This window comes from Vibrio azureus (assembly GCF_002849855.1).
GTDB lineage: Bacteria > Pseudomonadota > Gammaproteobacteria > Enterobacterales > Vibrionaceae > Vibrio > Vibrio azureus.
On record NZ_CP018617.1, the window covers coordinates 692,057 to 749,727 of the forward strand.

48 protein-coding genes and 2 pseudogenes (2 of these 50 running past the window's edge) are annotated in these 57,671 nt (G+C 42.0%); 25 read left to right on the plus strand and 25 right to left on the minus strand.

Annotated elements, in window-relative coordinates:
* From BS333_RS16755 to BS333_RS22505, 7 genes are all read left to right on the plus strand, one after another.
* A protein-coding gene (locus tag BS333_RS16755; protein ID WP_081638550.1) for an ABC-F family ATPase crosses the window boundary here: on the plus strand, window positions 1-159 show its final stretch. It extends 1,446 nt beyond the left edge of the window; the window shows 159 of its 1,605 coding nt (coding positions 1,447-1,605); the start codon falls outside the window, past its left edge; its stop codon occupies window positions 157-159.
* Between the two features lie 168 nt (window positions 160-327).
* Window positions 328-759, plus strand: a complete 432-nt coding sequence (locus tag BS333_RS16760) for a VF530 family protein (RefSeq protein ID WP_033003783.1) — start codon at window positions 328-330, stop codon at window positions 757-759.
* A gap of 545 nt (window positions 760-1,304) precedes the next feature.
* Window positions 1,305-1,862 carry a diaminobutyrate acetyltransferase gene (ectA, locus tag BS333_RS16765; RefSeq protein ID WP_021709864.1) on the plus strand — a complete coding sequence of 186 codons (558 nt, stop codon included), beginning with the start codon at window positions 1,305-1,307 and terminating at the stop codon, window positions 1,860-1,862.
* Window positions 1,863-1,877: 15 nt separating this feature from the next.
* Window positions 1,878-3,146, plus strand: a complete 1,269-nt coding sequence (ectB, locus tag BS333_RS16770; protein ID WP_021709865.1) for a diaminobutyrate--2-oxoglutarate transaminase — start codon at window positions 1,878-1,880, stop codon at window positions 3,144-3,146.
* A gap of 12 nt (window positions 3,147-3,158) precedes the next feature.
* Window positions 3,159-3,545 carry an ectoine synthase gene (locus BS333_RS16775; protein WP_021709866.1) on the plus strand — a complete coding sequence of 129 codons (387 nt, stop codon included), beginning with the start codon at window positions 3,159-3,161 and terminating at the stop codon, window positions 3,543-3,545.
* 330 nt (window positions 3,546-3,875) lie between these two features.
* Entirely contained in the window at window positions 3,876-4,898 is a 1,023-nt protein-coding gene (trpS, locus tag BS333_RS16780) for a tryptophan--tRNA ligase (protein ID WP_021709867.1), read from the plus strand.
* A 45-nt stretch (window positions 4,899-4,943) separates the two neighbouring features.
* Window positions 4,944-5,153, plus strand: a complete 210-nt coding sequence (locus tag BS333_RS22505) for a GFA family protein (protein ID WP_021709868.1) — start codon at window positions 4,944-4,946, stop codon at window positions 5,151-5,153.
* 480 nt (window positions 5,154-5,633) lie between these two features.
* Here BS333_RS22505 and BS333_RS22340 read toward each other — a convergent pair.
* Window positions 5,634-5,803, minus strand: a pseudogene (locus BS333_RS22340) (DUF6435 family protein).
* 275 nt (window positions 5,804-6,078) lie between these two features.
* Between BS333_RS22340 and BS333_RS16800 the strand changes: the two are divergent.
* From BS333_RS16800 to BS333_RS16830, 7 genes and pseudogenes are all read left to right on the plus strand, one after another.
* The gene (locus tag BS333_RS16800) at window positions 6,079-6,345 is read left to right on the plus strand and encodes a hypothetical protein (protein ID WP_021709870.1); all 267 of its coding nucleotides are present in this window, start codon (window positions 6,079-6,081) and stop codon (window positions 6,343-6,345) included.
* Between the two features lie 166 nt (window positions 6,346-6,511).
* A pseudogene (locus tag BS333_RS22345) lies at window positions 6,512-6,698 on the plus strand (MBL fold metallo-hydrolase); the annotation flags it as partial.
* Window positions 6,699-6,895: 197 nt separating this feature from the next.
* Window positions 6,896-7,192 (plus strand): hypothetical protein, encoded by a 297-nt coding sequence (locus BS333_RS16810; RefSeq protein ID WP_021709871.1) that lies wholly within the window; start codon window positions 6,896-6,898, stop codon window positions 7,190-7,192.
* Window positions 7,193-7,350: 158 nt separating this feature from the next.
* Window positions 7,351-7,863, plus strand: a complete 513-nt coding sequence (locus tag BS333_RS16815) for a tetratricopeptide repeat protein (protein WP_021709872.1) — start codon at window positions 7,351-7,353, stop codon at window positions 7,861-7,863.
* A gap of 36 nt (window positions 7,864-7,899) precedes the next feature.
* On the plus strand, window positions 7,900-8,025 hold the full coding sequence (locus BS333_RS22510) for a hypothetical protein (RefSeq protein WP_255209438.1): 126 nt from the start codon (window positions 7,900-7,902) through the stop codon (window positions 8,023-8,025).
* A gap of 389 nt (window positions 8,026-8,414) precedes the next feature.
* Window positions 8,415-8,927, plus strand: coding sequence for a peptide deformylase (gene def / locus BS333_RS16825; RefSeq protein ID WP_021710621.1), 513 nt, complete (start codon window positions 8,415-8,417; stop codon window positions 8,925-8,927).
* Window positions 8,928-9,267: 340 nt separating this feature from the next.
* On the plus strand, window positions 9,268-10,497 hold the full coding sequence (locus BS333_RS16830; protein ID WP_021710622.1) for a hypothetical protein: 1,230 nt from the start codon (window positions 9,268-9,270) through the stop codon (window positions 10,495-10,497).
* A gap of 1,062 nt (window positions 10,498-11,559) precedes the next feature.
* Here BS333_RS16830 and BS333_RS16835 read toward each other — a convergent pair.
* From BS333_RS16835 to BS333_RS16870, 8 genes are read right to left on the minus strand one after another with little or no spacing between them, the layout of a single operon-like run.
* Window positions 11,560-12,393 carry an ABC transporter permease gene (locus BS333_RS16835; RefSeq protein WP_021710624.1) on the minus strand — a complete coding sequence of 278 codons (834 nt, stop codon included), beginning with the start codon at window positions 12,391-12,393 and terminating at the stop codon, window positions 11,560-11,562.
* Window positions 12,394-12,453: 60 nt separating this feature from the next.
* Window positions 12,454-13,512 (minus strand): putative urea ABC transporter substrate-binding protein, encoded by a 1,059-nt coding sequence (locus BS333_RS16840; RefSeq protein WP_021710625.1) that lies wholly within the window; start codon window positions 13,510-13,512, stop codon window positions 12,454-12,456.
* 50 nt (window positions 13,513-13,562) lie between these two features.
* A complete protein-coding gene (locus BS333_RS16845) occupies window positions 13,563-14,756 on the minus strand; it encodes a toxic anion resistance protein (protein ID WP_021710626.1) in 1,194 nt (397 codons plus the stop codon).
* Window positions 14,757-14,766: 10 nt separating this feature from the next.
* On the minus strand, window positions 14,767-15,573 hold the full coding sequence (locus BS333_RS16850) for a hypothetical protein (protein WP_021710627.1): 807 nt from the start codon (window positions 15,571-15,573) through the stop codon (window positions 14,767-14,769).
* Between the two features lie 2 nt (window positions 15,574-15,575).
* Window positions 15,576-17,111, minus strand: coding sequence for a phosphate ABC transporter substrate-binding/OmpA family protein (locus BS333_RS16855; RefSeq protein ID WP_021710628.1), 1,536 nt, complete (start codon window positions 17,109-17,111; stop codon window positions 15,576-15,578).
* A gap of 35 nt (window positions 17,112-17,146) precedes the next feature.
* Window positions 17,147-17,932: a vWA domain-containing protein gene (locus BS333_RS16860; protein WP_021710629.1), complete on the minus strand. Its 786-nt coding sequence runs from the start codon at window positions 17,930-17,932 to the stop codon at window positions 17,147-17,149.
* Window positions 17,933-17,946: 14 nt separating this feature from the next.
* Window positions 17,947-19,632, minus strand: coding sequence for an OmpA family protein (locus BS333_RS16865; RefSeq protein WP_021710630.1), 1,686 nt, complete (start codon window positions 19,630-19,632; stop codon window positions 17,947-17,949).
* A gap of 35 nt (window positions 19,633-19,667) precedes the next feature.
* Entirely contained in the window at window positions 19,668-20,531 is an 864-nt protein-coding gene (locus BS333_RS16870) for an ABC transporter ATP-binding protein (RefSeq protein ID WP_021710631.1), read from the minus strand.
* Between the two features lie 995 nt (window positions 20,532-21,526).
* Here BS333_RS16870 and BS333_RS16875 point away from each other — a divergent pair.
* Window positions 21,527-23,041: a glutathione synthetase gene (locus tag BS333_RS16875; protein ID WP_021710632.1), complete on the plus strand. Its 1,515-nt coding sequence runs from the start codon at window positions 21,527-21,529 to the stop codon at window positions 23,039-23,041.
* A 385-nt stretch (window positions 23,042-23,426) separates the two neighbouring features.
* A complete protein-coding gene (locus BS333_RS16880) occupies window positions 23,427-26,144 on the plus strand; it encodes a TrlF family AAA-like ATPase (protein WP_021710633.1) in 2,718 nt (905 codons plus the stop codon).
* A gap of 169 nt (window positions 26,145-26,313) precedes the next feature.
* Here BS333_RS16880 and gcvP read toward each other — a convergent pair whose 3' ends face one another.
* The 3 genes from gcvP to BS333_RS16895 form a co-directional block, all read right to left on the minus strand.
* The gene (gene gcvP, locus BS333_RS16885) at window positions 26,314-29,178 is read right to left on the minus strand and encodes an aminomethyl-transferring glycine dehydrogenase (protein WP_021710634.1); all 2,865 of its coding nucleotides are present in this window, start codon (window positions 29,176-29,178) and stop codon (window positions 26,314-26,316) included.
* A gap of 120 nt (window positions 29,179-29,298) precedes the next feature.
* Window positions 29,299-29,682, minus strand: coding sequence for a glycine cleavage system protein GcvH (gene gcvH / locus BS333_RS16890; RefSeq protein ID WP_021710635.1), 384 nt, complete (start codon window positions 29,680-29,682; stop codon window positions 29,299-29,301).
* Between the two features lie 50 nt (window positions 29,683-29,732).
* Complete coding sequence (locus BS333_RS16895; RefSeq protein WP_021710636.1) at window positions 29,733-31,028, minus strand: serine hydroxymethyltransferase; 1,296 nt, start codon at window positions 31,026-31,028, stop codon at window positions 29,733-29,735.
* A gap of 378 nt (window positions 31,029-31,406) precedes the next feature.
* On the opposite strand from BS333_RS16895, the gene BS333_RS16900 reads away from it, so the two are divergent.
* Both BS333_RS16900 and gcvT read left to right on the plus strand, forming a co-directional pair.
* Window positions 31,407-32,030, plus strand: a complete 624-nt coding sequence (locus tag BS333_RS16900) for a helix-turn-helix domain-containing protein (protein WP_021710637.1) — start codon at window positions 31,407-31,409, stop codon at window positions 32,028-32,030.
* A gap of 261 nt (window positions 32,031-32,291) precedes the next feature.
* Window positions 32,292-33,410, plus strand: a complete 1,119-nt coding sequence (gene gcvT / locus BS333_RS16905; RefSeq protein ID WP_021710638.1) for a glycine cleavage system aminomethyltransferase GcvT — start codon at window positions 32,292-32,294, stop codon at window positions 33,408-33,410.
* Between the two features lie 74 nt (window positions 33,411-33,484).
* Here the strand turns inward: gcvT and BS333_RS16910 are convergent, their stop codons facing one another.
* The gene (locus BS333_RS16910) at window positions 33,485-33,922 is read right to left on the minus strand and encodes a GNAT family N-acetyltransferase (protein WP_021710639.1); all 438 of its coding nucleotides are present in this window, start codon (window positions 33,920-33,922) and stop codon (window positions 33,485-33,487) included.
* Window positions 33,923-34,058: 136 nt separating this feature from the next.
* Here BS333_RS16910 and BS333_RS16915 point away from each other — a divergent pair, with 136 nt between their 5' ends.
* The gene (locus BS333_RS16915; protein ID WP_033004112.1) at window positions 34,059-34,763 is read left to right on the plus strand and encodes a hypothetical protein; all 705 of its coding nucleotides are present in this window, start codon (window positions 34,059-34,061) and stop codon (window positions 34,761-34,763) included.
* Between the two features lie 95 nt (window positions 34,764-34,858).
* On the opposite strand, the gene BS333_RS16920 is transcribed toward BS333_RS16915, so the two are convergent.
* From BS333_RS16920 to BS333_RS16935, 4 genes are all read right to left on the minus strand, one after another.
* Window positions 34,859-36,604, minus strand: a complete 1,746-nt coding sequence (locus tag BS333_RS16920) for a PTS fructose-like transporter subunit IIB (RefSeq protein ID WP_021710641.1) — start codon at window positions 36,602-36,604, stop codon at window positions 34,859-34,861.
* 36 nt (window positions 36,605-36,640) lie between these two features.
* On the minus strand, window positions 36,641-37,603 hold the full coding sequence (gene pfkB, locus BS333_RS16925) for a 1-phosphofructokinase (RefSeq protein ID WP_101903982.1): 963 nt from the start codon (window positions 37,601-37,603) through the stop codon (window positions 36,641-36,643).
* An 11-nt stretch (window positions 37,604-37,614) separates the two neighbouring features.
* The gene (gene fruB / locus BS333_RS16930) at window positions 37,615-38,760 is read right to left on the minus strand and encodes a fused PTS fructose transporter subunit IIA/HPr protein (RefSeq protein WP_021710643.1); all 1,146 of its coding nucleotides are present in this window, start codon (window positions 38,758-38,760) and stop codon (window positions 37,615-37,617) included.
* Window positions 38,761-39,235: 475 nt separating this feature from the next.
* On the minus strand, window positions 39,236-40,201 hold the full coding sequence (locus BS333_RS16935) for an endonuclease/exonuclease/phosphatase family protein (protein ID WP_021710644.1): 966 nt from the start codon (window positions 40,199-40,201) through the stop codon (window positions 39,236-39,238).
* Window positions 40,202-40,367: 166 nt separating this feature from the next.
* On the opposite strand from BS333_RS16935, the gene BS333_RS16940 reads away from it, so the two are divergent.
* The gene (locus BS333_RS16940) at window positions 40,368-40,925 is read left to right on the plus strand and encodes an RNA-binding S4 domain-containing protein (protein ID WP_021710645.1); all 558 of its coding nucleotides are present in this window, start codon (window positions 40,368-40,370) and stop codon (window positions 40,923-40,925) included.
* A 121-nt stretch (window positions 40,926-41,046) separates the two neighbouring features.
* Here BS333_RS16940 and BS333_RS16945 read toward each other — a convergent pair whose 3' ends face one another.
* From BS333_RS16945 to BS333_RS16960, 4 genes are all read right to left on the minus strand, one after another.
* Entirely contained in the window at window positions 41,047-41,958 is a 912-nt protein-coding gene (locus BS333_RS16945) for an amino acid ABC transporter permease (RefSeq protein ID WP_021710646.1), read from the minus strand.
* A 221-nt stretch (window positions 41,959-42,179) separates the two neighbouring features.
* Window positions 42,180-43,049 carry a transporter substrate-binding domain-containing protein gene (locus BS333_RS16950; protein WP_021710647.1) on the minus strand — a complete coding sequence of 290 codons (870 nt, stop codon included), beginning with the start codon at window positions 43,047-43,049 and terminating at the stop codon, window positions 42,180-42,182.
* 9 nt (window positions 43,050-43,058) lie between these two features.
* Complete coding sequence (locus tag BS333_RS16955; RefSeq protein ID WP_021710648.1) at window positions 43,059-43,856, minus strand: amino acid ABC transporter permease; 798 nt, start codon at window positions 43,854-43,856, stop codon at window positions 43,059-43,061.
* Window positions 43,857-43,858: 2 nt separating this feature from the next.
* The gene (locus tag BS333_RS16960; protein WP_021710649.1) at window positions 43,859-44,593 is read right to left on the minus strand and encodes an amino acid ABC transporter ATP-binding protein; all 735 of its coding nucleotides are present in this window, start codon (window positions 44,591-44,593) and stop codon (window positions 43,859-43,861) included.
* A gap of 589 nt (window positions 44,594-45,182) precedes the next feature.
* Between BS333_RS16960 and BS333_RS16965 the strand changes: the two genes are divergently transcribed.
* Window positions 45,183-48,344, plus strand: coding sequence for a chitinase C-terminal domain-containing protein (locus tag BS333_RS16965; RefSeq protein WP_021710650.1), 3,162 nt, complete (start codon window positions 45,183-45,185; stop codon window positions 48,342-48,344).
* 213 nt (window positions 48,345-48,557) lie between these two features.
* Here BS333_RS16965 and BS333_RS16970 read toward each other — a convergent pair whose 3' ends face one another.
* From BS333_RS16970 to BS333_RS16980, 3 genes are all read right to left on the minus strand, one after another.
* Window positions 48,558-50,306, minus strand: a complete 1,749-nt coding sequence (locus BS333_RS16970) for a formate--tetrahydrofolate ligase (RefSeq protein WP_021710651.1) — start codon at window positions 50,304-50,306, stop codon at window positions 48,558-48,560.
* A 254-nt stretch (window positions 50,307-50,560) separates the two neighbouring features.
* Window positions 50,561-51,865 carry an inosine/guanosine kinase gene (locus tag BS333_RS16975; protein WP_021710653.1) on the minus strand — a complete coding sequence of 435 codons (1,305 nt, stop codon included), beginning with the start codon at window positions 51,863-51,865 and terminating at the stop codon, window positions 50,561-50,563.
* Window positions 51,866-52,100: 235 nt separating this feature from the next.
* The gene (locus tag BS333_RS16980; protein WP_021710654.1) at window positions 52,101-52,574 is read right to left on the minus strand and encodes a CreA family protein; all 474 of its coding nucleotides are present in this window, start codon (window positions 52,572-52,574) and stop codon (window positions 52,101-52,103) included.
* A 307-nt stretch (window positions 52,575-52,881) separates the two neighbouring features.
* Here BS333_RS16980 and BS333_RS16985 point away from each other — a divergent pair, with 307 nt between their 5' ends.
* The 3 genes from BS333_RS16985 (at window position 52,882) to BS333_RS16995 (ending at window position 56,222) form a co-directional block, all read left to right on the plus strand.
* Window positions 52,882-53,391 (plus strand): hypothetical protein, encoded by a 510-nt coding sequence (locus BS333_RS16985; protein WP_021710655.1) that lies wholly within the window; start codon window positions 52,882-52,884, stop codon window positions 53,389-53,391.
* Window positions 53,392-53,460: 69 nt separating this feature from the next.
* Complete coding sequence (locus tag BS333_RS16990; RefSeq protein ID WP_081638536.1) at window positions 53,461-55,221, plus strand: HD domain-containing phosphohydrolase; 1,761 nt, start codon at window positions 53,461-53,463, stop codon at window positions 55,219-55,221.
* Between the two features lie 320 nt (window positions 55,222-55,541).
* Window positions 55,542-56,222, plus strand: coding sequence for an HAD-IA family hydrolase (locus BS333_RS16995; protein ID WP_021710657.1), 681 nt, complete (start codon window positions 55,542-55,544; stop codon window positions 56,220-56,222).
* A 148-nt stretch (window positions 56,223-56,370) separates the two neighbouring features.
* On the opposite strand, the gene BS333_RS22555 is transcribed toward BS333_RS16995, so the two are convergent.
* On the minus strand, window positions 56,371-56,586 hold the full coding sequence (locus BS333_RS22555) for a hypothetical protein (RefSeq protein WP_021710658.1): 216 nt from the start codon (window positions 56,584-56,586) through the stop codon (window positions 56,371-56,373).
* A gap of 280 nt (window positions 56,587-56,866) precedes the next feature.
* Between BS333_RS22555 and BS333_RS17005 the strand changes: the two genes are divergently transcribed.
* Window positions 56,867-57,671, plus strand: the 5' portion of a protein-coding gene (locus tag BS333_RS17005) for a DEAD/DEAH box helicase (RefSeq protein WP_021710659.1). 452 nt of this gene lie beyond the right edge of the window; the window shows 805 of its 1,257 coding nt (coding positions 1-805); it begins with the start codon at window positions 56,867-56,869; the stop codon falls past the right edge of the window.

The window sequence follows — 57,671 nt, forward strand, 5'->3', positions numbered from 1 at the left end:
GTTTATACTGGAACTTTGATCTTCGTCAGCCATGATCGTGAATTTGTTTCGTCGCTCGCGACTTCAATTATTGATATAAAAGACAAAAATTTGGTGAGTTTTCAAGGTACATTTGAAGAATATATGGCACATCAGCAAAAAGCATCGGGTGCTGTGTAATCAAGTAGTTTTGTTAATAAACATCATAACTTTAGGGAAAACTTGCTCTTCTAAAAAAGAGTAGCATGTTATTCGTTATAATAGAGTGACATGAACTTAAACAGATGAAGTGGTGAACACAACATTCGCCACTTATAAATTAAGGAGCCGATCATGAGCCATGAATTCATGACCGATGAAGAACGAATCGAGTTGCAACAAAATAATCCATTGCACGGTCTTAAGTTAGAGGACATGCTCAAGCAGCTAGTCGACCACTACGGTTGGGAGATACTGGATACCGCGATGCGCATGAATTGTTTTAACACTAAGCCGACGATTGCGAGTAGTGTCAAATACCTCAAGAAAACAGAATGGGCCCGTGAGCGAGTAGAGAACTTTTATCTTTACCGCTTCAAGCGTATGCCTAAAGCGTCAGAGTACGAATACAACCTTCCACCACGTGCACGAACTTTTCGTCATGGGCTAGAACCACGTGAGCCAATGGAGTTAACGGTAGAATCCATTCTTGCATCACAAGCGAAAGCAGCTTCTGCACACAAAGAACGTTCATCGAAGCAACGCAATGATAGAGCTCGTTTTAACCACCGCCGTCGATAATTTTGAATCAGTGTTAAAATCATCTTTTAGCTAATTCGTTATTTGAGTTCGATAACGACATTTGTTTTGAAAACGGTTTAATTATACCCAAGTAACCACGTCCTTAATCCAGAATCTTGAGGTCACTTGGGTACATGCTTCACAGGCCATTTTTATACAAGTCAAATGTTGAACCTGTTTTTTGAGCAACGGCATTTCCATTTATTTTTCATAACATATCACATACGAACTGATCGAGTTTGTACCCAGTAAAACATCTTCTAAACTGACTTATTTGATCTCACAAAGCCAAGCTTTGATATCGTGAATGGTTGAAATTTAGCCAGTGCCTCTGTCCTATAAAATATTTTACTCAATGAGATCTTCTCTTTACAAGCTCACTTTGTACAAAAAACCATTAGAGATCTAATTAAAGCTAAATGTTGTGATAAGAGCTTAATTGAGTTGTCAGTCGCATTTATTACGCCATTTGAAGGGCATGCCTTGCTATAGAGCTTAATGTTTGAGCGATAATAGACAGTACATTTGTTTAGAGTACAAAGTAAATGCATATTCCTATAATCGTTTCAGCGCCTTGGGTGTCTTTCCCCGAAATGGATGAAAAATCTGGCCAATATGGCTCGTTCAGTGAACCCAGTGCGGATGATGGTGTGGACATATTCCATCTAATTGCCCAGTGCCCTCCACTAGATACTAACTCTGCCTACTGTAACTTCTTGCAATCTACCCACTTTCGCCACACTAGTCTTATTGCCCGATATCAGGGAGAGATCAGTGGCTTTGTTTCAGGCTATTTAAAGCCAGAAGATCCAAAAACATTTTTCGTGTGGCAAGTGGCTGTCTCTCCAAGTCATCGTACGAAAGGCCTAGCCTATCAGATGCTTCGCTCTTTATTATCAAGGCAGGGGATGCAAGGTGTGGAAGCGATTGAAACAACGATAACAGAAGACAATAAAGCTTCTTGGGCTTTATTTAAGAAGATTGATGTTCAGCATGGGGAAAGAGGATGCATCTCGATATTCCTCGACCGAGAAACACACTTCAAAGGTAAGCACGAAACCGAGTATCTATATCGAATCCCTCTTAAAGCAGCTATAAAATAGGTAAATAAACTAACCATGGATATTTTTAATCAAAGAGAATCACAAGTACGATCTTACTGTAATAGTTTCCCCGTTGTTTTTACCAAAGCAAAAGGGTGCTGGCTTGAGACTGAAGCAGGTGAGAAGTATCTCGACTTTCTTGCAGGAGCAGGTTCACTGAATTATGGGCATAACCACCCGATTTTGAAGCAAGCATTACTCGACTATATTGCAACGGATGGGGTGACGCACGGGCTTGATATGCATTCGCGATCTAAAGGTGATTTTCTAAAAGCTTTTCAAAAAAATATACTTAAGCCAAGAGCCCTTGATTACAAAGTGCAGTTTACTGGACCGACCGGAACTAACGCAGTTGAAGCTGCACTTAAGCTTGCTCGAAAGGTAAAAGGACGCAGTACAATTGTTGCTTTTACCAATGGTTTCCATGGGTGCACGATGGGAGCTTTAGCTGCTACAGGCAATCAGCATCATCGACAAGGTGCCTGTGTTAGTTTAAATGATGTTATGAGATTGCCTTTCGAAAACTATGCCGATATTGATGGCCTCAAGTTATTTGAAACCATGCTCAACGACAATTCCTCCGGTATGGATAAACCTGCAGCAGTATTAGTTGAAGTGGTGCAAGGAGAGGGGGGATTAAATGTTGCTTCAAATACATGGCTAAAACGCTTGAGTGATATTTGTCAACATAATGATATCCTACTGATTGTCGATGATATTCAAGCAGGATGTGGTCGTACTGGCACCTTTTTTAGTTTTGAAGGAGCCGAAATTAAGCCAGATATAGTGACTTTATCAAAGTCCATTAGTGGATATGGCCTACCAATGGCCATTGTATTATTGAAGCCAGAACTGGATATCTGGAAACCCGGGGAGCATAACGGGACTTTTCGTGGCAATAATCACGCCTTTATTACGGCGGCAAAAGCACTCGACATTTATTGGTCAGATAATGCAGTATTCGAGGAGCATATCTCAAACTGCTCTGCTTTGATTTCGGAAACAATCACCTTTAATTTGGATCGTCACCCTGATTTATTCATTAAACAAAAAGGCCGCGGCATGATGCTAGGTATTGAATGTCGCAATGGTCGATTAGCGTGCGCGATAGCTAAAGTGTGCTTTGATAATGGTTTAATCATTGAAACTGCTGGACCAGACGATGAAATTATCAAGTTTTTCGCTCCACTGACCATTAATGAAACTGAACTTCAACAAGGCTTAGCTATATTTAAACAATCAGTAGAAGCCGTCATACAACAACAATTTAAAAAAGTATCATAATAAGGGAAAGACATGATTGTTCGAACGTTAGAAGAGTGCCGAGACAGTGAACGCAAAGTTTCCACAGATACTTGGGAAAGTGTTCGGATGTTGCTTAGAGATGACAATATGGGTTTTTCATTCCATATTACGACTATCTTTGAAAATACAGAGACTCATATTCACTATCAGAATCATTTAGAATCGGTTTACTGCATGAGTGGAAAAGGAGAGGTTAAGGTAGTTGGCGGACAAACCTATCCGATTAAGCCTGGTACGTTATACATCCTAGATCAACACGACGAGCATTATCTTCGTGCATACAAAGGAAAAGATATGGTCATGGCATGCGTGTTTAGTCCACCAATCACTGGAAAAGAAATCCATGACGAAGATGGTGTCTACCCGCTTGTTGAATAAATAATATGATGGTCTGACTAAACTTAAAGAACCAGATATCAATATTTTCTCCTCTCTTAGAGTACAGTAAGTTTTGTTGCTGAGAGAGGAATGGTTGACTCAAAAAGTTACTGTTTTATATTGTTTTTTGGATTTTCTGTTGAATTTCAAAAAGATGATTGTTAGATTGCTTAAATGAAATATACTTCAAAGCCTACATCATTATTGTCTTGGTGGCGCTCTCATTAGAGCGGCACGGAATTCTTACGTTCTTAAGCTGCTGGAAGGTAGCTAAGACGATATTTGTTTTGTATCTCCAGTAGTGATCTAATTTAACTAGGAGATATACCTGTGAAAACGAAGCAAAATACTCATAAACCAGAAATCATTTTAACTGGTGATAGAGCGACAGGCCCGCTGCACTTAGGCCACTATATCGGCTCTTTAAAGCAGCGCGTTGCTTTACAAGAAAACCATGAGCAAACGATCCTCGTTGCCGATATGCAAGGCCTCACTGATAATGCCTATAACCCAAAAAAAGTATCGTCCAATATTCTAAATGTTGTCGCGGATTATCTAGCTGTTGGTATTGATCCAAATAAAACAACGATCTGTCTTCAATCACAATTGCCAGCCCTCGCTGAGTTGACCATGTATTACAGCAATCTTGTGACCATCAGTCGTCTAGAGCGAAATCCGACAGTAAAAAGTGAAATTCAAAACAAAGGATTTGAACGTTCACTCCCAGCAGGTTTTCTTACTTATCCTATATCTCAAGCTGCTGATATAACTGGGTTTAACGCAACTTTAATCCCAGTAGGGGATGACCAGCTACCTATGATCGAACAAACGAACGAAATAGTAAGAAAAATTAACTCACTAGCAGGACGTCTTGTGTTGACTCCATGTAAACCTTTATTAAGTGCTGCGTCACGATTACCGAGTACAGATGGCAAAAATAAGATGTCTAAGTCGATGGGTAACGCGATTAATCTTGGCGCTTCTGAAAAAGAGATCTCGGTCGCTGTCAAATCAATGTATACCGACCCTAATCACCTAAGAGTTGAAGATCCCGGCAATCTCGAAGGAAATGTTGTATTTACCTATCTTGACGCCTTTCACCCGGATGTAAGCTATATTCGTCAACTCAAACAACATTATCAAAAAGGAGGCCTTGGTGATGGCATAACAAAAAAGGTACTGGAAGAGTGTTTACAAGAGATGCTCAAGCCGATAAGAGAGAGAAGAGCAGAGTTTATCAACGATAAAGCTCAACTGATTGATATTTTAGTTAACGGAAGCCAAATCGCTAGAGATAAAACAGAGAAAGTCCTTTTTGATGTCAAAGATATCTTCGGGTTGAATCTTTTCTGAATAATTGAGAATCATGCATTTGTAGCGTTGTAGGTTAGGAATATTATGTTTTTAGGAAACTGTAATTGTGGGAACGTACAGTTTAAGGTAGACGGTGATGTTAAGCGTATCGTCAATTGTCACTGTAATTTATGCCGAAAAATGAATGGCTCAGCGTTTTCAACCTATGTTGTGGTATTGGAGTCTGACTTTAAATTGACGAGCGGTAGCTTGTCATTTTTTGATGTGTCAGAGAATGCACATATACCCAAGTGACCTCAAGAAGTCGGCTCAGTGACACGCTCCCAAAGGGCGAGTGACCTTAACTCTCAGACTTTGTTAACGATTCTCAATGTAGAGCCACTATATCTTCGAATCGTTGCCGTGCCTGAGAGCTAAGGTCATCTCGCTGAACGCAGCATCTTGAGGTTACTTGGGTATAACCCTTTTGTAGTACATGCGGTACACCGATATTTAACTCTAACCCTAAATATGCAGGGTTAAATATTTTACATCTGGGCAGTCTCGATATCGAGTTCGTTGAGAGGTTAAAACCAGATGTAAACATCTATGATGAATCAAAAGTGAATTGGTTAAAGAACTTGTCATATTTACCCACTTTCCAAAAAACGATGGAATAAAGGAAATACCCAGGGGCTTAAGGCACTTGGGTATATTCTATTCTGCATAGACGACTGAGAGAAGCAGTCAATAGGCGGCTAATTATGCAAAAGGCTATTTGAATCTTTTACAGGTTCACTCAGAGCTGAGATTCTTTATTTTAGTGTAAATCTCTTCGGCTTCTGCTGTAAGGCGGGAGTAGGTCCTAATGTCGCCTCTGCGTTGTGCCTGCATGGCCTGTTCCAAAAGCATTGAGTGCTGTTTTTTAATTTTTGGGTGGGGTTCGATTTTAAAAAAGAAAACATGGAAAGTACCGATAAGAGTGTGATTGTAGCAATTCTTACGTAACCACTGTGCGTATGGTTCAAAGGTTTTTATCATCAGCCTATACATGACATTCAAAAGAGAGTGCAACATCTATTCATCATTACTCAATTGATATTTATATTATTACTTTACATGATTTTGGTGAAAATCACTTTAAATTCATTGAGTTGTTGACACTATGCTCTGTGAGGGATACATTATTTAGATTCGCATTTTGTATGAATTTAAATAAATATATTATCAGGAATTATTTTTGAAAAAGGTATTACTATTCGGCTGTCTTGCGGCTTTTCAAGTTAATGCAGGCAATGTCATTAAACAAAAAATAGAAAATTATCATGCTCCGATTGAGTTTGATCGTATGACGGAGTGTATCAGTGATAATACAGTTTACTCTGTAGGCATGATCATCAAGAAAGACGGTCGAAGATTTATTTGTAATAAATTCAAATTAAAATCTGACCGACATTTAGATAAAAAAGCTCCTGCATCGTGGAGAGAGAAGAAACAGTTTAACTAGGCAATTATTTGTCGTTTGGTGATTCTCAACGTCAATATTCAATAAATAAGATACTGTCTATAGGAAAATGGACTCTTCAAAATCTTTGAACACTCCTAAAGACTACCTTAGTAGATAATACTCCTTTATCGGTAGGATGGAATATACTTGGCGGTTGAACGTGGTCTTTCATTCAGTTGGACTGCCAATATTCGACAGCATCGGTGGGACTAAGCAAGCGATTATAAACCTTGGGCTTGCCTTGTTACAGTCTCCTATTGACAGGGCATCGCACAGGAAAGAAAGCTTCTGATTTATTGAAAGAAGCTCTAGAAGAGCGTTTAGAGGCAATACCTACAGGCAGACCTAATTGAGTCCTTTCAGTACAAGCAGTAATTCAATTTTTTAGCTTCAATATGTATTAATCGAGCCCGTATTTTAAACCAATACGCGGCTTTACTCTTGTTCGGCTTCTCACGCAAAGGTGCTAAAATGGCTTGTGTTTCTTCAGGCGGTAATAGATCATAAGTGATAATTAATATTCATCCATTACAAACAGGAAAGTGCCTTCATGCGTAAATCAGATAAAAAGGTCGAAAACCTCATCATAGGTGTGTTAACCGAAGTCTGTGAAGATACATTGAAAGATTATGACGGTTTTCTTTGGGTGACTCATACAGTTAAATTTACTAGCTTTCCACAGAGTTTAAAAATTATTTGTGTGTTCGAAACCGATCAATACAGAGCAAACTTTTTCAAGGGAGAAGGTCATCAGCATGTCTCAACTGTAATCCAGAAAGCGTTCAATAAAGTTGGTGTGTCACTAAAGAGCGCCAGTAAGCAAATTAGTTACGATATAAAATATTAGAGCCTAATATTGAAAAACAGTTATTCCGCATATGCTTTTAGTGACATTGATAAATAATAACTTGGTATAATTATAAAATATTAACGGGTTTATTCCTTTTAAATCGGGATAGCCATAATAATTAAGATAAAGAACTAAGCAAGTTATATAAGATAGATATGCGAATTTTAATTTTACTATTAGCTGTACTGAGCATGACTGGATGCGAAGACCCAAATGAAAGGAACCTTAGAAAGCAAGCGAATGAGTATTTGACCTTTGCAGAAAAAGGGGACGCTGAAGCTCAATATAACCTAGGTAGCATGTACGCAGATGGCGAAGGCGTACCTAAAGACGAAAAGATAGCTTTGTCTTGGTTAACAAAGGCTGCCAAACAAGGGCATCTAGGTGCTCAAAACAGCCTAGGAACGATGTATGTAGAAGGGAAAGGGGCTGCTAAAGATGCAATACAAGCAGCAACTTGGTTCAGAAAAGCGGCTGAGAAGGGATACCTATATGCTCAAAAAAATCTAGGTTATTTGTACCAAGATGGTATTGGCGTACCTCAAGATGATCAACAAGCAGCTTATTGGTATAGAAAGGCTGCTGGGCAAGGAGATGAGGACGCTCGAAGCTGGCTTGAGAGTATGTGTAAAGAGGGCAAAGGGTGTGTCAGACCTTCGAAACGATGATATGTACTAGAAGGAAGGGTATTAAGAGAATCTAATATGGCAGGTGTAGTCGTCATAATCCTTGCAGTACAGTTGTTGGCTCTCGAAGGTGGGGATGAGTTTATGGCTAACTATCAGAAACACTCAGGGCAGGGCTTTCACGATTTTTCAATTAAGAAATAATGACTGCCGCTTTATAGCTATACCCAAGTAACCTCAAGATGCTGCGTTCAGCGAGATGACCTTAATTCTCAGGCGCGGCAACGATTCGAAGATATAGTGGCTCTACATTGAGAATCGTTAACAAAGTCTGAGAGTTAAGGTCACTCGCCCTTTGGGAGCGTGTCACTGAGCCGACTTCTTGCGTCAGACAACTTGGAAAGAGCCGGCTATTCCGCTTCGTTGTCTTCCTTGAATTCGACTCAGTGACCCCGCTCTGAATCAAGCATCTTGAAGTCACTTGGGTATATTACAAAAGGCGTTATTTTCGAGGCGACCATTGTGTTGCCTCATTTTGATCTCACTAAATACAGCGCTTAAGAACTTAGACAATAAAAATAGAGAGACGAGTTATGGCAGTTTTAGACATTCTTACCGCACCAGATCCTAGGCTTAAGGTTAAAGCGGAGAAGGTTCAGGATGTTTCAACGATACAAACATTAATTGATGATATGTTGGCGACACTATACTCAACTGACAATGGTATTGGCTTAGCATCAACCCAAGTCGGCCGTAAGGAGGCTGTTGTTGTTATCGACCTTTCAGAAAATCGAAATGAGCCACTAATTTTAGTCAATCCTGAAGTGGTGAGCGGCTCAAACAAAGCACTAGGTCAAGAAGGCTGCTTATCTGTCCCTGATTATTATGCCGATGTGGAGCGCTTCACCTCTGTTGTTGTGAATGCTTTAGATCGAGAAGGTAAGCCAATAACCATTGAGAGCGATGATTTTCTTGCCATCGTAATGCAACACGAAATCGATCATTTGTCGGGCAACTTATTCATAGATTATTTATCGCCTCTCAAACAAAAAATGGCGATGAAAAAGGTGAAAAAGGTGAAAAAGTATGTTCGCTCGCACTCTTAATCAAGCACACTGTGTTTCTCATGTTATTTGTGATGAAAAAACGTGAAATATGCGGTAGCGATATGCTTAGATGAGTGTGTATTAGTCTAGTTCGCTATGAAGTACTGAGGAAAAAAGCGCTGTAGTCTGGTGTTGCCATGTGGGCAATGAGATCAAGTCTACGAAGACCTATAAATTTTGAAAATACCAAGCACCATGAGGTTATCTGGGTATAGCATCTAAAGTACGAAATTTTATTCAACAGTTGTCAGGTTGATTCTTTTTAATTCAGTTAAAGAAAATCAAAGAATAGATTAGAGTGAATTCATATTCTTGCACTCAGTTTTGATAGGTGACATTTATGCTTACAAGAGCGAACTCAATTCATATAACAACTCCAATAACGGCTAATGAACGCAGAACAACAGCGGGGAAAGAGACGACTTTACCAGTAAAGTCCCTTGCGAATGCTCAGCCTCCAGTCATGCTTTCACTTGCTGATTTTTTGGGAGAAGGTACAACTTCCAATGACGTATTAAAAATGAAAGCTGGTCCTGTTAATTCAAAAGCTCATACAATCAGCAGCTTTAGCTCTGAGGGCCGCCCAGTTAGAGATGATAACTCTTTAGCGATAAATCATGACACCCAATTCAACAATAGATTTTCATCTTTACAAGAAAGTGTAGCGAGTGCCACTATCTTAAAAAACCCAGAAAAGTTTTCGAGTGGAATTAATGCAGTCTCGAAGAATATGGCTGATATGCTCGAAAAATTATCTGTTGATTCAAATAAAGAACACCAGTTTTTAGTTAGTGAGATAGTTAAATCTGTGTCTAAGGAAGGGCAATTCGGAAAAGCCCATGTAAAAGACAAGGACGATGTTATAAAAATTCTTAAATCTGACTCAGATAATACATCTACTTTTCTTCAAAAGATACTTATCGTTAGATCTCTTGGTGCTTTCATGATCGACCACGCAACAAAAGATGAAAGCAAATATGAATTCTTAAAAGAACATAATAACAATGATATTAAAAATATCTTGGTAAAGTATGAGGATTCAAACCTGTTTGGAAAACGTATCTCTAATGGTCAACCTGGTCCTGGCACCCTTGAGGCTGGTATTCGTGGTAGAACCAGTGCAATCGAAGGAAAAACTGAAAAGAACAGGACTGACATCGGGATCATGGATAAAAAAGACTATGAATCTTTACCTCTCACTTTGAAAAGGGATTTAGATGGTGGAGAGAGCATGGGCAAAGATAGGCTGTTCTTCCGAACAAAAATAATGAATGAAATAGATAAAGACAAAGGTATAAAAGTAGCCTCCCCATTTGTTAAGAGAACGTTTGAATCTGATAAACCATTAATCGCTTCGATTTCTGGAAGTACAGTTTGTATAAACTTAGCGTCTGAATTTATGTTGCCTAGCTATGACAAAGAAAGTGTAAATGTTGCTGCATATTCGTTTTTAGTTGGTGGTGGATATCATTCTGGAACAGAAGTTCTTGACGTAGCAAAGAGAGACTTTAGTGCTAAACCGCAAGACTTCAATATAAATGACTACGTACTAAGTAAAGTAAATTCTTAGAGCTAACCTAGTATTAAAACTGCTTATGATAATGAGGCGGCCATTCGGTTGCCTCTTTATCTCTCGTTTCTCGGAATATTTCAGTCAACACTGATGGTGGTTTTAATAAAGGGCACTGATAGCCTATGTAAAATTAAAGCCGTATTATGGCATTCTTATACTTTTATATGGAAGATGCATTGAAGTACTTAATCTTTACAATTCTAATCATATCTGATGTCTGTTTTGCTAACTTAGTGGAGGGGACTGTGAAGAATGAGTTAGTTAACCCTAAAAAGATGGCAAATTTTAGATATATCTCCCCACGAACTTCGCTAAACAACCTGTACTTGTCATTCTGATCCCCCCCCAGCAGTAACGTGACTCTTTCATGGTATTGAGTTAGGTGATGGGGATAGTCCAGAGCACATACCTCATGTATAAGATGAGCCCGTCATCCCAGCGAGCGAAGCGAGACTAGGGATCTACTTGCCAAGTGCTCGAATTTACTCAACAGAACCTTAACTCTCCACACCCTGTAGATAGATCTTGAATCACGTTTATTCCTCACTGTTTAGGATGACGATATGATTAGACTAGTTGTAGGTTAGAATCTGTTATTCAAGTGACAGATTATGTTCTGCCATTCCAGTAGCAGGTCAGAGCCCGTCATCCCAGCGAGCGGAGCGAGACTAGGAATCTGCTTTCCGAGTGCTCGACCTTCATCAACAGCACATTAACTTTCCACACCCTGTAGGTAGATCCTGAATCACGCTCGTTCCTCACTGTTCAGGATGACGATATGGTTAGTCTAGTGGCAGGTTAGAATCTGTCATTCCAGTAGCAGGTTAGAGCCTGTCATTTAGATCACGTCATCCCAGCGAGAGGAGCAGGATTAGGTAGTTGCTGCCATGTGCTTGGTCTTTATAAAGATATATTGTAATAACGGTCAGTAATCTAGAAGTCATATTGTTAATAAGCAAAATAAAGGCTATTATTTTCTGTTTCGTTATAATCTCATATGGGTATTTAATCTTTTTAAATCATAGGCATGGCACATGTATATGTCGCATTGTAAATTAACTATGAATTATTAATTGCGAAGTACCAGTTATAACGTTTTTTAACGAAATAGCGTAAAGCCCAATCCATGCTCACACCAAGTAAAGTGATTAATATCACATAAGGGATGATCACTTCCATATTCATGTAACGTCTCATTAAAAAGATACGATAGCCAAGACCGCTTGTAGAAGAAATACCTTCTGCTGCGATTACAAAGAGCCACGCACTCCCGAGGCTTAATCGAATAGAATCAATCAGCTTGGGAATAACCATGGGCATGATAATACGGTATGTGATGGCTAAGTCTTTTGCTCCCAATGTTTGAGCTTTGATAATCGTCTCCCTTTGGATAGAGGATACATATAGAGAAATATCTCGAGCTATTATGGGGGCGGTGCCAATGAAAATCAGCATAACTTTACCAAAGTCACCAACACCAAATGTGATGAAGATGATAGGTAGAATAGACAGCGGTGGGATCATCGCGATAAATGTCACTAGAGGACCAGTAAGAGCTTTAAACCCTTTGTATAGTCCCATATTTAATCCCACCATCAAAGCTGTGATAGAAGCAAGAAAAACACCAGTAAAGATTCGGTATAGAGAATGGAGTGTATCAGTCAGTAAGAGATAATCACCAGTTCGGCGATCTTGGATAAAGGCCATACGTATGAATGCATCGATCATCTGTGAAAGTGTTGGAAGTAATTTATCACTTTCATTAGATAAGTGCCGATAGTAAGAAGCCACAAAGTAGAGAGCAATTAACAAGACAAAAGGAATAATCATTAAAAAAATGTTCATTCTTTTTGATGGTTGAGCATGAAGTCTAAATAATTGCGGGCGTGTCATTAATTATAATACCTCAGAAAAACCGTCACATATATACATGACGGTAATATTTGTATAAAGTTAAAGTTCGTTTTTTGCAGCCATTTGCATAAAAGTCGGGTCGAAACGTAGCTTCACGTTTTTCTTATCACCGAGCACTTTATTACCTGGAAATTGAATCCCAATGAAGTCAACATTAGAAGCGTTCATTCCAAATAAACCATTATCAAAGCTAAATTGACGGATGTAATTCATTGTTTCAATAGCTTTCTCTCCCTCAAATACTTTTGCCGCATCTGCTGGATTGAAATACATAAAAGTGGTTTTGAGTTGTGCACGGAACTCGGCCTCAGTACCACCGGCATTAGCTGCCATCTCAGCAATGAGAGCATCAGCATCTTTTCCTCGAGCATTTAATCGGCCCATTAATTCATACCATGCTCCTGTCATTGCCTTTTTAAAGTTCTCACTTGCATCGGTACGAACGATAAGGAGATCCATAATCTCTTGAGGAATTTCTGATGAGTCAAAGATCAGCTTAGCGCCTTTGTCATTGCGTATTGTTTGCAATGGTGGGTTCCACGTTACAGCAGCAGCATTAGGGTTAGAAATGAATAAAGAAGCGATATCAGCATCTGACGTATTTACAACAGAACCCAAGTCACGTTCTGACATGCCGTTCATCTGTAGAGCTCGAGTCAGAAGGTATTGAGATACGGATAGTTCAACAAGATTTACATCACGACCTTTTAGATCTGCGATAGAGTCACCATTCTTGATTACAATGCCGTCATTTCCATTTGAATAGTCACCCATGATAATTGCTGATGAGTCAACACCACCAGTAGCCGGGATGGTTAACGCATCCATGTTTGCCATAGCACATGCATCAAATTCACCACTGGTGTATAAGTTTATAGATTCTACGTAGTCATTAACGAGAGTAATATCGATATCGACATCGTACTTCTTCTCCCACTTTTTTAGAATTCCAGTAGACTCGAGAAGTGCATATGGTTCCCAGCCCGTGTAGTGAGACCAAGCTACTTTATAGTGCTCAGTAGCACTGACAGCCATTGATGTGAATGCCATTGAAGCGGCAATAGAGCCTAAAGTAAAAATGCGTTTCAAATTATTCATTATTTATTTCCTTAAAATAGATTTATTTTTGCTTTGTTTAATCGCTTCTGTTACTTGAGAATGATGTTGAATTGTTCACGAGCATGATGGCCATGTTCAATGCGCGCAATATTCTTATCCATCTCTGTGGTGATAAATTTCAGGTCAGAACAACCGGTTTTCATCGTATCTAAAGCTTCACTGCGGTATTTGCTAACATTATCAAGAGCATTTAAACTTTTAGTGAATGCCACCTTCATTACTTCCACTTGGATGTAAGGCTCTGAGGCAAGTGAAAGGATTTCTATCCCCTGACTTTCTAATTTATCGGCAACGTCTATGATCATCTTTTCAGTGAGTTCTTTTGTCGATTGCACAGCAGTAAGGATCTTTTTTTGTCGAGCAAGTGCAATGGCTAAACTTGCCGCGATACCTAATGCGACCATAGTGTGTTTAATAGCGCGATCAACACCACGAACGAGTTCTTCGTTTGTTTTTATCAAAACTTCAGAGACAACCCATGCTTGTTGGTAAATCCCTTTTGATGTCACTAGGTCTTGCAGGCGTTGACGGATAGGGAAGTGGACTTCATCTTTCAGAAATCGTTTTTGATCGTCGTTGGTTACACCTTCAAGACGTTCCTCAACTTGTTTATCTATGTATTCAGCGAACGTGATATAGTCATCTAACTTAAAAAGCATTTTTCGGTATGAGACTTGATCATCTTTCAAGGTCAGATTGTCTCGTTCAAGCTTAGTTTTGCCTTGCTCAAGACCTGTGATGATGCTTTTAAGGATGGCATCGGTAGATTGGTACTTAGCAATCCAAGTTTGCAAAGGGCTTGGTAGACCAAGTGATGAGAGGAAGCGACGAAGACCTGAGACATTCGTGAAATCGAATCCATTAGGGTCAATACTACGAGCAGTATCTTCCATTTTAAGAAGTTGGTTCGCCACATCACTGCCATTTTCGGAATCAGACATGAGTTCACTAAGTGGCCCTTGAAGAAGCTTGGATTGTTCGGTGAGTCGAAGTTCAATATCGCTACCAAGGGACTTAACACTCTTAGCCACGTCCAGTTGAGAATCAAGATCACGAGAACCAATTGAAAAAACATTTTCAATCCATTGCTCTGCATTGTTTTTTACATCTTCAGCAATATCATCAACCATTGGAGTTGAAGGTAGTTGCTTTTCAACATCGCTAATAGTTGGAAGAACAATTGCTTTTTCATTTACAACTGATTCCATAGTCGCTGTCTGCATTATTTATTTCCTATTTATCTGATAAGTCATACTTTTTAGTACGGCTGATTAGTATTTGAATTTCTTGCATTGCCGTATTAAGTCGAACTTCGCCAAGTCCTTCACGTGTTTGAATTGACCCTAAGCTGCTCGTTACTTCATCGATTTTTGTCATCACTTGCTCATTTGCTATGAGAATGTCATCCATTTCTTTTGTGGTATTTTTGTAGATTGCCAAACGTTGGGATAATGCTTTTTTGGTCTCAGTTGGAAGCATATCAATACCAAGTCGCTTATTTATGTTCTTGATATCAATAGCACTGATGCTGTGGCATAAAACCATATAGCAACGTAGGTTATCGACAGCACCCAAATAGAGTTGCTCGGCTGTAGTTAGATAGCGCCCATGGGTCATCTCATCATTATCAAATTGAAGGTTTAACACTCTATTGAATGATTCAAACTTTTCTTGGAGCTGATTTAGTTGATGAAGAGCATTTTTTTTATCGAATTCACTAAGCTCAGTTTTGATAGATTCACTTATATGTTCACGTTTGGACCGTGTTTCTGTTCTGACCTGCTCAATAATTTCAAGCATTGCTTTGTGCTTGCCAATTACATTGCGGTTCACAATAAAGCCAATACAACCGACAATAGAGCAACAAGACACCCCTACGATTGCCATGAAAAGGTCAGAAGTGGTAAACAAAGTAGCAGCGGTACCGCTAAGCAACCCGATTACAGCTGTAGATAGAGTGATAGGGTGATTAAAGGTTTCCTTAACTAACCTCGTATTTAATTCCACTTCAGATAATTGAATTGTTTTTGATCCAGCCATAATTAAAGCGTTCCAGCTTTTAAGATTAACTCAACTCTTGGTAGTCGGTATTTGTAAGCTCGATGGCTTTCGTTTGGCTTACGTGAAAGAGGCTCATCAGCACCAATACCAATTGCTCTTATTCGTTCTTCTTCTATCCCATGAGTAATAGTCAAGTAACGAACAACGGCATCAGCTCGATCTTGGCTTAGTGCCTTATTAGCTTTAGGATCTCCCAAAATACCAGTATGACCTTTGACTGAAATTCTAAAATTAGGATAGTGAGCTAAGTCTTTTGCAGCCTCGTCTAACATGCGTTTGGCTTCAAGTGATAACGCTGAACTTGAACGACTAAAATGAATGTTACGTACCTTTAGAGTTCCCACTTCATGTAAATCGGCCCACTGCTCATCAGTAAGTTTGTTAAACTTTATCGCCATGTTTGAGTGAGGCTGTTCTGTGTGAGAACCCCCTGTTTTTTTTCTGAATAGTTCATCGATAAATGAACTTTGTGTTATCAGATATGGATTCTCATCAGGCAAAGGATTTTGTTTTAAAACACCTGTTGATCTTAAAATATCTAGGTCGTTTTCAATTACGCTGACTAGGTATTCATTCCCAGAAACAGTATCTAAAGTAGAAAACCAGTCATAGATATTAGAATACAAATCAATCCACTTAACGCCTTTCAGCATCGCTTGAACATCAGGCTTATCAAGACCTGTCGATTTTTGTAATTCACGAACCAAACTATCAGGCGAGTTTTTGTAGAACTTTAATGCATCAAAATACTTTTCAAGTACAGAGTGTACGATTTCAGGTTTATTTTTTGCAAAATCTCGATTAACCAATAAAACATCTACAATGAGGTGCTCTGTATCTTCAGTACCTAGAATTTTCTTAATTCCTTCAACACCTAGGCTTTTCGTAACATATGGTTCCCAGACTACAGCAGCATCTACTTCATGATTTTTTAGTTTTTCTGCCGCTTCCTCTGCACTGTTTGTTGCAATTAACCAGTCACCACGACGCTTGAATGTTGAGACATCAAAGTGTACGGCTAGAGAACGAACTAACTGTTCACTTGGGCTATCTGTAGCGAGTGCTACTCGTAATGATGAATGATTTTTTAGGTCATCGATCGATGATACAGAGTCACCCCATGCAAGCAGGGCATCGCCACCCTTAGATTCATCGATAATAGCGACGATAGTACCGGGGTATTGAACCTTTTTACCCAAGGCTAAATAGGCATCTATACTCGATACGGCAAAATCAATTTCACCTTTCTTGAGTTGTTCGAAACGTTCTTCAAGGCTAGGGTTATTGTCACAAACAGAACGTATACCATCGTTGCGAAGATTAGCCTTAAAGTTTCTACTACATAGAGGGTAGTAGCCTACCCAACTATCAACGCCAATTCGTACTGTATCATGGATTGATTGTGCGTCTGATGTTGCCACAGTATGCGCTTCTGAACGATCATCTGAAAAGCTCTTAAACAGAAAGAGGCCAACCATACCAAATACCAAAACGACGACCGCAATGCCTTTATTCATAGTTATTCCTTATCAATACTACTTATCGTTCATTGCTACTGAAAAGAGTCATCTTTGAAACTGGACGATTCTGCTAAAACACTTTTTAGACCTTCTACCAGTTCAGTGGCGTTAGATGCAGGCTGATAATTTATAATACCGCTTTTATTCAATGCATGGTGTTCACCAAGACAGAATCCAATCGTGTGGATATTAATAGGTGTATTAGCGATGATGTCATTAACCACTTTAATCATCTTTTCTTCATCGCCAGCCTGACCATCCGTTAACACGACAATGTTATACTCACCATAGCCTTGCTGCTTTTGCCCTTGCTCTTGTAATTTTTCACTTGCATAACCTAAAGTGAGACCCAGTGGCGTTCCACCACCTGCCACTGCATTATTAGTAACCGCTTTCAAAATGAGAGGGTCATTTTTTTTCAGTGGAACAACGTCTCGTGCTCCTTTTTCATCGAAAAGTATCAAACCCACATTGCTATTTTTTGGTAAAGCATCAAAGAAGTTACCGATAGCTCTTTTGGCCACATCAATACGTCGTTCACCGTTGCCACAGCCCCTTTCATCCATAGAGCCAGAGCTGTCGAAAATGACGTAGTAGTTTGACGTTTCTTTTTCTTTGGAGAGAATGAGTTTTTTATCATCGGTTCCAGGCCAAGATTGATCTGCACCACGTAGTGCATAACTTTGTTTTGGCGTGAGCCCTGAAATCAGAAACTGATGAGTTTTTTCGTTATCATTATCAGCAAGTACTTTTTCTTGATCGCAACCAGCCAAGATAACTAGAGAGAGTAAAGCTAAAGAACAACGTATTCTTTTCATGTTTTGCTCCATGGTTATAACGGCAAGAATGCACTTTCTTCAGCTTCAATCTGAAGAATTCGGAAAACGACACGCATATTGCTTAACCATTCTTGTTCTGTTTTTGGGGCGCATGGGTCTGAACCACAGATGCCTGTTTTAGGGTTTGAAATGCCATGGCCAATGACTGAAAACTGGCTTTGGTCCAAAGAAATATTATTTGTTGAGCCATATTTCACAATTGAATCACGAACTTGCTGCGCTCGCGTCATTGACAGATTTTTAGCGGATTGCTTTACCTGATTTAGAATAAAGATACCTTCACCACTTTTCTTCTTACGAAGGTAGCCCATTGGGTCTGAGTGACCTTCAACTGTAATTACTGCACCAGCGTATGTCTGAGCGAGTTGCGTTACACGTTTGAACTGATCCTGATATAAGGATTCATTAAAATCGTTTTGGTTTGGTTTGAAGAAAATTTCGAATTCAAACACGGTGCTATCATCTAAATTGCCCATTTTTTGTTTTCTTTCAACGACTTTAGCAACTTGGTTAGAATTAAAGGCGTTTTTATTACTTGTTCTAGTCGTTACACCGTTAGCAAGCATTCCGTAGTTCAAATCAGCTTTAAGTACTGTGCCTGTTGTCTTAACCATTCCAAGTTGCTTGATAGCGTTGGCTGACTCAGTAACAACTTGGTCAAAGTTACGAAAGTTATTAGCATCGTTGAAGAAACTAATATTGCCGTCAATTCCAACGGCTGTGGCATCTTGCAACAAGCCTGCTGCATCTTCTGAGGCTTCAGGTGTATCAAGAAGTAACTCTGCTGATGTACGCATCAGTTTTGTATATTCACTCGAACTTGCCTTCATTGAGGCTAGATTTTCTTGTGATTTAGCCAACCCGAGTGCCAGCTTTTCTATCTCGGCTTTATTTGACTGGTAGTAGTCATTGCGCACTGCGTATACATCCGCGATGACTCGGTTCGCAGTTTTGGTGGAAAGTAAGATAGAAGTACCGCGAATACTGTCTTCAGAACCATCTCCAACACCACCGCCAGAAGTAGCGGCAAGAGCGTCTGGAATTATCATAAATGCAGCATCGACATTCGACTGTCTCAAAGCTTCTAATGGCGTTTCGTCAGTACCTGATAAGTCTTTCGTCCAAACAAACGTGTTTTGGCTTATCTTACAACCTGCGTCATTTAGAATTCGATAAGCGTAGTTTAAGTGAGGGCCATCCATATTGATTGCGATGGTTTTTTTACACAGGTCACTTGCACGTTTGATATTATTTTTTACTACTAGAGCATCTCCACCGCTCGACCAGGTTAATTGATAGAAAACAACAGGAGTTAAATTATTATCCCCTTTAACCGCTGAAGCCGCCATGTTTATCATTGACATTGAGCCACGTAAGAAAGGTGTCTTGCCTGAAATATATTGTTCTAACTGTTTTTGGAATATATCTTCACGATATAACTTATAAGCTAGTCCACTTTTCCCAAAGAGAGAGCCTTTTTGTGTAATGTCATCCGTACCGTTAGCTGCAATTGTTGCGATATCACCCCCCCATGTTATTAGAGGTAATTTATATGGCCCTGATACAAGGTTGCGTGGAGACGGTAACTTACGAGCTTCTATCGGCTTTACATTTACATATGTCACTGCTTGGGCCATTAAAGGCATAGTAAGTAAACATGCTAAGAAAGACTTTTTCATCGAAAATAATCCTTAATTACTGATTGCTGGCTTATTCAAATTAAATTAGTGCGAAAACTGTCTACGTGCTTAAGATTAAAATCATGGATATGCTGAAGAAGGCTAGGGTCAAAAGCACGTGATTTAACCGAAGTAATCAATTCTTGGAAGTGTGGGTTTTGTTTAATTTCAGTAGACTGAGCGACTCGAGTTAATGGATGATCTTCAACTATTGTTGCGCCATGTCGAGGTTGCTCAACGCCGCTGTTGTAATACTGGCTCAAAGCGAGCAGTCTTGAGCCAACAAAACATGCCTCTTCAAGACTATGAGTAATAAATAAAATTGTTAATCCTAATGATTCCCATAATTCCAATAAGAAAACTTGTAATTGTTCTCGAGTGTCAGGGTCTAGTGCCCCAAATGGTTCATCCATAAGTAATATTTTGGGATGTACTATTAGAGTTTGTGCGATAGCTGCACGTTGCTGCATACCACCGCTCAACTCATGAGGATATTTGTGCGCTGCATTTTCTAAGCGTACACGCTTTAGATAATACATCGCTTCTTCTTCAATTTCTTTTCTTGAAGCGGATTTATTGCCGCTAATCCCGAGATAACTGGGGCCGAGCATGACGTTTTGAAGAACAGTCATATGAGGGAATAAACTGTACTTTTGATAAACAACACCACGTCGAGGATCTGGGCTACCAATTAACTTATTTTGCAGGAGAATAGTACCAGAATCTGGTTGCTCTTGACCTAATATCAAGCGTAACAGAGTGCTTTTACCACACCCTGAAGGTCCAACTACTGAACAGAATTCACCTTCAGAAATAGCAAGGTTTATATCACGTAAAATAGTTTTACCTTCGTAACCTTTGTAAACATTTTTCAAGTGTAAAATATGTTTATCTGACATTATCATCTCCACATGTGCTGAATGCGTTTTCTGATTTCTTAGAAAGGTGTTGTGCTTCCTTCAATTTTTATACCCACGTTGTCTGACGCAATAAATTAGCTCCAAAATTTTGTTAACGATGCTTAATGTTGAATCACTAAACCTAAAATCTGTTGTTGTGTCTGATAGTTAAGCTCGTCTATATGAACACAGAGTCTTAACGTTACTTGGGGATAGAATAAGAATTTCACTTTTAATCGAATAATGAATAAAAGTGTAAATTTAGCTTTTTAAATATTATAATATTAATAGTATGCATTTCAGGTTATATGATTGTTAACGTACCTGATTTTATGATGTGTGAAACTTTATGTTCAAAGAGAGAGTAGGTCTACGATGATTTTTAAATAGTAACATATTAACGCTGAATCCAATTAGTAATACCTTAGTCATTATACATGAAGAATAGATATAAATAAGTGATATAAAAGAAATTGGCATATTTTCTAATATAAAGAACGATTAGTTAGTTCATTTTTAAATAAAAGCTGGTGAAGTGCCTAAAATGCCAATCGATTCGATTTAGTTGGTATCTTGAGGGGGGAAAAGTAATGTGTTCTTCATTACTACTATGATGATGGTATCGTTATTTCAGTGACAAGTTAGAATCTGCCATTCCATTAGCAGGTCAGAGCTCGTCATCCCAGCGAGCGGAGCGAGACTAGGGATCTGCTTTCCGAGTGCTCGACCTTCATCAACAGCACATTAACTTTCCACACCCTGTAGGTAGATCCTGAATCACGCTCGTTCCTCACTGTTCAGGATGACGGTTTGGTTAGACTAGTGGCAGGTTAGAATCTATCATTCCAGCAGCAGGTTAGAGTCCGCCACCATTTTCGCGGACATGGAATATAAGTCAAAAAACACAAAAACAAAACGACACTCAGAACAGCACGCTTGGCTTAATGTCCGTAAGCGCAGCATAAGTGATTCAAAATATGACGAGTATTAACTTTATGAAAGAGCAGGCTATACATATCGATTTTCTTGATACTGATAAGAGACAATTTGTATCTGAGCAAGTGATTGAAGATATTCTTGAGTGGGAAATCATGCACGGCGTGGCTTTTCGTCAGGCTGACAATACCGCAAGGCATGTCCCATTCAGTATTGCGCCGATGACAATGGAACGTTCAGCGTATGACCACCTACGTAAGGTTACCCCCTTGATTGCTAAACTGGTGAGCAACGTTTCTGAAGATCATCGTTTTCTGCAAACCTCATTGAGTGAGATGGCGAAAGCCGACCCGTTCTTCGGTCGCTTGATGGAATTGCACCTACAAGCTCATGGAGATTCAGCCGCCCCTAAGCAACCTGCTCGTCAGCCGCTGTTATTAATGAGAACAGATTTTATGGATGACCGCCAATACGGGGCAAAAGTGATTGAATTTAATGGCATAGCGGCGGGAATGGGTCCTTTCGGTCAACGTGCTTTCGAGCTGCATCGTTTTGTAGAAAACCAATGGAACGAGGTTTACCGAGAGTGGCTAGAAGATGACTCAGCAACGCCTGCCGATAATCAAGGGTTGGAACAATTAGCCCTAGGCATCGCAACAGCAGCAAAAAAGGTTCAAGCCTATTTTGCAGATTCTGACAAAAACAAAAATCCTGATCAAAAGCCAACGTTCTTAATGATCGTCCAAAAAGGAGAAGACAATGTGTATGACCAACACCTTTTGGAGGTGGCATTACATAAGTTGGGCGTTCGTACAGTAAGACGTACATTCGAACAATTGAGTTCTCAACTTTCAAGTGGAGATAACCAGCGTCTGATCCTTGATGGTGTTGGCGCTATTGATACCGTGTACTTACGGGCAGGCTACCAGTATTCCGATTACTGCGCGCCAGATCTGAACGAAGAGATATGTTGCCACACACTAAGCCAAACTCGTCTTTATATTGAACAGCATTACGTGGCAATGAATGCGACCATCAGTCAACAATTAGCGACAAGTAAGTCCATGCAAATGCTACTAACGCAAATGCCAGCCGAAACTTATGCTCAATGGGGGCTGTCGCTTGACGAAGCTCATTTAGTGAAAAGCGTGTTGGCAGACATGAAGGCGATCACGACAGAAAGCATTGAATGGTTTAATGAGAGTGCGAGTAAAAAAGAGTGGGTATTAAAAAATCAAGGAGAGGGTGGGGGTCACTGCGTATTTGGTGAGGATATTAGCGCAACGTTGAAATCTCTAAAGCCAGAAGAATACAATGCGTGGGCGTTAATGCAGCGCTTGTACCCACATGAACGTGACACCCCAACCATTGCAGTCCGAGATGGCAAGCAAACCTTAGTTAGCGACCTGGTTAGTGAAGTGGGCCTTTTTACCGCGCATTATCAAGGTGAACCAGTGACAGAAAATAACGGCTATGCCGGATACTTAATCCGCAGTAAACCCGCCAGTGAAAATGAAGGAGGAATACACAGTGGGCAGGGTATTTTGGACTCGTTAGTTTTGATTGACCAATAACTGGCTTTAGATTTGCGATGTGCAATCTGAGTATGGGTTGTACTGTAGTGGCCGAATGAAATTAGCCACTAAATTTAAAGGTTTGACAACAGCGAGCGGAGCGAGACTAGGGATCTGCTTTCCGAGTGCTCGTTTTAAGTACTGCAATAATCTAAACGGATAAATCCTAAATCTTATTTCATGTGCATTACGTTGTAATAAACTTGTCAATTTGTTGATGAAAATTTTCTATGGAAACCATAAGACATAGTTTTTGAGAGATATATTTAGTTGCAGTATGATGTTCCAATTGTGTGGACGGGACTTTATTACAGCTTATGAAGTGAGTTTTTAAAGTGCAAGCCGAGGTACCTGTCCTTTTATTTGACTTAGTGAGTTAAAGCATATGCCTGCAACTACCATTACGAGCAAATGGTATAAATTTGATATTCATACACACACACCTGAATCGAGAGATTATCGTGAGCCCTCATCTCCCGAACCTGAGTTGTGGCTCAGAACGGCAATGGAGCGAGAACTGGACTGCATAGCGATTACAGATCACAATTCAGGGGGGTGGATAGATAGACTCAAGGCTACATATGAACAAATAAAGTCTGAAGAGTGGTTCCGTCCACTTGTGATTTTTCCTGGAGTAGAAATCACTATCTCTTTGGGCGCGTCACGAATACACCTGTTAGCAATTTTCGACCCAGGTAAGTCAACACAGGACCTGACTAGATTCTTGGGTAGTTGTGATTTGCAAGGTGACTTTGGTGATCCTGAGGCTTGCTACACCACTCAATCGATAGAAACTATAGTAAAGAAAATCGCTGAATCAAATGGTGTCGCAATACCCGCGCATATTGACGCTCCTAAAGGCTTGTTGCATGAAGTTACTAATACGAACCCAGACATCAAAGCTCATTTAACACTATTTGACGGAGCGCAATTTGTTGCTCGAGATTATCTATCGAGTGGCTCTATTCATGAAGAGTTAAAAAAAGATGCAAGCCACCTAGCAACCGTTATGGGTTCTGATGCTCATATGTTGGCTGACATTGGTGGTAGCTATAGTTGGATTAAGATGGGAACACCTTCCATTGAAGCTCTCAACTTTGCCTTGAAAGATCACCAATTTTGTATACTGAATCAAGCTGAGAATCCAAACACCCTTCCAAGGTCTTATATCGAATCATTAAAAATTAGCGGTATGAAGCATTGTGGAATGAATCCGACTAACATCCCAAAATTTCAATTACACCCTTTGTTTAACTCTATAATCGGCGGACGCGGTACAGGAAAGTCAACTTTTATTGAGTCATTAAGGTTGTCTCTTGGAAGGAGCCAAGAACTAGAAGACTTACCTAGTGTTGGAGCTGATGTACGGTCTTTTGTAGATGGAGTCACTACAGACCGCACTCTAATTGAAGCTAGATTCGTTAGAAATACCTCTAGGTACCGAGTTAGTTGGACTAAAGAGGGGGGCGTAAAGTTCGAAAGAGCTGATGAAGGAGGTTGGGTTGTAGATGAAGGTGATGTGAGTGAAAGGTTTGCCGTTAATATATACAGCCAAAAGCAAATAAACGCACTTGCCTCAAACCCAACAAGCCTTTTAGAACTAGTCGATCGTTCTCCTATTGTTGATATAGAAAGCTGGAATTCTCGTTTTGTACCTCACCAGCGACTCTATATGGAGCTAAGTTCAGAAAAAGTTCAGCTAAGTCGCAACATTTCGAAAGAAGGTTCTAAGAACTCAAGGCTCCAAGAATTGATGAGCGACATAAATGGCTTTGAGTCTGGTGGACATAGTCAAGTATTGATTCGAAACCAACTGATGACGACATTAAGCCGTCTACTTTCGAATGCAGGTAACATCGATGATATTTCGAACAGCTTCGATGAATTGCTTCAAGAAACCGTTCCTAGCTTGAATACGACTCAAATGGAGTTGCTTGAGGATCCTCTTAAGGAAGAGCTTGTTGCTATACAAAGTGCATTTGAAGCTGAAGTGAATGAAGTACTAGGCCAAATTGAAACGCTTAAAACTCGGATAGTTAGAGCTAAGAAGTTACGTGACCAAGCTATTCAATCATCCAATTGGCATACACAAAAAGTGTTATCGGATGAGCGTTATCAAGACCTTGTTAGTGAATATCAAGAACGTGGCTCTGAATTTAATACGCAGGAATATGAGTCGTGGATTTCAGAAAAAGTGAGGATAGAACAACAATTAGAATGCATCGAAGTAGACAAGGCGCGGCTGAGTGAAGTAAGTGTACAAAAGGAAGGTGAACTTAATACGATGTTAGAACTTAGACGTGAACTACAGACTAAGCGGCAAGAGTTTATAGATAGCGTTCTTGTCAATAACGATTATGTTCAGATGACAATCAGACCATTTTCAGACTTATCCAAAGCAGAGCGTCAATTCAGAACTATTGTCGGGCATGGTAAATTCTCTTCTTCTGTATACGAAAAGGGAAATGATACTTCGTTACTGTATGGACTTTTCAATGCAAGTAATACTTTCGAAGAAAAAACATCGGCACTTAGGGAACTCAAGAGTGCTATAAAATCATTGGTATTGGGTGAACAACCTAATGGATACAGAATTGATCGTCGATTCATAGATTTCCTTACAGAAAGGTATGAGAGAGAGCCTGAATTTATGGCAAGGTTAGACTGTTGGCAGCCTGATGATTTGCTAGAAGTTAAGTACTCACCACGTGGGGATGGGACTCATTTTGCAAATATTAGCAGAGGATCTGCTGGTCAAAAGGCCGCTGCGATACTCGCTTTCTTGTTAAGTCACGGAGAGGAACCAATCATTATCGACCAGCCTGAAGATGATCTAGATAACGCACTAGTTTATAGTTTGATTGTTAATCAGATTCAAAAAAATAAGGCACGGCGACAAATTATAATTGTTACGCATAACCCTAACATTGTCGTAAATGGAGATTCTGAACTAGTTAATGTTATGGAATTCCGTGGAGGGCAAGTACAAATAAAAGCCAGTGGAAGTTTAATAGAACAGAATATTAGAAACGAAGTCTGTGAAATAATGGAAGGTGGGAGAGAAGCGTTTAGTAAAAGATTTCATAGAATATCAAGGTTGTGAAGAAACTTTGACGTCAAACTTCTTTAAATATCTATAATTTTATGAGTTTAGTTAGGGGGGAGGATACATACGCCTAGATAGTAGATGAAAATAGAGGCGACAGACTTGATTTAGTTTACCCCCAAAAAAGCGAACCACTCGGTTCGCTTTTGTCTATCTAACCCCAAAACTACTCTTGGTAATTTTCCATGCCCGGGCATGAACAGATCAGGTTACGGTCGCCGTAAACATTATCGACGCGGTTGACCGTTGGCCAGTACTTCCAAGATTTGGTTGCCTTAGAAGGGAAGCAGCCGATCTCACGAGAGTAAGGGCGGTCCCACTCGTCAGCAGACAAGTCCACTTGAGTGTGAGGCGCATTAACCAGTGGGTTATTATCCAGTGGCCATTCACCTTTTTGAACTTTAGTCATCTCTTCGCGGATAGCGATCATCGCTTCACAGAAACGATCCATCTCTTCCAGATCTTCCGATTCCGTCGGCTCTACCATTAAGGTGCCCGCAACAGGGAAGGACATGGTTGGCGCGTGGAAACCGTAGTCCATCAAACGCTTGGCAATGTCTTCTTCGCTGATACCTGTTTCTTCCTTCAGTGGACGAATATCAATGATGCACTCGTGAGCAACACGGCCGTTAGTGCCACGGTATAGCACAGGGTAGTGAGTGCGCAGTTGCTCCATCACATAGTTTGCATTCAAGATCGCAACTTTGGTGGCTTCAGTTAGGCCTGCTTCACCCATCATGGCAATGTATGCCCAAGAGATTGGCAAGATAGACGCACTGCCCATATCCGCTGCTGCAACCGCAAACTGCTCACCATCGGCACCGTTCTCAACGTGACCCGGTAAGAAAGGCGCAAGGTGAGATTTCACTCCAATCGGTCCCATACCCGGGCCGCCTCCGCCGTGTGGAATACAGAAGGTTTTATGCAAGTTCAAATGCGACACATCAGAGCCGATAAAGCCCGGAGTCGTGAGGCCAACCTGTGCGTTCATGTTGGCACCGTCCAAGTAAACCTGACCGCCAGCCGCATGTACCATCTCACACACTTGTTTCACTTGCTCTTCATACACACCGTGGGTCGAAGGGTAAGTGATCATGATGCTTGATAGGTTGTCTTTGTGCTTTTCAATTTTTGCGGCCAGATCGTCGATGTCGATATTGCCATCCTCGTCACACTTCACCACCACCACTTTCATCGACACCATAGAGGCTGTCGCTGGGTTAGTGCCGTGGGCAGAGCTTGGGATCAAACACACGTTACGATGCGCTTCACCACGGCTCTCATGGTAACGTTGAATGGCAATCAGACCTGCATACTCACCAGAAGCGCCCGAGTTCGGTTGTAGCGAAAAAGCATCGTAGCCAGTAATTTCACATAGCTTCTGTTTTAAATCTTTCGCTAGCGCCGCATATCCTGCCGCTTGATCTGCCGGTGCGTATGGGTGAATGGCACCAAATTCAGGCCAAGTGACCGGAATCATCTCAGCTGCTGCGTTAAGCTTCATGGTACAACTGCCCAGTGGGATCATGCCGTGCGTCAGTGAAAAATCTTTATTTTCTAACTGTTTTAGATAACGCATCATCTGTGTTTCACTGTGGTGAGTGTTAAATACAGGATGCGTCAGGTATTGACTTGTACGGCGAAGCGCTTCTGGAATCGCGGCAAATTCATTCATTGCGATTTCACTAGAAAGCGATGAGATCGCTTCTTTTACGCCAAATACCGCAAATAGCGCAGCAATGTCTTCTGTGGTGGTGGTCTCGTCACAGCTGATACCAAGTTGATTGGGTAGCTTGCGTAGGTTGAGGTTCGCCGCCAGTGCACTGTTGTACAACGATTCAGTGTTCGTACCAGTGTTGATGGTGATGGTGTCAAAGAAACTGTTGTGCGCCAGCTCAAAACCGCTTTTGGTTAAACCCGCGGCGAGAATCGCCGTCATATGGTGAGTACGACGTGCAATGGTACGCAAACCTTCTGCACCGTGATACACCGCGTAGAAAGAGGCCATATTGGCCAGCAGAGCTTGAGCTGTACAGATGTTTGAGGTCGCTTTTTCACGGCGGATATGCTGCTCACGCGTTTGCATCGCCATACGCAGCGCTTGATTGCCTTTGCTGTCGATGGAAACGCCAATCACACGGCCTGGCATGGTGCGTTTATGTTTGTCACGAGTCGCCATAAATGCAGCGTGAGGACCACCGTAACCCATTGGAACACCAAAGCGTTGTGCAGAGCCGATCGCCACATCAGCGCCCATTTCACCGACGGGTTTAAGCAGTGTAGAAGCTAACAGATCGGTAGCCACGGTAACTAGGGTTTTGTTGGCTTGAGCTTGTGCAATAATATCAGTCAGATCGCGCACTTCACCGGTTGTGCTTGGATATTGAAGTAGGGCGCCAAATACGTCTTGTTGAGGCAGGGTATCGGCATTGCCGACCATCACTTCAAAACCGATGAACTTAGCACGGGTTTTCACTACTTCAATGGTTTGTGGGTGAACATCATCAGCAACGAAGAACACGTCGCTTTTACTCTTACCCGCACGTTTACACAGCGTCATTGCCTCTGCGGCGGCGGTGGCTTCATCAAGCAGAGAAGCATTGGCGATTTCAAGGCCTGTTAGGTCCATGACCATTTGCTGGAAGTTAAGCAAAGATTCTAGGCGACCTTGAGAGATCTCTGGTTGGTATGGAGTATACGCCGTGTACCAGCCAGGGTTTTCCATCACGTTACGTAGGATAACGTTTGGTGTGAACGTGTTGTAATAACCTTGGCCAATAAAGCTGCGGTTAATTTGGTTCATATCCGCAAATTGACGCATTGCTTTAAGCATATCTGCTTCGCTTTTGGCAGCGGCGAGCGTCATTGGTTGCTCTAAACGGATTTGAGCAGGTACGGTTTCATCAATCAGTGCGTCTAGGCTGACGGCATTGATCGCTTCCAACATTTTGGCTTGGTCGGAAGAGTTTGGTCCATTGTGGCGAGCAACGAACTCATTTTGTGTACTGAGGCTTTGAAGTAATTCAGTCATTGTCCTTTACCTATTCTTTGTTCGGGTAACGGAGGCTCGCTACTGATAATATTAATTATACGACCGAACTTAGAAAAAAAGCTGTCACCTTATTGAGTCGAGGGACAGCTTTGATTCATCCTATTCTTCTTCTTCAATGATGCTTAAGTACTCGTCGGCATCACGAAGGTCATTTAGCTCTGATGGAACAGAGAGTTTCACTTTCACAATCCAGCCACCATCATACGGCTCTTCGTTGATCAGTTCTGGACTGTCTTCAAGCTCTTCATTGACTTCGACGATTTTACCAGTCACAGGGGAGTAGATGTCTGACGCGGCTTTTACTGATTCCACTAAAGAAAAGCTTTCACCTGATTCTACTTCGTCTTCCACGTCCGGTAGATCGACGAACACCACGTCACCGAGCATTTCCTGTGCATGAGCTGAAATCCCGATAGTCACTGTGCCGTCTTCGTTATCACGGACCCACTCGTGGCTGTCTGTAAACTTCAATGTTTTGTCCATTACTTAATCTCCAAATAACTGGTCAGAAATTGTTCTGATGTAAAAATAGGTTATCGGTAAAGGGGGAAGCGGTCACAAAGCGCTTTGACTTCTTTGCGTACGCGCTGTTCTACTTCTTTGTCACCTTCAGGGTTGTTCACCAAGCCATCCAGTACGTCGCCAATCCAATGACCAATAAGCGTAAATTCTTCAATGCCAAAGCCTCGGCTTGTGCCGGCGGGTGTTCCTAAACGGATCCCAGATGTAATCATAGGCTTCTCTGTATCAAATGGGATTCCATTTTTATTACATGTGATGCCAGCACGTTCTAATGCTTCTTCTGCTTTGTTGCCTTTCAATCCTTTAGGGCGTAAATCTACCAGCATGAGGTGAGTATCCGTGCCACCCGTGACAATGTCACAACCACGACTTTGCAATACTTCGGCAAGTATTTTGGCATTGCTGATCACCGAGCCGATATAGTTTTTGAACTCAGGACCTAGAGCTTCACCAAAGGCCACCGCTTTGGCTGCGATAACGTGCATCAGTGGGCCACCTTGTAAACCAGGAAAGACTGCTGAATTGATCTTTTTGTTGATGGCTTCATCGTTAGTCAGGATCATTCCACCACGGGGGCCGCGCAATGTTTTATGAGTCGTTGTCGTAACGACATGGGCATGAGGCAGTGGGCTAGGGTGTGCTCCAGCAGCAATTAAACCGGCGATGTGGGCCATGTCGACCATCAGGATGGCATTGACTTCGTCGGCGATCTCACGGAATTTAGCGAAGTCCAGTGTGCGAGGAATGGCACTGCCTCCGGCGATGATCATCTTAGGCTGGTGCTCTAGGGCCAGTTTGCGTACTTCTTCGTAATTGATTTCTAGTGTGTCACGCTCCACACCATATTGCACTGCGTTAAACCACTTACCCGATAGAGCAGGACGAGCGCCGTGTGTTAGGTGGCCACCTGCATCTAATGACATGCCAAGAATGGTATCGCCAGGGTGTAATAAAGCCAATTTCACTGCGCCATTCGCTTGCGCCCCTGAGTGAGGTTGAACGTTGGCGTATTCGCAATTAAATAGCTTTTTTGCACGTTCGATAGCAATGGCTTCGACGGTATCAACATGCTCACAACCACCGTAATAACGACGGCCCGGATAGCCCTCTGCATATTTATTGGTTAGGCAGGTGCCTTGAGCCTGCATTACGGCTTTAGAAACAATGTTTTCAGAAGCGATGAGTTCGATTTGTTCTTCTTGGCGTGCGCATTCAGCTTGGACACCGGCGAAAACAGCATCGTCTGTTGCGGATAGGTTAGTAGTGAAAAAATTTTCCAAGCTGTGGTTAGGGTAACTTTTGTGCATGATGGTGACCTTGCAAATTTGAAAATGTACTCGAACACTCGATGACCTTTTGGTGCTTCTTGAGTCCATTTATGCTCAAAACTGCTGAACTGCGAGGCAGAACAGGATGAAATATGCTCCAAATTAGCAGGAGCAAAATACCGCCGATTGATGTTTTCCTTGCTTACCAATCTTTTACGGAATGTATATCTCGACATCTAACAAGTCGGTAACATAGCGTTAGACGAATAAACAATCAACCAATAATTTCCTATAAGAAACAAATTTTCTGATTTTGTTAACAAAGTATGTATTATTTGGTGTGATGTTCTTTTAACCGATCAGTGCATCGTGCACAATAAAGCCAATATTAAATGAAGTCGGTGTTGAGAAGGATTTATGGCCGAGAATATTTACGATGAATACCCTTCGATGAGGTTAGAAAAAGAACAAACAGAGCAAAATATTGAGCCGCTGAAATTAGGCCAGCGGATCAAAGATATTCGATCTAAACTCGGAATTACCTTAGAAGAAGCCAGCAACCGTACTGGGCTTGCTCGCTCGACCCTGAGTAAAATTGAGAACGAACAAATATCTCCAACGTTTCAGGCGATGCAAAAGTTAGCCAGTGGCTTGCAAATTGATATGCCACAACTCTTTGAACCACCGATAAAAAAAGTAGCAACAGGGCGTAGGGACATTACCAAAAATCAAACAGGTAAACCGCACCCGACGCCTACCTATGAGCATGAGCTACTGGCAACCCAGTTATCCAATAAAAAAATGATGCCTTTCAAAAGCCAGATCAGGGCAAGGCGTTTTGGAGAATACAAAGATTGGGTACGTCATGATGGCGAAGAGTTTTTATTGATCTTGTCAGGTGAGGTCATGTTTTACTCTGAGTTCTACGAGCCGGTCACCTTAAGTGAGGGAGACAGCGTATATTATGATGCCAATATGGGGCATATCTTAACCAGTGTCAGTGAGCAAGATGCGCAGATTCTATGGGTGACAGCTCGGTAATGATAATAAAATGTAAATTTCTTATAGTGAAAGCAAACGTTTGCTGTGCATATTTTAAAGCCAGTTTTATGCCGAGAAATCAGGTTTAATAGTAACTTTATTGTCAATATCACCATTTATTTAGAGTTGAAGTGTATCTAAAATGTTAAAAGTCACATTTTTGCATGCCAACTGATGGCTATACGTGCAAATCAAAATCAGTCATGTTTATTATTGGAAACATCTCGACATCATCACGGGTTTATTCATACGGAGACTACAATGACTCAAGAACTTCTCAAAACACCATTGCATGCCCTTCACTTGGAAGTGGGCGCGAAAATGGTCCCGTTTGCGGGCTACGATATGCCAGTTCAATATCCTCTGGGCGTAAAGAAAGAGCACTTACACACTCGTGATGCTGCCGGGTTATTTGATGTTTCTCATATGGGCCAGTTACGTTTGCACGGAGAGGGCGCCGCCGCTTTCCTAGAGTCTTTGGTTCCTGTCGATATTATTGATCTTGGTGCTGGTAAGCAGCGTTATGCGTTTTTTACCAACGAGCAGGGCGGTATCATGGATGATTTGATGGTAGCAAACCTTGGCGATCACCTTTTCGTTGTTGTGAATGCGGCTTGTAAAGAACAAGACATTGCCCATTTGAACGCGCATCTACCAGCGGGTGTGACTCTAGAAGTCATAGAAGACCGAGCTTTACTGGCGATTCAAGGGCCAAAAGCGGCGGAAGTGTTAGCACGCTTTGCCCCTGAAGTTGCAGACATGTTGTTTATGGATGTACGTAAAATCGAGTTATTTGGCACGGAATGTATTGTGTCTCGTAGTGGTTATACTGGTGAAGATGGCTATGAAATCTCCGTACCTGCGACACATGCCCAAGAGCTTGCTACTAAGTTAACGGCAGAAGCGGAAGTCGAGTGGATTGGCCTCGGGGCGCGAGACTCACTTCGCCTAGAATGCGGCTTATGCTTGTATGGTCACGATCTTGACCCAACAACTACGCCTGTGGAAGCAAGCTTATTGTGGGGCATTCAAAAAGTACGTCGTGCCGATGGCGAACGTGCTGGTGGTTTCCCTGGTGCTACGATTATCCTTGAGCAAATCGAAACCAAAGACGTTGCTCGTAAACGTGTAGGTTTGGTTGGGCAAACTAAAGCTCCAGTGCGTGAAGGCGCAGAATTGTTTGATGCAGAAGGAACCAAGATTGGCATTGTAACCAGTGGTACAGCTGGCCCGAATGCAGGCAAACCGGTGTCGATGGGCTATGTACGTGCTGATCTGGCTGCTATCGGTACCGAGTTGTTTGCTGAAGTGCGCGGTAAAAAGCTCCCAATGACGGTTGAGAAAATGCCATTTGTTCCTCAGCGTTATTACCGCGGCTAATTTCGCTTATTTGACTGAACTGACTAACCCCACTTGAGAGTGGGGTTTATAAATACAGAGCAGAGAGAATGACCTTAGTTCATGGTGTTAGATGGTGCTGTAAATTTCATAAGATAATAGCAACCCAAGCTATCACTGTTTTTACTCACACTAATGAAGTCATTCTTTTGATAAAAATCAATAGCTTGTTTATTTTTTGTCATGCATTTTAGGCTCAAGGTAGGGTATAACGATTTCGCTTTCTGTAGTAGCTTCTTCCCTACGTTTTTTCCTTGATAGCTTTTTGCAACGTATAGGTGATGAATAAAACAGTCGGGCTCCCAAATAGAGATAAAGCCGACAATTTTATTCTCAGAAAAAGCAACCCAAATGCATTCTCCATCGGTGTCTTTTTCAAAGTCTGAAAGTTGATAATCACTTGTATCGAGCCAATTAAAGGCGGTGGTTCTTGTTGTTAAATACAGCTCACTCAACTCTGCCAACATGCCACGATTATATGCTTTTATTTCCATGTTATTCCCTTGACTACTCATACCTATATCCAAGCATCTTGAGGTTACTTGGATATATTTTATCCTATTTTAATTTCAAAAAGTAAGAGTTTCATGCGTATACTAACCCGGTACCTGAAAAACAGAGTTGATTTCAATGAATAATTACAGATTACACAGTTTTCTCCTTATTAGCTCACTGGCCTTATCTGGATGTAGCTCTATGGGCAACCTTTTCTCCTCTGGCTCAACTCATGATGAGATAAAAAGTGTCAAAAGTGCGGATGCGGCAACGATAGCAACCTGGGTGGATAACCGTATTCTTAAACCTATTGGGCTATCTGCTAAAGACGATAATCCACGCTACTTAACGGGCTCTGCTGATCTCAATCGTGATGGCACAGCAGAACATATTGTGCTGATGCAAGAGCGTTACTTCTGCGGCAGCGGCGGGTGTGTGGCTTATCTATTTGATAACGAGGGTAAAGTACTTGACCGGATGACGGTAACAAGAACGCCGATCTTGTTGGCTGATACGCGTTCGAATGGCTGGCAAGATTTCATTGTATGGAGTAACGGTGCCTATCGTAAGATGAGTTTTAATGGCGAGTCTTATCCACATAATCCTTCAACACAGCCAACAGTGAAAAGAGACACGTCTGCTGCGATTGCTAATGTGATGGCAACGGAGGTCTATCAGCAAGATGGCTACGATATTATGCCTGCGGATCAAACCACGCTTTGGACTCCTGATTATGTTTATCACTTCACGTTTAAACACCATGGCGAGCCACAAAGCTTGTATCATGCAACCGTGAATATGAAAACTAATCATGTCGAGGTTGAATCAACGCCTAAGTAATACCGCATAATCCCGTGTTTCACAAACATTAAGCTTGGTAAAAACTTAGTGCTGCAAAAACTAGGGGGGCTATTTAAGTCCCCCTAAACTGTTTGTTACTTTTGAGTACAAGCAGTATCGAGTGGTTCGCCTTCTGCTTCTTCAACGTTTGACTTTACTTTTAATAATGCGTAAAAGGCTCCTGTGACCAAGCTTCCCGCACTGATCGCTAATAAGTAGAGTAAAACGGGTGAGATAGCATGAGGGATCAACAAAACAAATAGCCCGCCATGTGGTGCCATCAGCTCTGCGCCAAATAACATAGATAGTGCCCCGGCAATGGCACCACCCGTCATACAGGCAGGAATCACACGGAAAGGATCTTTGGCAGCAAATGGAATTGCACCTTCTGAAATAAAACACAGCCCGAGTAGAAAAGAGGCTTTTCCTGCTTCTTGTTCGCTTTTATCAAAATAGGATTTGGCAAGTTGGGTTGCGATGCCCATACCTATAGCGGGGACCATACCAGCCGCCATTATTGCTGCCATAGGGGCGTATGTTTGAGAAGCCAGCAAACCAACGCCAAAAGTATAAGCGGCTTTATTGACAGGCCCTCCTAAGTCAAAACCCATCATTGCACCTAGGATAAGCCCAAGAAAAATGGCATTACTAAAGCTGAGATTATTAAGAAAATGGGTTAACTCATTCATTATATTGGCAATGGGATGGCCAATGATATAGATCATGCTCAAGCCAGTAATGAGTGTTGCGATGAAAGGAATTATCAGGACAGGCTTTAACGTTTCCAAAACATTGGGAAGTGATACTTTTTCGGCAACAAACTTGGCACTGTAACCAGCGAGGAAGCCAGCAGCGATGCCACCAAGGAAACCCGCTCCAATAGTGTGGGCCAACATACCACCAACCATGCCCGGAGCGAAACCAGGCCTGTCCGCTATGGAGTAAGCGATAAAGCCAGCAAGGACGGGGATCATAAGACCGAGTGCGGCATCGCCACCGATTTTCATTAGAGCTGCGGCAAGAGAACCTTCTTGTTTAAATGCTTCAATTCCAAACATAAAAGACAGTGCGACCAGAAGGCCACCCGCGACTACGACAGGTAGCATGTATGACACGCCAGTCATCAGGTGTTTTTTAATACTTTCATTAATTTGACTTGAGGTTGTCGAGCAGCCTTCGTCATTAACAGGCATATAAATTTCTGCTTGTTTTAGAGCATTACTGACTTCGTTACTTGGATGACTCAAAACAAGTTTTGTCGTAGTGAAATACACTTTTTTGCCATGGAATCGAGTCAGTGGAACATCAATATCGGCTGCAATGATGACTAAATCTGCTTGCTCTATTTCTTGTGGTAATAGGGTCTGTTTCGTGCCAATGGAGCCGCGTGTCTCAATTCGTATATGATCGCCTCTTCGTCTGCACTCTTCTTCTAGAGCTTCTGCGGTCATAAACGTGTTCGCTATCCCGGTTGGGCATGATGTGACCGCTACAATATTTGTGCTGGTGGGAGTGGCCGTTGCTTCTAATAAAATCGCGGTATTAGCCACTGCCATTTGTAGAAAAGCCGTCGCGTCGTGTATGACAGAGCTGATCTCGGCTTGATAAATCTGTTTGCCAACAAATCGAGAGGTATCAATAGCAACGTCAGAGGCAATGATCACTACTTCAGCTTGCACAATATCATCTTCAGTCAAAATTTGTGGCTGAATGAGATTTGTCTGACACTCAATTTTTGCATGCCAACCTAATTTAGCTGCTGCTTGCTCTAGTAAACCCGCGGCCAAGATGCTATTTGCTATTCCGCTTGGGCAAGCCGTAATGATCACAATGCTTTTCATATTCCCTCTGTAGAAATTTGTTGTGTCTTGAACCCATCAAAGAGGTTCCGTGGAAATTTGTCTGACCTGAGTTTGTTTAAGAATGGATGTCAGTTGCTCTTCGGGGGCCAGCCCAACTCCTATTTGTGTTACAGCCAGTGCAGATAGGGCAGTCGCAAAGCGTATCAGCTCGCTTGTTTCCATCGATTGCATGTGCCCCCAGCAGAGACCTGCGACTAAGGTATCGCCAGCACCAACACTACTTGTAACTGGCATCACTGGAGGTTGTGCATAGAGACACTCTTTGTCACCGAGGTATATCACGCCTTGTGAGCCAATAGAAACGATGATGTTTTCTATACCAGTACGGCTTAACTGGCGCGCACCTTCCAGACAAGCTTGTTTGGTATGGAGATCTCGACCTAAATATTCTCCAAGTTCTTGATGGTTCGGCTTGATCAGCCAAGGTATGGCATTAATTCCTTCAGCAAGAGCAGATTTACTGCTATCAAACAGGACTTTTTTGCCACTTTTGCCTAAGAACTCAATCCAAGTTGCTAATTGTTTGGCACTGACGCCCGGAGGCAGGCTACCGGAAAAAATAAAATAATCGTGCTCGGGCATCAGTTGATATAAGGTGCGTTCAAACTGAGCGATAGCATCTTTTGAAATGTGTAAACCAGGAAAATTAATGTCACTGACTTGTCCATTGCTTTCGACCAGTTTGACGTTAATACGTGTGTCACCAGAAACACGAATAAAGGCATCACTGATATTCAATTGGGTAAACAACTGCTCGAAAGGCTCGGCGTTATTTTGACCTAGAAAGCCAGTGACGGTGACTTCAGCTCCCAGTTGAGCGAGAATTTTGGCCACATTGATGCCTTTTCCTGCTGCATGAAAGTGGCTTTTATTAACGACGTTTACATTGCCTGCATTAAAGGCATCGAGAGAGCCCGTGAGGTCTAAAGCAGGGTTGAGAGTGATTGTGACGACTTTTTTCGTCGATGCATTTGTCATTTGACCAGTCATTAGGGTGTTCCTATTCGATCTGCAAGTCCTGAAATCATCACTTTACCAATAGATTCGATTGCTTGCTCAGCATCTTGTCCGTCAGCAATAAATTTGAGGTGGTGCCCTTGTTTGACACCAAGAGAAAGGACCTTAATCAAACTTTTAGCATTCACTGGCTTACTGTCACTATTGAGGTTAGTAACGTGAATGGTTGATTGAAACTTGCGTGCTTCTGCCACCAGCTTTGTATCCGGCCGGGTATGAAGGCCATGTTTGCTTTTGACGACAAAAGTCGCACTACTATAGCGATATTTCTCTAGTGGTAGTTCCCCCTGAGAGTGAAAAAGAGACAACATTTGTTCATCACTGGCCTGCAATAGCAGTGATTGCTTTTTCTCAAAAACAAGGTTAGAAATGATATCCATAAACTTTTTATGATTGCAGTGACAAACTGCGAAAGCGAGTAATGCTTTGACAGGTTGACCTTTAAAAGCAAAGGACTGCTTGCTAGAAATGAATGCAAAGCCTGTTCGTATAACATGTCTGTTGGTGCCAATGAGCCAAATACCTTTACCAAGTGGCGATGGGGCTTGAGATGTCAGTTCTGAGGTAAAAATTGAATCACCGCAGCCGTTATTTTTGAGTAGGCCAGCTGCTGCTGCAATGAGTTCAACCATATTCGTTGAAGGAAAGTGTCGTTGAATTAAGCTTTTATCAAATAGAATATCTCGCTGATTGTTGCCTTGAAAAAGTTCAACGATATTTTGTTTGTTGTTTAGTTGCCGAATTTTTTGCTGAATCGATTCATTGGCAAGTACTCTTGTCAGTTGTTTCAAAATGTCCAAATGTTCATCAGAATTTGCGGTAATCCCAATGACTATGTATACAGCATTGCCGTTATCCCATTCAACGCCTGCTGGATAATGATGTACGACGACAGAGGTTTCATTTACTAGGTTTCTCGTGGAGAGTGTGCCGTGGGGGATGGCAATACCTTTACCTAAATAGGTCGAACACTGAGCTTCGCGTTTGAGCATGGCGTTAATATAGAAGGATTCAACAGCGCCTTTGGAAACAAGAGAATGACCGACTTGCTTTATTGCATCAAATTTATTTTCTGCACTTTGATTAAGAAATATGTCACTTTCGTTTAATTTGAGCATGGTAATTTCAACATCTAAGGATTTTCGCTTCTCTGCTTGCTCATTACTAAGTCATCTCGCTTTAAATCAAGCACTTTGAGGCTACTTGGGTATATGCCGAAGTAACGTTTTCCCCTAGCAAGATTAGGTCAAAACAAGATTATATTTTTATTTAGGCTGTTTTGAATGAGTCCGTATTGTGGTCAGAGTGTATTTTATTGAGTCAGGCTCTATTAAAATGTTATCTGGAGCTGACTCAGCATCACTTTTTATGGGTATATATTGAATTTATTGTTTCATAAATTCAATGGGTTAGTTTGGTGTTGTGCAGTTAGTTTGATAAACTACACATAATTCGATTTAATTGGTGATATGAGATAAATTAAAAAAGCTTAAAGTAAATAAGGTGTACATTTATGTTTAATAAACGTTTCCATTTATCCTTATTGTGTTAATTGTTTTTTTTGATATTATTTGCCTTTGGGTGGTTAGCGTATCAGATGTTGATTTCTGCAGTTAGCGCAACAAACCCATGATCACTGGCATATCTGTCTTGTGCAAAACAAGGATTAATTAAATGTTTGTCACTAACAGTATAATTAATAACTTGAGCAATACTTCTATCATCAGTCGCGCAGAATTCTTGAGATAAAATGATGTAATCCAGCACGTTACCTGTACCGAAATGGTAGTGTGTTGCCTGCCTGTCCTTTGTGGGAAGAGGAGTTTGCAACGCCCATCCATCATATAACTGTAATTCTTGCTTTAGGTTGTCATGGTTATTGGTTAACAGAACTTGAGTTACGCTATTCTCAGAAATAGGCTGGTTCATGTCCCCTAATAGTACAGTCGGCATGGGTTGACTGGCATATTTAACCTGCATTGCATGCCTTAACATCGCTGCTTCCCATCCACGCTGCTGGGTGGAAAGCCAACGTGCTATAGGGGGAGAGGCAAGCTCTTGTTGACTGGCTTCTGCAGGGCGTTGTGATTTTAGATGGGTAACATAGACCGCCATATGACCCAGTCGAGGATGCACAATCTGCGCACAAAGTGGTAGGCGACTAAAAGTGGGAGCCTGAAAATCTCCATAGGCTTTTAGCGCATGCTCATCAATAGTTACAGGGTAATATCTTTCAATCGGAAATCGTGACGCAATGGCGACAACAGGTCGACTATAAATATAATCGGATTCAACATGCGGAGTATCCACACTGGCAAAATACGGGTAGCCAATCTTGTTAAAAAAGTGGCGTGCGTACTCAATGCTGAAGACTTCTTGTAGGCCAATAATATCCGGGTTGAGTTGTTCAACCTGTTGTTGAGTCCAGCTTAGTTTCCCTTGCCACTCTTGCTGAGAATAAATATTCTCGAAGTCGTAAAACGCATTTGGTGGCGCAAGGAAGTTGAGCAGATTAGCGCTGACAAACGTGATGTGTTTTGATGGGTCTGACGTGCTCATTTTCAGTTACTTAGATTGAGTATGTACCTAAAATATACACCTTGTCGTCGAGGAGAGCTAGCTTGGCGAAAACGACTCAACTCACGCACAATGAGGCGAAAGTTAACGTTTCTATTTTTGCTTATTCCGTTTACACTGCGGTCGTCATAAAGTAAGAGTGGATAAGATGAATCAAGATTACCAAAACGAAATAGACTCTCAAGATGAAGAAATTGAAATTGAAGCGATTGGCATCGAAGTCGATGCGCATCCAATTGAATTATACAAGCTCTTCAAAATCGCCAATTTAGTCAGTGGTGGTGGAGAAGCCAAACATGTGATTGATGAAGGTTACGTTGCGGTTAATGGAGAACTTGAAACTCGTAAGCGTCGCAAAATGTACGATGGTGATTTTTTTGAATTTAACCAAGAATACTACGTGGTTGTTTGTGATGCACCAGTAACAGAAGTGGAAACGCCGCAAGAGAAAGCTGAAAAAAAACTTAAAAAAGAACAAGCATCTCGGCAGAAGAAAAAGGGCGCTAAATCAAACGCAACCAAAGCTAAAGTGTCGGGGCCTAAGTCGACAGGACGCAAGGCAGCCGACAAACAGCGTCGCGAGCAAATTAATGTTTTATCTCAGTCTGCTAAAGCCCAATCATCCAATAAAAACCACAAAGGCAATCCATCTTCTGAGAAGACAAGGGACCCGAAAAGTGGCCGCAACAGCATTGACTTTTTCTGATAAGAGTCGGTTTTTCTGACTCCGTAATATTTCTCTGAATCAGTAATGGTTCGTGTCACCTTGCCTTTGTACGCGAGAACTTCACGGCACGCGAAAACTTAACGTTTGAATCAGACGTCAGTTATTGCGTGCGTTTCTCCATGTGTTTGAACAAACAGGACAAAGAAAAGCACAGTAAGAAATACGCTAAGCCAACGATTAACCATACTTCAAAAATGAAGCCAGACGAGTTGGCCATTTCTGTACCAACAAAAGTCATTTCTTGGATCGAAATCAGTGACACAATAGACGTATCTTTGACCAGTGAAATGGTTTGTCCTGCCAAGGCGGGGCCGATGGCTTTAAATACTTGGGGAGCAATCACAAAGCGATACGTCACCCAGCGAGATAATCCAAGAGATTGGCACGCCTCCCACTGTCCTTTATCTATTCCTTGTAATCCAGCTCGAACAATTTCGGCAATATAAGCCGATGACAGTAAGCCGATACACAGTACGCCTGAAAGTAAGTTTTCCCATAAATTCGTAGGGCCAAACAAGAATGCCTGCAATGTGGAAATCTCACCTGAGTGATGGCGTAGAACAGATTCAAGACCAAGCAAAGGAATGATTTGGTTCGAGATAAAAAAGTAAAAGATAAACACAAATACGAGAGGAGGAATATTTCTTACTAACTGAATAAAGCCCGTGGCGGGTAATCTCAGCCAAGAGGAATGAGAAAATCGAGCCAAGCCAATCAAAACGCCGAACAATGCTGCAAAGGCTAAGCCCCACAAGCTCAAACGAAGGGTTGCGACGAAACCTTGGAAAAAATAAGGCATCCCGCCATTTTTTGTCGGGGTGAAAAGTAAATCGATGGTTTCACGCCATTGCCAAATATAGTTAATTCCAACCGTGGAACGTTGAATAAGCCACCAACCCGCGACGACACAAATGATTAGCAGCCCCCAATCAAGGCGGTTGAGACCATTGAGGCGTTTAAAAAGTGTGTTGGGCTGAGGCGGCTGTTGGTGGACGGGATAAGAACGATTCACATCAAGTTCCTTGTGCGTTTAATGCTTTCGAACTACTTTACGACCATAAAGCAGATCGAGCTATTTATCTTTTGTTTATCTATTACTTATAACTAGATACAGAATACAGAATACAGAATACAGAATACAGAATACAGAATACAGAAGGCTTAATCCCCAAGCTTGTTGCGTTTACTTGGGGATTTGAAGACAAGCACTTCAGGTCAAACTTTAAAAGACAATTACTTAGCCTTAGCCTTAGCTATCTGGTCTTGCCAATCTAAAGTCGAGAACCAATATTCATAACGTTCATCGAGCCAACCATCTTGAGTTCGTGCTTCAATCCATTGATTAAAGAAAGCTTGTTTGTCTTCCTCTCCCAGACGAACGGCAAAGGCCTCATTACCTTTGGATAGGCGTTCACTGAATGGTAAAAAGAGCTTGTTGGCATGTTTCACAGATTCATGCTCAGGCTTCGGACTCGAGGCGATAACGGCATGAGCATTACCGTTGAGCACTTCTTGGAAAGCTTGGGCTTCATCATCAAACTGCAGAATCTTGGCTTTTGGAAAATTCTCCCTAGCGACTTGGACGGTATAAGCGCCTCGACGAGCCGCAATTTTGACTCGGCGAGAGTTAAAATCAGAAAATTCATTAAAACCCGCGGCGAGATCTTTATTGGCGGCGACTTGTACCCCAGAGTGCGAATAGGGCTCGGTAAATAGGACGCTTTTGGCGCGTTCCGGTGTAATCGACATTCCACCGATAATGACATCAAACTTTTTGGCTAACAGGGCAGGGATAATGCCGTCCCATGCGGTCGGAACAAATTCCACTTTTAAGCCTGTATCAGCGGCTAAGCGTTTCGCAACATCAATCTCAAAGCCAATCAGTTCACCTTGTTTATTTCGCATGGCCCATGGAACAAACGTCGACATTCCGACACGTAGCGTGCCTCGTTTTTTGATCTCATCAAGGTTCGAGGTGTTTTGCTCATCCTTGTTCATTGCTGGAGAGGCGGAATTTGGTGTTGCTGCGGTTGCCGTTACCATAGAAGGTAAGGCGATACTTAGGCCGAGTAGGGCCGTTATTGCTGTTTTAAAAATAGTCATAGTACTTCCTTATGGTTTACGCCAACTGGCTCCTAATTTATGTTCGAGTAAAGCTGAAATCGCTGACATGGTGAGCGTCAGCACAAGGTAAATCGCAGCGACCGTAAACCACACTTCAAAAGGCATTGCGGTTTCTGAAACGATATTTCGTGCTTGTGTTGTCAGATCAAAAATAGCCATAACGCTGACGATAGAAGAGTTTTTGACCAAAGATACAACTTCGTTGGTTAAGGCGGGTAATGTACGTTGCAAAACCTGCGGCATGATGACGCTTTTGTAGGTCGTAAAAGAAGACAAACCAAGGGTTTTTGCTGCTTCAAATTGACCTTTTGAAATACTGGTTAAGCCAGCTCGTAGAATCTCTGCTGTGTAGGCTCCTTGGAATAAAGACAAAGCAAGTACGGCGGTACTGAATCTATCTAAACCAAGCATTGGTCCAAAAACAAAATAAAGCAGATAAACTTGTACAAGCAGCGGTGTGTTACGAATGAGTTCAACGTAAGCACTGCCGATGGCCCGCCCAACGATAGACTGACTTAACCTCAATAAAGCGGTAATTAGGCCTATGATGAGAGTGAAGAACAAGCTTAATGCTGAAAGTTTAACCGTGACTATAACGCCATCAAGCAGTTCTGCTGGCCACCATTGTCCGTCTTCGTAGAAAGCAATGTAATCAGGAATACGCTCCCATTGCCATTGGTAACCCATCGCTTGAGCCCCGGAATCGAGTACCCATACGATGGCCACCATTAAAATCGCAATCTGAAGCATCGCCTGTAGGACAGGCTTGAATAAACGATAGGCCATGCTTAATAGCTCAATATTTGCTGTAAGAAAGCTTGAGTTCGTGGGTGCTGAGGTGAATTGAACAGCTCATTAGGGGCGTTGACCTCAATAATTTCACCTTCATCCATAAAAACGACGCGATCGGCGACTTTTTTGGCAAAGCCCATCTCATGGGTGACACAAATCATTGTCATGCCACTTTTACCCAGTTCAACCATGACGTCTAATACTTCGTTAATCATTTCCGGATCAAGGGCAGAGGTTGGTTCGTCGAATAAAAGTAGATCAGGCTCCATACACAAGGAACGAGCGATGGCGACTCTTTGCTGTTGGCCACCCGATAACTGAGATGGGAACTTATCGGCCTGCTCTTCGATATTGACTCGTTTTAAATAATCGCGTGCTCTTTTCTCAGCTTGTTCTTTGCTAAGTTTGAGCGTCTTGATGGGGGCCAGTGTGAGGTTCTCTAGTACGGTTAAGTGAGGAAATAGGTGGAAATGTTGGAATACCATGCCAACTTGCCCGGGTTTGAGCTGTTTTGAATCGGCTGGAAGACCAAATACTTGCAACTGACCATCTTGAATCGATTCCAAATGATTTATGCAGCGAATTAGGGTCGATTTGCCAGAGCCAGAAGGGCCGCAAATAACAACAATTTCACCTAGGTCGACTGAAAAGTTGATGTTTCTGAGAGCATGATAGCCATCATACCATTTGTTCACGCTGTTAAACTCTACAACGCTTGTGTGTTCTTTCAAAACTGCTCACTTTTGGATACTGAAGTTTTTCTTACAATAACAACTAAATAAGAAGATTGCATCTTGAAATAGAACGCAATGCCTAATAAGTGTTGTGTTGATAATGTGTGTTGTTTTTATCCCAAAACTACCCGAATAATCCCTAAGAAGATTATAGCTAGTATTGTATAACGGCCTACAAAGATGATGTGAAAAAATAGTCATAAATTGCAGTAAAGCCAGATATATAGTCCACAAAGCAAAGATTGGATCACATTCAGTATGACTATTTTTATCAACCAGCTTACTTACTTGGGAGCTAGCTCTCTCTAAGTGGATTACCGATAACCTATGCAATGACACTTTTTTCAATAAAACATCATGAATTTTATTAGAATATTTACTGGCTAAAGTATTTATTGGCGCAAAATAAGCGGATCATTGTTGCATTTTTGTAAGCTAATTGTGAGACCTGTTACTAAAAAATGGCAAGTTAATCGTGTGTTATTCATTTGTTGGTCTTAAGTTATTTTACGTTGTAGCGAAAGTTGGTGTGTAAATCAAAAAACACATCAGGACGGATCAGGTAAATCACTTAAGGAACAAAGTTATGAAGTTAGGGAGCAAGAAAGCCAGTAATGGTATCTTTACGCTTAGTACGTTAACGGCATCATGCTTATTAGCATTTAATAGTTATGCGGCTGTCGATTGTACACCATTAGAAGTCTGGGACTCGGCGAAGGTCTATAACGGCGGTGATCAAGTTCAACATGATAACAATGCTTATAAAGCAAGACACTGGACCCAAAACAATAACCCCGCAAATTCAGGTGATTGGGGAGAGTGGGAAAATCTCGGTGCTTGTGAAGCTGACCCAGTCACCCCACCAGCCAATGAATTGCCTACCGTTGCTCTGACTTCACCTTCCTCATCTACTCCCATTCAAATTGGGGATGTTGTTGCATTGACCGCAGAAGCATCAGACAGCGATGGAAGCATTGATAAGGTCGAATTTTTTGTTAATGGTACCTTGATTGGTACTGCGACATCAGCCCCTTATTCTGTCAATTGGACTGCGACAGAAGGGACATATGAGCTTGCTTCGAAAGCTTACGACAACAAAAATGCAGCCAGTGCTGTGAGCGCTGTGAGTGTGACGGTTGCGTCAGACCAACCGGGTAATCAAATTCCATCCGTTGACGTTTTACTGTCTAGCTCAGCTGTTGAACTTGGTCAAAGTGTTACGTTGACGGCGAATGCAACCGATGCTGATGGCTCAGTAGCTAAAGTTGAGTTTTTTGCTGCAGGTGTATTGGTCGGCACGGCAACAGCGGCACCTTATACACTAGAGCTTACACCAGAGAGGGCGGGCTCTTTATCGATCTATGCCAAAGCAACGGATGATGCTGGGGCAAGTGCGGACTCCTCTATTGCTGTGCTGGCAATTAATGGCGGAGCCGTAACATCCAACTGTCGTCCTGATGGCTTATATCAAACTGCAGGCCTTGATATTCCGTACTGTAGTATCTACGATGAGGAAGGACGTGAGTTAATGGGGGCCGACCATCCTCGACGCGTGATTGGCTATTTCACTAGTTGGCGAAGTAGCGGTGATCCTCAATCTACTTATTTGGTCAAAGATATTCCTTGGGAACAATTAACTCATATCAACTATGCGTTTGTCAGCATTGGTTCTGATGGCAAAGTGAATGTTGGTGATGTGACTGACCCAGATAACCCAGCAACAGGTAAAACATGGCCAGGCGTGGAGGTGGATCCTGCCTTAGGATTTAAAGGTCATTTCGGTGCACTGGCCACCTACAAACAAAAGCACGATGTTAAGACATTGATTTCTATTGGTGGCTGGGCAGAGACGGGCGGTCACTTTGGCCCAGACGGCAGGCGAGTCGCAGATGGTGGCTTCTATACTATGACCACTAACTCTGACGGTTCCATCAACCATGCTGGCATCGAAAAATTTGCCGCTTCGGCCGTCGAAATGATGCGTACCTATAAGTTCGATGGATTAGACATTGATTATGAGTATCCAACATCGATGGCGGGGGCTGGTAACCCTTACGACAAAGACTTTATGGAGCCACGTCGTCCTTATTTGTGGGCTTCTTACCAAGAGTTGATGAAAGTATTGCGTGAAAAATTGGATGCCGCTTCAGCCCAAGATGGTATCCACTATATGTTGACCATTGCGGCACCATCTTCAGGTTACTTGCTAAGAGGCATGGAAACTTTTGATGTCACGCAGTATCTCGATTACGTCAATATCATGTCTTATGACTTGCATGGGGCATGGAATGATCATGTTGGGCACAATGCGGCTCTGTATGATACTGGTAAAGACTCTGAATTGGCGCAGTGGAATGTCTACGATACGGCTGCATATGGCGGGATCGGGTATCTGAATACTGACTGGGCTTACCATTACTTCCGAGGCTCGATGCCTGCAGGACGTATCAACATTGGTGTACCGTATTACACCCGTGGTTGGCAAGGCGTCACGGGAGGCGATAACGGTCTGTGGGGACGTGCGGCGTTACCTAACCAATCTGAATGTGCTCCAGGTACGGGCGAAGGAGAGAAAAACAACTGTGGGCATGGTGCTATTGGTATCGATAACATGTGGCATGATTTAGATCCACAAGGCAGGGAAATGGGTGCAGGTTCTAACCCTATGTGGCACGCTAAAAACCTAGAAAAAGGGATTTGGGGATCTTATGCTGATGCTTATGGCCTTGACCCGGTGAATGATCCTTCAGACAAATTTGTTGGTTCATATACCCGCTACTATGATGATGTCGCCGTTGCTCCTTGGTTATGGAATGCGGAAAAGAGTGTGTTTATTTCAACGGAAGATAAAGCCTCGATTGAAGTAAAAGCCGATTACGTGATTGACAAAGAAATTGGCGGCATCATGTTCTGGGAACTTGCAGGTGACTACAACTGTTATGTGCTTGATGCGAATGGTCAGCGTACCGCTATCGACACGACTGAACAAGCGTGTGCGGCGGGTAATGGTGAATACCATATGGGGAATACCATGACCAAGGCGATTTATGACAAGTTTAAAGCGGCAACGCCATATGGTAATACCGTCGCTGCAGGAGCTATACCCACAGAAGCGGTCGATATTGCAGTCAGTGTCGGTGGTTTTAAAGTTGGCGATCAGAACTACCCAATCAACCCAACCATCACCTTTACTAACAATACCGGTCAAGATATTGCAGGCGGTACGGAGTTCCAGTTTGATATTCCTGTTTCGGCGCCTGATAACGCAAAAGATCAGTCAGGAGGTGGCCTAAGTGTGATTGCCTCAGGTCATACACGTCCAAACAATATCGGCGGCTTGGATGGGGTGATGCATCGCGTGTCGTTCTCTCTACCCGCATGGAAAGCGCTTCCTGCTGGTGGCTCTTATGAACTGGATATGGTGTACTACCTACCAATATCAGGCCCAGCTAATTATGCTGTGATCTCTGGTGGCAAATCGTTCGCCTTTAAATTTGAACAACCAGACTTACCAACGGGTGACTTAAATTCAGGAAATGGTGGCGGTGATGGAACAGATCCTGGCACTTGTGATACCTCTGGTTTGGTGACATACCCTGATTTTCCTCAAAAGGACTGGGCGGGTAACCCAAGCCATGCTAACCAAGGGGATAAAGTGATTCATAATGGTGTAGTGTATCAAGCCAATTGGTGGACAGCATCGGAGCCAGGTAGTGATGGGAGCTGGGGAACGGTTTGTAATGTTTAGTGTTAACCGAGGATTTAGTGTTAACCGAGGATCTAGTGTTAACCTAAGATATAACGTTAAACGTCATATTTAGCGTAAACGTACAGTTTAATCCGATGAGTTTGAAGCGACCTGTTTGAAACGTATCGTTTAAACGAAAAGCTTAGAAAATAAAAACGCGCGATTTCGGTCGCGCGTTTTTGTTTACTCGGTGACAGTTTATTAGTCAAAAAATTAGTCAATACCAATGATTTTGCCTTGGTCATCAAGATCTAACTTCATAAACGCTGGCTTATCAGGAAGTCCAGGCATGGTCATTACATTACCTGATAATGCATAAATAAATCCAGCACCTGCGCATAAACGCAGTTCTCTAATCGGTACGGTAAAGTGGCTTGGTGCGCCTTTTATAGCCGAATCTGGTGTAATGGAAAGAGGGGTTTTCGCTACACATACGGCAAGGTGGTCAAATCCAAGCTGCTCAAATTGAGCCAGTTGCTGCTGAGCTGTTGGGCTGAGTTCGACATTAGCAGCCCCATAACCGACTTCACACACTGACATAATTTTCTCTTTCAATGTCTGCTCACGTTGGTAGAGTGGCCTGAAAGCGGCTGATTGTTCACAGGTACTGACGACATGTTGAGCCAATTCTGTTGCACCTTGCCCACCGTCACTGAACGCGGTACTGATGGCGACTTTTACATTCGGAAATTGTTTGTGTATCAAGCGCTTTAGTTCGGCGAGTTCTTCAGCGCTATCTTGTGGGAACTGGTTTATCGCTACAATTGCAGGTAAGCCATACTTGTGAACATTGTTGATGTGCCATTTCAGGTTTTCGAAGCCTGCTTTAAGCGCTTTAGTATCTGGATTAAAGATAGTATCAGGAATGGCCATGCCAGGGCGCAAGTCATAGTGACCTGAATTTGCCTTTAAGCCGCGAAGAGTGGCAACGACAACGACACAATCTGGTGCTTTGTTAGCCGCAGCCGCTTTAATATTACAGGCTTTTTCGAAACCCATGTCTGAGCCAAACCCAGCTTCTGTAACGACAAAGTCAGCCAGCTTAAGCCCAATTTTATCGGCAATAATGGAAGAGTTACCATGAGCAATATTGGCGAAGGGGCCAGCATGAATAAGCGTTGGTACACCTTCAAGAGTTTGCATTAGAGTCGGGTTGATCGCTTCTTTGAGTGTTACCGTCATGGCACCAGCGACCTGTAAGTCTTCTGCCGTGATAGGTTGGCCATCAAGATCATAAGCAAGAACAATTTTGCCAATACGCTGGCGAAGATCGGCAAGGTCATCAGCTAAAGCAAGGATAGCCATAAGCTCTGAGGCAGCAGAAATATCAAACCCATCCGAGCGCTCGAATCCATTGATGGTTTTACCAACGTCATTTTGACCAACGGTAACCATGCGGAGTGCACGATCGTTATGATCCATCACTCGTTTCCAAGCAATACGGTTAATATCAATTTTTAATGCTGTCAGCCCTGTTCTTTGCTCAAAGGCTTCATAACCCTCGCGTTGCTCGTGATAGAGGCGAGCATCTAATGCTGCAGAAGCAAGGTTATGAGCAGCAGTGACCGCATGAATATCACCCGTTAAATGAAGGTTGAGTTCTTCCATTGGGGCCACTTGTGAATATCCACCACCAGCAGCGCCACCTTTAACACCAAACACCGGGCCCATTGAAGGTTGACGAATGCATGCGATGACCGATTGGTTGATCTTGGATAGTCCCTGAGAGAGACCAATGGTTGTCACCGTTTTACCTTCCCCTAATGGCGTTGGCGTGATGGCGGTAACCAAAACAAGTTTTCCTGTTTGGCGTGTTTCTATACGCTTAAGGCAGTCAAGTTTTACTTTTGTTTTGTATTTACCATAGGAATCATATTCTTCTGGAAGCAAGCCTACATGAGTGGCGATGGTATCAATGACGGATAAGGAAGTGTTACGGCAAATATCGATATCAGATAACATAAAGGCTCCAAAAGTAGGTCAACAAACATGGGGTAAGGCAGGCATCAAACTGATGGACGCGCAAGTTAAGTCTTTGGAAAGTATGTATTATATTGAAGAGAAATGTCCTGAAGGTATTAAATAAGTTGTGAATGACTGCAGATTCTATCAAAGAATCATGAATTTTGAAGATAAATTGGTATAAAGGCCATCAAGTGATGACCTTTTTATATCCAAACTTTTGTACAGCAAGATTTTGTACTCTATGAACTGATTTAGCGGTCCCAGTAGGTTTCTTCAAGGCTATCTTCACGCTCTGGAAGGGCACGAGATAAACGAGGAGAGTGCTGAGTCAACACTTCATAGCTCACACGGTTAGCGTACTTACAAATTTGCGAGAGAGAAGAGTAAGTGAGGCAATTAACGTTGTGCTTTTCTGAATTAGGGACTTCTTTTTGGTGGAACGAATTCGCCGCCATATCGTGCAGAAGCGCAGATAATGCGGCATCACCTGCACCATTAGTGTTTTTGATCTCAAGTGGGCCACCTAGATAAGGGCCAATATGAGAGTAAACTTTAATTGGGCTCTTACAGTCACTCTTCAGCATTGCTCGGCTGAATTCAAACTTATTGAAATCTTCAATACAGCCTTGAAGAATATCATGAGTGGTTTCACGTTTTGTGCTGTCTTCAGTATAACCTGCCATGTAAAGGCCAGCAGGACCTGCGGTGCAAAGAATTAAATCGACCCAGTCCAGTGCTTTATTTGCTGCAGCAAGAGGGTCAGTCTCACCTGTAAGCGCTGCCCCTTCTTCTTCGTTCATGGCAACAATTGTGACGTTGTCACGAATGTATTCTTGCCACCATTCTTCATTGCCTTCAATAACATATTTTGTTCCTAAAGTCAGAACAACAGGGACGTTATGCATTTTCGCAAATTGGACAGCACGTTGAACAGCTTGTGGCATTGGGTCTTCTTTCTTGCCACGCATGAGGTAAGAAGAAACAACTAAAGCAGACGCCTTTTCGAACACCTCTTCAGGAATACTCTCTGGAAGAAGTTGGTTCATATGGCCTTCGTTAATCGCGAAGGTACGTTCACCATCTTGAGTAATCAAGGTGTAACAGCGACCGATAGGACCATCCACTGTTTGCAAGTGGTTAAGATTCGTACGTGAAGATGTGCGGCACAGGTAACGGTAAGCAAAAGATCCGACCTGAATGTTCTTAGACATCACACCTAATAAGACCGACTTACTGTCAGCCAGCACAGAGTAATTGTGTAAGGTGTTGCCGATGGTATCACCAGGGTATTGATGGCTAATCAAGCCTTGTTCGACCAATTCTTCGTAAAGTGCATCTGCTTTACTCTCTTCAAGAACCAGCGAGTGACCTTTGCTTAGGTTATATTTTTCCAAAAACGCGTCGTCTACACGAGCTTCAATATCCACGATGGTTTGACCAACTCCAACGATAGTAGGGCGGTACAGTTTTTGGGTTTGATGAACGTGACTGTCTAACGGATCTCGTGCGTGAGTCGGGAAGTAGTGTTTAGATTTGCGCTGACCAGGAAACTTCATGCTTGTTCTTGAGTGAGAAAAAAAGAGGCCGGATTGTAGCACACAAAATTATAAGATCATTGGATTTTCTTCACACAGCCGAGCAGATAGAACTTGCGTGTCGATTTTTTCATCAATTTATGTTGATTTTATCAATACTAAAAAAACACATTGTGAATACCTAAGCTCGATGAGCCTGTTAACCTCTTTATCAGGCTCAGCTTTTTCAGTAATCAGTTACTTAGTTTGAATTATCTCAGTTTGAAGTTGCCGCGGTTGGTTGCACGTATGCTTTTGTTCCCCAAAGTGGAACTGTTGAAAGGCTATGCTTGAAACTGCCTTCTGTTTCTTTGGTGGTATAAGATAAGTAAAGCAAGCTTTGAGTAGTTGGATCATAGATACGTCTTACTTTCATCGTCTTAAAGAAAATACTTTTAGACTGCTTAAACACCACTTCACCTGATTTACTTTTATCGATTTTAGCGATCATCTCAGGCGTGATTTCACCCGTTTGGCGGCAGGAAATAGAGCTATCACTAGGGTCGGAAAAACTTAGGTTTGCTTCAACTGATGCAATGTGGCAAGTCACACCAGGAACGATATCGTCTCGCATGTGATCAATTTTGATGTCTTTTAATGTAAATAACCCCAAACTGACGTCGCCCACCTCGTTGTCACTACAGCCTGTTAAAACGGAGATTAACCCTAGCGCGACCAAATATTTTTTCATTATATATCCTTTTTATGGCTGATTTTAATCATATTCACAATAATCAAGTTTCTTAAAGTGACATGGTTATCGGTATCAGACGTTTGAATTGTAACAATTTATCAGATGTAGTTGAGTAAGACAAAAAACTCTCCTCAACAAAATCTAGCGCAATGTCAGGACTTTAACTAGGTTTGTAATAGGCTTCATGCTAAGGTATTGCGTTGTTTGTCGTTAAAGTGGCCAAATTTCACAAGCAGCAGTTGACTGTAACTGTGCAGCCTTTAGCGATGACATCAAGAGCAAGTATTAGCCCTAAGGTAATAAAATGAACACAAAACAGCTCGATTGTATTGACCGTAAAAACCGCTGGTTGCATGACTTAGTCGAAGTAGAGTTTCCAACTAAGGAGAGTTTAGAAGGGCGCAAACTTTACTTTCAGCGATTAGAGCAACTGACCTATCAAGAAGTAGACCCTGATTTGCTTGCTAAACAGGAATTGATCCTCAGCGTTGATGATATCTTTCGGGTTGATTTTCATCGTTTGACTGTTATGTATGCGATCTTGCAATCTCATCACTGGGTAGAGACGCGTGAACAAGAGCTGATCGTCGAGTACTTGTCTCAAATTATTTTGACCTCAGACATCGACTTATATGTTGGTTTTAAAGAGGGTGAACCTGTTGGTGCAGCCATGATATGTCAAGATGAAGAAACCCTATTGATATCAGATGTTATTACGACCAATAACTTACCTTTATCGCAGTTTGTTGGTGACTTGATACGCAAAATAACCAGCAATAAAAAGCTAAATAAAACGGTTATTTTAGAAAGTTGATCTTTGTCGATTTTACATGAATACCTTACGTTTAATATACATACTATCTTAATGCTACTTGGATGAATGATGATTAGAAGTTTGCTTCAAATCATAATGGTTGTCTGCTTTCTAATGGGATCATCAGCGAAAGCAGTACCGCCTGATTGGGATCTAAAAAGGGTACTTGTTATCCACTCATATGATCCCTCTTATCCGTGGACCAACGACATTCAGCAAGGGATAGAGCTAGGATTATCTCAACCAAACAGCGAAATTCTGTATTCAATAGAATATTTGGACGCCAAAAGAACGTATACCGACGACTATTTAGCTAAGATGGCTAAGTACCTGAAATATAAATACGATGGTTACCACTTTGACGGCATTATCCTTTCCGACGATACCGCGCTCCACTTTTTTAATCGCTTTGTTTTAAATCAACATCCGTTGTCTACTCCTATCGTTGCAGTAGGGATTAATGATGCAAAAGCCACCTTGGAAGGCATCGATAGAAATGGGGTCATTTTTTACGAGCGTGATCGCATTAAAGAAAACTTGCAACTGATTGGGCAGCTTCGCCCTGAAATGCGTCGTTTATATTATCTTGCTGATCATAGTGTGACTTCCCAACTGATTTATGATCGGGTTAAGCAAGAAATGAGCAAGTACCCGAATATCGAACTCGTGCCTATAAGAGAAGGTTCACTCAAAGAGACAGCACAAAAGCTGGCAAAAATAAGCGCCAAAGATGCTGTGCTCTTAACTCATTTTAATACGGAACGTGAAGAGGGTATTTATCATTCTTACCACGAAGTCGGTCACGTCATCGGTAAGAACAGCCACGCACCTGTTTTCGTGTTGTGGAATATGTATCTGCAGGAGCCAGGGATTGTTGGTGGATTGGTGAACTTGCCTAAGGAGTTTGGTTTTGAAGCAGGAAGTATGCTGGCTACTATGCTTGGGCTATCTGAAACCCCACACGCTGACAATAACAAATCTACCAATAACAAAGAAGAAGTGCAGCTCGATTACGCTGCGTTACAGAAATACAATATTGACCTCAATGATGTCCCTGAATCAGCTCGTATTCTCAACTTACCGCCGCCAATCATTCAGATCAGCCCTATTACCATTACCATTATCATTTTGCTTTGTCTTATCGTATTAAGCCAATTTATCGCGCTACGTCAGAGAAAGGTTATCGATAATAAGAACAGACGGATTGTGGCGTTACAGGGACGAACGCTGAATGTACAGAAAGAGATGATACATGTACTTGGTGAGGCCATAGAATGTCGTTCAGGGGAAACTGGCCAACATGTAAAAAGAGTGGCTAAGATTTCAGTCAAACTGGCACAGCTATTTGGTCTCAGTCATCGTGAAATCGAGTTAATTGAAGTGGTGAGTCCGATGCATGATGTGGGAAAAATTGCGGTCCCTGAAGCCATTCTTGATAAGCCTGGCCCCCTGAATGAGCAGGAATGGGAAATCATGAAGTCACATACAGTGAAGGGATACGAGCTGTTAAGTGGACATGATAGCGAGCTTATTCAATTGGCGGCAACAGTCGCGCATCAACACCATGAACGTTGGGACGGTGACGGATATCCTAATGGGCTTAAAGGGGAAGAGATTCATATCTTCGCAAGGATTGTAGCAATAGCGGATGTTTTCGATGCCTTGTTAAGTAAGCGCTCTTACAAAGCGTCTTGGAGTATGGAAGACGTGAGCTCCATTTTTAAAGATAAAAAAGGAACACACTTCGATCCGGTTTTGTGCCAATTGATGCTCGACAATCTACATGACTTTATTGAAGAGCGCGCTTTATATCCGGATGAAATTAACTAGGCGTTTACCAAGCGAAAGTTAACACATTCAGTGATCCCGCTTTGATATTCATACCCCATAAATTCACAATTATCATGAACTGTTATGTTTATCACTATAAGACTTTATCACTCATCTATCATAGCCATGTAACTTCAAGGTGACGCATTCATAGATCGAGTTTAGTGATTTTTGAATTAGCTATTTGGGGATACGGTTTATACGCGACTCCTCTTGGCTAACGGATGGTTTTTAGAACGTAAACTTAAATTAGCTGTTACGCTCATTACTTGTAGGGCTAGAGGGGCTTTGCCAAGTTATTACTTCCAAGGAGGGGAAGTATGTCAATGAGTCCTACTAAGTGCATCATATTTGATTGTGATGGCACATTAATCGACAGTGAACGCTTGTGTTGCCAAGCATTGGTGAATGTGTTCCGTCGCCATGGGGCCCAAATGAGCCACCAAGAGTGTATTGAACATTTTAAAGGCGGAAAATTAGCAGATATTCTCAATGAAGCAATGGAACTTGCCGGCATCAACGTCTCCATTGATCTTCTCGAACCTCAATACCGAGAGGAGTTACATACGCTGTTTGTTCGCCATTTAAAGCCGATGGATGGTGCAGAGCGGTTAATTCGTTTTTTAGATGAATATCATATTGAATATTGTGTCGCCTCAAACGGGCCAAAAGATAAAATAGAACATGCTTTGAAACTAACAGGCCTATTTGATGTATTTGACGGTAAAGTATTTTCTGCTTTTGAGACGAACAGTTGGAAACCAGACCCAGATCTTTTGATGTACAGTGCAATGAACATGGGTTTTCTTCCTGATGAATGTCTTTACATTGATGATACACCCAAAGGTGTTGAAGCGGGACTAAACGCAGGAATCACTACTATCCAGTTATACAACGGCGCTGCTGTTAATTTGGTTGACGATCATCGTGTCATTCGTGTTCAGCATTTAGATGAAGTCACTCATCGGTTGCTGAAAGAACAAGAGCAATCTCGGCAATAACAATCAAAGATCGATTATTTATACCCAAGTAACATTTTTATTTAACTAACACTTATACCCAAGCAACATAAAGGGACGACTTCTGCGAGTTGTCACTCGCTATTAGGCTCCAAGGTGACTGAACTCGCAAGGCAGTTGGAGTTCAAGCTCAGTGGCATACATTGCTTAAGCTGTGTATGTAATGGAATTTGGTTTGCAGTAATGGCGTGTGGTGTAGGCATCGAATAAGAGAAAACTGCTCGGTGTGAAAGCCACAGGAAGCACATGAGAACTTTTCACCATCAGCAGAAATAAAATATTCATCAAACTGACAAAGTGGGCAATGTAGAGAGAGGAGTGTATCAGTTTGGTCAACTTTGCTCATATCTTACCAACAAAATAATTATGGATTAATCCTAGAATAGTTCAAAGTGAAATCAATACATATGGTTTGCTTATATTAAAAAACTTATTTCGATTCATATCATGTTTATACTCTAATGATCTCAAGATACTTGGTTCAGCGCTTGGTCGTGTCGCTGAATACAGCGTCTTGGGTATACCACACCTGAGACTTTGGTATATGAGTTGTGTGCTATCTTGAAGACACTGACGTAACGTAAGCTTTATGTTAGACTCTGCGCCCCAAAAGAATGAGGTTTACCATGTCCATTAATTTCACTGATCTTGGTATCAAGGCACCGCTGGTGGATACGCTGAGTTGTCTAAATTTTGTTTCGCCAACGCCAATTCAAGAAAAGTCTATCCCGCACATCCTCGCAGGAAAAAATATCCTTGCCGCTGCTCAGACTGGTACTGGAAAAACTGCCGCTTTTGGCCTGCCGATTTTGCAAATGGTTCAGAAAAATGAGTCATCCGATATGCCTCAAGCCCTAATTTTGGTGCCTACTCGTGAGCTTGCACAACAGGTTTTCGATAATTTGAATCGTTATGCAGAGCAAACTGAGGTAAAGATTGTGTGCGTTTATGGTGGGACAAGCATGGGAGTACAAAAACGTCATTTACAACAAGGCGTTGATGTTCTTATCGCGACTCCGGGGCGCTTACTTGATCATTTATTCAACGGTCATGTTAGCCTATCTAACACAGGCATTTTGGTGTTGGATGAGGCCGACCGTATGCTGGATATGGGCTTCTGGCCAGACTTACAACGTATTTTTCGTCGATTACCTGAAACCAAACAGGTTATGCTATTTTCTGCCACGTTCGAGCAACGCATTAAAACGATCGCTTATAAATTGATGGATCAACCGGTGGAAGTAGAAGTTTCACCTGCGAACACTACGGCAGAAACAGTGGAACAAATGGTTTATCCGGTAGACAAAAATCGTAAGAGTGAATTATTGGCTTATCTCATTGGTTCAAGGAATTGGCAGCAAGTATTAGTCTTCACAAAAACCAAGCAGGGCAGCGATAATCTTGCCAAAGAGTTAAAGCTTGATGGCATTA

Bases quoted from the DNA above. Each gene is read 5' to 3' on its own strand.
- BS333_RS16760 (WP_033003783.1), top strand. From the start codon at position 328: ATGACCGATGAAGAACGAATCGAGTTGCAACAAAATAATCCATTGCAC.
- ectA (WP_021709864.1), top strand. From the start codon at position 1,305: ATGCATATTCCTATAATCGTTTCAGCGCCTTGGGTGTCTTTCCCCGAA.
- ectB (WP_021709865.1), top strand. From the start codon at position 1,878: ATGGATATTTTTAATCAAAGAGAATCACAAGTACGATCTTACTGTAAT.
- BS333_RS16775 (WP_021709866.1), top strand. From the start codon at position 3,159: ATGATTGTTCGAACGTTAGAAGAGTGCCGAGACAGTGAACGCAAAGTT.
- BS333_RS22505 (WP_021709868.1), top strand. From the start codon at position 4,944: ATGTTTTTAGGAAACTGTAATTGTGGGAACGTACAGTTTAAGGTAGAC.
- BS333_RS16810 (WP_021709871.1), top strand. From the start codon at position 6,896: ATGCGTAAATCAGATAAAAAGGTCGAAAACCTCATCATAGGTGTGTTA.
- BS333_RS16815 (WP_021709872.1), top strand. From the start codon at position 7,351: ATGCGAATTTTAATTTTACTATTAGCTGTACTGAGCATGACTGGATGC.
- BS333_RS22510 (WP_255209438.1), top strand. From the start codon at position 7,900: ATGGCAGGTGTAGTCGTCATAATCCTTGCAGTACAGTTGTTGGCTCTC.
- def (WP_021710621.1), top strand. From the start codon at position 8,415: ATGGCAGTTTTAGACATTCTTACCGCACCAGATCCTAGGCTTAAGGTT.
- BS333_RS16830 (WP_021710622.1), top strand. From the start codon at position 9,268: ATGCTTACAAGAGCGAACTCAATTCATATAACAACTCCAATAACGGCT.
- BS333_RS16835 (WP_021710624.1), bottom strand. From the start codon at position 12,393: ATGACACGCCCGCAATTATTTAGACTTCATGCTCAACCATCAAAAAGA.
- BS333_RS16840 (WP_021710625.1), bottom strand. From the start codon at position 13,512: ATGAATAATTTGAAACGCATTTTTACTTTAGGCTCTATTGCCGCTTCA.
- BS333_RS16845 (WP_021710626.1), bottom strand. From the start codon at position 14,756: ATGCAGACAGCGACTATGGAATCAGTTGTAAATGAAAAAGCAATTGTT.
- BS333_RS16850 (WP_021710627.1), bottom strand. From the start codon at position 15,573: ATGGCTGGATCAAAAACAATTCAATTATCTGAAGTGGAATTAAATACG.
- BS333_RS16855 (WP_021710628.1), bottom strand. From the start codon at position 17,111: ATGAATAAAGGCATTGCGGTCGTCGTTTTGGTATTTGGTATGGTTGGC.
- BS333_RS16860 (WP_021710629.1), bottom strand. From the start codon at position 17,932: ATGAAAAGAATACGTTGTTCTTTAGCTTTACTCTCTCTAGTTATCTTG.
- BS333_RS16865 (WP_021710630.1), bottom strand. From the start codon at position 19,632: ATGAAAAAGTCTTTCTTAGCATGTTTACTTACTATGCCTTTAATGGCC.
- BS333_RS16870 (WP_021710631.1), bottom strand. From the start codon at position 20,531: ATGTCAGATAAACATATTTTACACTTGAAAAATGTTTACAAAGGTTAC.
- BS333_RS16875 (WP_021710632.1), top strand. From the start codon at position 21,527: ATGAAAGAGCAGGCTATACATATCGATTTTCTTGATACTGATAAGAGA.
- BS333_RS16880 (WP_021710633.1), top strand. From the start codon at position 23,427: ATGCCTGCAACTACCATTACGAGCAAATGGTATAAATTTGATATTCAT.
- gcvP (WP_021710634.1), bottom strand. From the start codon at position 29,178: ATGACTGAATTACTTCAAAGCCTCAGTACACAAAATGAGTTCGTTGCT.
- gcvH (WP_021710635.1), bottom strand. From the start codon at position 29,682: ATGGACAAAACATTGAAGTTTACAGACAGCCACGAGTGGGTCCGTGAT.
- BS333_RS16895 (WP_021710636.1), bottom strand. From the start codon at position 31,028: ATGCACAAAAGTTACCCTAACCACAGCTTGGAAAATTTTTTCACTACT.
- BS333_RS16900 (WP_021710637.1), top strand. From the start codon at position 31,407: ATGGCCGAGAATATTTACGATGAATACCCTTCGATGAGGTTAGAAAAA.
- gcvT (WP_021710638.1), top strand. From the start codon at position 32,292: ATGACTCAAGAACTTCTCAAAACACCATTGCATGCCCTTCACTTGGAA.
- BS333_RS16910 (WP_021710639.1), bottom strand. From the start codon at position 33,922: ATGGAAATAAAAGCATATAATCGTGGCATGTTGGCAGAGTTGAGTGAG.
- BS333_RS16915 (WP_033004112.1), top strand. From the start codon at position 34,059: ATGAATAATTACAGATTACACAGTTTTCTCCTTATTAGCTCACTGGCC.
- BS333_RS16920 (WP_021710641.1), bottom strand. From the start codon at position 36,604: ATGAAAAGCATTGTGATCATTACGGCTTGCCCAAGCGGAATAGCAAAT.
- pfkB (WP_101903982.1), bottom strand. From the start codon at position 37,603: ATGACAAATGCATCGACGAAAAAAGTCGTCACAATCACTCTCAACCCT.
- fruB (WP_021710643.1), bottom strand. From the start codon at position 38,760: ATGCTCAAATTAAACGAAAGTGACATATTTCTTAATCAAAGTGCAGAA.
- BS333_RS16935 (WP_021710644.1), bottom strand. From the start codon at position 40,201: ATGAGCACGTCAGACCCATCAAAACACATCACGTTTGTCAGCGCTAAT.
- BS333_RS16940 (WP_021710645.1), top strand. From the start codon at position 40,368: ATGAATCAAGATTACCAAAACGAAATAGACTCTCAAGATGAAGAAATT.
- BS333_RS16950 (WP_021710647.1), bottom strand. From the start codon at position 43,049: ATGACTATTTTTAAAACAGCAATAACGGCCCTACTCGGCCTAAGTATC.
- BS333_RS16955 (WP_021710648.1), bottom strand. From the start codon at position 43,856: ATGGCCTATCGTTTATTCAAGCCTGTCCTACAGGCGATGCTTCAGATT.
- BS333_RS16965 (WP_021710650.1), top strand. From the start codon at position 45,183: ATGAAGTTAGGGAGCAAGAAAGCCAGTAATGGTATCTTTACGCTTAGT.
- BS333_RS16970 (WP_021710651.1), bottom strand. From the start codon at position 50,306: ATGTTATCTGATATCGATATTTGCCGTAACACTTCCTTATCCGTCATT.
- BS333_RS16975 (WP_021710653.1), bottom strand. From the start codon at position 51,865: ATGAAGTTTCCTGGTCAGCGCAAATCTAAACACTACTTCCCGACTCAC.
- BS333_RS16980 (WP_021710654.1), bottom strand. From the start codon at position 52,574: ATGAAAAAATATTTGGTCGCGCTAGGGTTAATCTCCGTTTTAACAGGC.
- BS333_RS16985 (WP_021710655.1), top strand. From the start codon at position 52,882: ATGAACACAAAACAGCTCGATTGTATTGACCGTAAAAACCGCTGGTTG.
- BS333_RS16990 (WP_081638536.1), top strand. From the start codon at position 53,461: ATGATTAGAAGTTTGCTTCAAATCATAATGGTTGTCTGCTTTCTAATG.
- BS333_RS16995 (WP_021710657.1), top strand. From the start codon at position 55,542: ATGTCAATGAGTCCTACTAAGTGCATCATATTTGATTGTGATGGCACA.
- BS333_RS22555 (WP_021710658.1), bottom strand. From the start codon at position 56,586: ATGAGCAAAGTTGACCAAACTGATACACTCCTCTCTCTACATTGCCCA.